This is a genomic window from Polaromonas sp. P1_F4, assembly GCF_056405675.1.
Map to the genome: position 1 here is coordinate 53,371 of NZ_JBFUBP010000009.1, position 53,747 is coordinate 107,117.

Here is a 53,747-nt window from a genome sequence, read left to right on the forward strand (position 1 = left end):
GAAACGCCCGTGCCGCTGCGGCGGCCGTAAAAGCGCACGTCCAGCGGCTTTTTCAGCGCCAGCTGGATCTGTTTTTCCACCCAGGGAGGGGTGTTTTTGTCGGCGCCTGCGGGGACGGGCTGTGGGCTGTTCATCTTGGCGAGCCGCACGCGGCTCCTCTTTGTTGCAATGCAGCAGAAGATACGCGCGGCAGGTCGCTTAATAAATAGCCGTTTTGTTTATACTTTATTTCACCAGTGCAACAATGAGGGGTGGCAAGCAGGCTTTTCCTCTGAAAATCACGGTCCCCCATGAAAGCTCCCATGAACATCCGAGCGCGGAGTTTCATCCTTCCCTGTGGGGCAAGGCCAATTGGGAGCGGGCAATCCCGGAAAGTTCTCAGGGCTATTTCGCGCCCCGCACCTGAACCGGCTGGGCTGGTCACAATCGCCCCTCGCCGTTTTGCCGATAAGGCCCTGTTGGCAAATGCCCTCTCCCGGGCAGCCATACTTTTATTACCGCCTCCGTATCCGCCCCCATATCCTCTTGCAGCGCCGGCCCGCCAGGCAAGGCACGCGCTGACGGCACTCACCAGAACAGGACTCTTTTATGGATAAATTTTCCGCAATGCAGGCCTTTGTACGGGTTGTGGAGGCCGGCACGTTTACCAAAGCGGCAGATTCCATGGGCATGCCCAAGCCCACGGTGACGCGCCTGATCCAGACACTGGAGCAGTCACTGGACACCAAGCTGCTCAACCGCACCACGCGCAAAGTCACGGTGACGGCCGACGGTGCGGCTTACTACGAGCGCGCGGGCCGCCTTCTGGGGGAAATGGAAGAGCTTGAGTCGAGCATGTCGCGCGCCAAGGCCAGCCCGCGTGGCCGGCTCAAGGTGGACATTCCCTCTTCATTGGGCCTTGCGGTGGTGATTCCGGCGCTACCCGACTTTTATGCGCGCTACCCCGACATCCAGCTGGAGCTTGGCGTAAGCGACCGGCCGATCGACATCCTTGCAGAAAATGTCGACTGCGTGATCCGCGGTGGGCAGATCACCGACCAGTCGCTGGTGGCGCGCCGCATCGGCGAGTTCTATTTGATGTCCTGCGCTTCGCCCGCCTACCTCAAGCGCCACGGTGTACCCCAACACCCGCGCGAGCTGCAGGCGCACAAGCTGATCCGCTATTTTTCGCCGCGCGACGGCAAGCTTTACACCGTCAACCTGCAAAAGGACGGAGAGGTGGTGGAGATCGGCGGGCACCACCAGCTCTCGGTGAATGACTCGAACGCGGGTGTGGCGGCGGCGCTGGCCGGCCTGGGCATCCTGCAGACGCTCACCTTTCTGGTTCAGCACCACATCAGCAGCGGTGCGCTGGAACCCCTGTTCAACGGCTGGTGCTCCGAGGCCAAACCCATCCATGTGGTGTACCCACCCAATCGCCACCTGAGCAACAAGGTGCGTGTGTTTGTCGACTGGATCGCTGACCTGTTCGCCAAACACGACCTGATACAGCGCAAGAGCAGCTTGCCGCAGTAAACGCGGCAGACGACGCGTCAGCCGCTACGCCGACGAATGCGTTGGCATTTCCCGGCGTCCCCAGCTTCCTACAACTGGCGTCATCCGCAGACTACACCGCAGGACACCCCAGGGGAGTAAGGTCAGTGGCTGTCCGGCGTTTTGCGCGCCAGCTTTCATACACTGCCTTTCTTCCCTGCGAAAGACCACCCATGCCAAGACCCAAAGTTGCCGCGCCCGATACCGAGAGCCGAAAGGCACTGGAGCAGCGCGCGCGGGAAGCAGCCATGCCCGCACCGCCCCGTGAAAAAGGCCGCTGGCCATTTCCGGTGCCGGACGACCAGCCCGCCGGCAAGACTGAAGGCCGCCACGAGGAACCGGAAAAGCCGGCCAAGCCAGGAAAGTCCGGCGACTGACTGCCGGATTCTCCATGCATTCTCTTCTGTGTCAGCGGCGCGCCAGGACGCGCTTGACCAGCATGGCAACGAACAGCACCAGCGCACCGGCGATCAAGCCTGTGAGTGCGTCCATCAACAGCGGCGTGAGCGCGGCCAGCAAGGCACCTGCTCCGCCAATGGCCGACGCTTTTTGTGCGAGCACTTCGATCGCGTGATGCAGCGGCGCAAAGCCGTGCGTCAGAATGCCGCCACCCACCAGGAACATCGCGATGGTGCCCGCCACAGAAAGGCCTTTCATGAGCCAGGGAGCGGTCAGCAGGATGGCGCGGCCTGCACCGCGCTGCAAGCGGCCCAGGGCGCCGCCGCCTTCACGCCGGCTGAGGTAAAGCCCGCCATCGTCCAGCTTCACGATGCCTGCCACCAGGCCATAAACCCCCACCGTCATCAGAAGGGCGATACCGCCCAGAACAGCCACCTGCGTCACGAAGGGACTGGCCTGCACGGTGCCCAGCGTGATCGCGATGATTTCAGCGGACAGGATGAAGTCGGTGCGGACCGCGCCCTTGATCTTGTCTTTTTCCAGTGCCAGCACGTCTACGTCGGGGTTGGTCAGTGCGGAGGTCAGTGCTTCATGCTCGGCCGCCTGTTCGTCTGCGCTGTGCATGAATTTATGCGCAAGTTTTTCAAACCCCTCGTAACAAAGAAATGCACCGCCTACCATCAGCAGCGGCGTGACGGCCCACGGTATGAACGCGCTGATGGCCAGCGCAGCCGGCACCAGGATGGCCTTGTTGACGAAGGAACCTTTGGCCACAGCCCAGACTACCGGCAACTCCCGGTCTGCCTTGACACCTGAGACCTGCTGGGCGTTGAGCGCCAGGTCATCACCCAGCACGCCGGCGGTTTTCTTGGCGGCCACCTTGGAAAGCAGCGCTACGTCATCAAGGATGGTGGCGATGTCGTCGATCAAGGCGAGAAGGCTGCTGGCCATATGTAGGTTCCGTGTGCCGGCGCAAGGCCGAAGGGGGTGAGCAAAGCTTGCAAAGCCCGGCCGTGATGAGGCCGGGCCGGCAGGAGTCCGATGCTGCCGTTATGCGTTGTGGTGGCACCGAAGGGGAAGGCTTACTGTACCCAAATCCAGCGCAACAAAAAGCCGCCTCACGGGCGGCTCTGGACGGGCATTTATGCGCCAGGCATTCAGCGTGCCGTGAGCCGTCCCAGGATAAAGCCCAGGGCCAGGGCGGCACCGACAGCCTCCAGGGGCCTTTCCTGGACCCACGACTTCGAGGCGTCGATGGCCCGGCCTGGCGCTTCAGTCACCCGGCGGGTCTGGTCGGCAAAGCGGTCAGCCACATTGCTGGCACCGCTGGCCAGCTTGTCGACGCCTTCGTGCGCGGCGGAAGACGCGCGGTCTACCGCACTGCGGGCCGGCTCAGCCACCTTGTCAATGCCGCTGTGGAGCGCTGCTCCGGCAGACTCGACGCCGCGCTGCAGGGGATTGTCAGTACCGGAAGCCGTACCGGTGGAGGCTGTGGTTTTGTCCATGATGCTTCTTTCAAAAAAATTCCGCAAAATACCTCTGCGATCCATCTGTGTCCCGGCGATGACGGGTATATGGTTGGTCATCCAGAGTGTCTGCCGACATTAAGCGGCGGCAGGCATGCTGACTGTGCGCAGCGGGATACGCTGCATGTAGGACAAGAGAGTGTTGTGCGTGCCGCGCGGTTGTCGGCCCACACTGACAGGAAAAAGGCCGCTTGGCTTGGCAGCCCCTGTCGCGGTTGCCCGCATCATCGTCCTGAACTCACAAGCCAAAGGCATCCAGGCCAGGCACCGTTGATAAACGCCCTTCCAACGTTTTTGAAACTCCAAGGAGAAGCACAATGCCCAGAATTGGACGACCCGCCCTCAGAACCGGCGCAACCGACAACGGCCAGCCGCGTAACGGCCCACCCGAGGAAGGTCTGGATGAAGACGACGCACTGGAGTTGCCGGTGGAGCCCGACGAAGGGATGCCGCTGATTCCTGATGACGATGAGCGGGTGGTGAATGTGCCGTCGTGAGATGGCGCTCTTAAGGCCTGGTTTGTTCTGTCGTTGCGCTTTTTGCTGAGGGTGGCTGGCCGGGGGTTGCCCGGCATGCAACTCACTTTCTTTTGCTTCGCCAAAAGAAAGTAAGCAAAGAAAAGGCGACCCTGCTGTCTGCGTCCCTCCGCTTCGCTACGGGCAACCTGCGGTGCTCGGTCCAGCCGGGGTCAAAAACAACTCGCTTCGCTCAAACAAGTTTTTGCCCTGATCCGCCTGGCCCTGCGCTCCTCGGCGCATCCACAAGGGGGTGAAGACAGGAATACCAAACAGCCAATAACCGAATACCAGAACTCGAACACCTGAAGAAACAAGGACACGCCATGGCGTGTCCTTGTCGGTATTGGAGTTGGTATTTGTCTTCGGTCCCCGCTCCCGTCAGCCCCTTCTGTCTGCGCCGAGGAGCGCAGGGCCAGGCGGATCAGGGATCGCGATTGTCTGAGCGAAGTGCAACGTAGCGAGTTCGAGCGAGACCCCGCCTGAACCGAGCACCGCAGGTTGCCCGTAGCGAAGCGGAGGGACGCAGACAGCAGGGTCGCCTTTTCTTTTGCTTACTTTTCTTTTGGCGAAGCAAAAGAAAAGTGAGTAGCTGCCGGGCTACCCCCGGCCAGCCACCCTCAGCGAAGAGCGCACCGCCGGAGCAAGAGCCGGCCTAGCTCAGACGAATGTCAGACGCTCAATCAACCACCCGCTTGAGCCGGATCTCTTCCAGCTTGGCACTGCCAAAAGCCACAGTCTTGAGCGATGGCATCTCGCGCTTGAACCCCGCAGCGTGTTCATAAAAGCGCAGCGCACGCTCATTGCGCAACAGCACCCACAATGTGACCTGCGTGCAACCCTCTTCTTTCAGGCCCTCGCGCGCACCGTCCCACAGGGCCAGGCCTGCGCCCTTGCCCCAATGTTCTGGCAGCACATACAGCGCCCAGATCTCACCCACTGTTGATTTGGTGCCGGCATCGCGGGAACGGTCAAAGCCGACGAAGCCCACGATCTCATCTCCGTCCGTGGCCACCAGCAGTTGCGGCTCGCTGAATTCGATGGCTTCGCGCCAGTAAGGCAGGCGTTTTTCTACCGTGATCTTGCCGAGGTAGTCCTCGGGCATGAGGTCTTTATAAGCGGCCTGCCAGGTGGCGACATGAATTTCGGCAATGGTTTTGGCATCGCGGGGCGTAGCGGGACGGACGGAATAGCTGGACATGAAAAAAATCGCTTGTGAATCGGTGCGGGAAATGATCGGGGGAGCAGAATTGTCGCCCAAATCGCCTCCCACCCGGCAATACATTCGCTTCACGGCGGTCCGGCGGCAGGATGAATGCCCGGCTAGTGACTTTGGCGTCGGGTACATTCGTCGCACCCTAACACTTACAAGCGCTTGCAAATCATGGCCCAAGGTATTCAGTTTCCCCTGCAAATGTCCTTCAAACTCATCGCCTTTGCGCCGCAGTTTCTGGTCAAGGACGCGCACAGCCAGCCGGTGGCGTATGTCAAACAAAAACTCTTCAAGCTCAAGGAAGCCATCACGGTTTTCACCGATGAAAAACAGGACCGGCAGCTCTACCAGATCAAGGCGGACCGGATTATCGATTTTTCGGCGCTGTACCACTTCACCGATACCCAGGGCGCGGCGCTGGGCGGCATCAAGCGTCGCGGCATGCGCTCCATGTGGAGAGCCGGTTTTGACGTGCAGGACAACGGTGTCACCCACTTCAGCATCAACGAGAAAAGCGTGATGACGCGTTTTCTTGACGGCCTCTTCAGCCAGATTCCGGTGATCGGCATGTTTTCGGGCTACCTGTTCCATCCCGCCTACCAGGTGACGAGACCCGACGGCACACTGGTGGCCGAGCTCACCAAGCAGCCCGCCCTGTTTGAGGGCCGGTTCACCGCCGAACGGATGGCCCCTCTCAATGAACGCGAAGAGCAGCAGTTGTTGCTGTCCCTGATGACCGTGCTGCTGCTGGAGCGCCTGCGCGGCTAGCGCTGGCAGCTTCCCGCAACCCGAGGCAGCGATGAACGACCCGGCCCACCCTGGCGATCCGGCGAATGCGGTTCTGTTCAGCGTCCAGCTGAACCCGGAAGGTGTGCATTTCAGCGCCTCGCCGTCCCTGCCGATCCTGCAATCGGCGCTCCAGGCCGGCGTGGCGATGGACAGTTCGTGCAGAAACGGCACCTGCCGCACCTGCATGCGCCGGCTGGCCAGCGGGCAGGTGGCCTACCGCATCGAATGGCCGGGCCTGAGCGCCGAGGAAAAGCAGACGGGCTACATCCTGCCCTGTGTCGCGTTCCCACTGTCGGATGTGGTGATCGGGCCAGGGGATTGAACTGGCGGGATCTGCCGTAGACCCACGGGCAACGCCCCGGGCGACGCGGCGCCGTCGCCGAGCGCGCGCTGCATCAGCACCGTGTCCACCCACTGGCCGAACTTGTAGCCGACACTGCCCAGCGTGCCGACACGGGCAAAGCCCAACGCCTCGTGCACCCTGAGCGAACCCGTGTTGGTGCTGTTGCCGACAACGCCCACCATTTGCCGGAAACCGCGCTGTTCACACTGGCGGATCAGCTCACGCAGCAAGGCGCTGCCAATGCCGGACTGGCGCATGCCGGGCGCGACGTAAATCGAGTCTTCCACCGTATGGCGATAGGCCGGCCGCGACCGGTAGGCACTGCCATAGGCGTACCCCACCACCTCTGCGTTGCGATGCGCCACCAGGTAGGGGTAGCCACCCTGCAGGATGTCGGCGCGGCGCGACAACATCTGCGCGACGCTGGGCGGCTCCAGCTCAAACGTCGCCAGGTTGGTGGCCACGTAGTGCGCGTAAATCGCCTGGATTGCCTCCATGTGGCTTTCGGCACACGGGCCAATCGTCAGGGAATGGGCCGACTCAAGGGCATGGACAGGCTGGACGGAATGGGAAGCGGGTGTGGAGTGCATGCCGCTATGGTTGCGCAATGGCATGCATAAGTAAATATGTCAAAACTTATCAGATTGATTAGAATTTCTTTGCATGCTCAACCTGGACCACCTGCGCACTTACGCCCTCATCGTTGAAACCGGGAGCTTTTCCGGTGCGGCCGAAAGGCTGGGCCTTTCGCAACCCGCCGTCAGCCTGCAGATCAGGCAGCTGGAGCAGAAGCTGGGTGTGCGTCTGATCGAACGCGTGGCGCGCCGCGCAACGCCTACGCCGGCCGGGTTTGACCTGATGGAGGAAATCCAGCATGTCAACACCGCCGTAGACGGCGTCATGGCCGCCATGGCTTCCCACTCCTCGAATGTGGCTGGCCGCATCACACTGGGCATTGGCGCCACAGCCTGCCTTTACTTCCTGCCGCAAATCCTGCGCTCATTGAGGCTGCGGTTTCCCAATCTGAGCGTGGTGGTCAGCACGGGCAACACGGCCGACTTCGTGAAGGCGGTGGAAGGCAACATGCTGGACCTGGCGCTGGTCACGCTGCCCGTCAAACGGCGCGCGCTGGCGGTGACACCGTTGTTCAACGACGAGTTTGTGGCCATCGCACCCAAGCGTGATGCCGCCATGCCCGCCAGGATCACCCCGGCCGTCCTGGCAAAGCGCGAGCTGGTGCTGTTCGAGCCGGCGGCCAATACCCGCGTGATCATCGACCAGTGGTTTCAGGATGCGGGCCACGCCCCCAAACCCATCATGGAACTGGGCAGCGTCGAAGCCATCAAGGAAATGGTGGCGGCGGGCCTGGGCTGCAGCATCCTGCCCGCAATGGCGGTCACCGGCCCAGGGCAGCATGCCGAACTCGTGGTCCACCCGTTGTACCCACGGCTGCAAAGGACGCTGGCCTTGATCATGCGCAACGACAAACCGGTGAACAAGGCCCTGCACCAGGTGATTGCCGCCATTTCACAGCGGGCGGGCGCCGAGCCGCGCCAGCCGGGCTCCCGGCCTTCCCCGCAAAACAACAAGCTGTAGCACGCCTGTCAAACAACTGTGCAAGGATGGGCGGATGCTCCCTCCGCCACTGCCTCCGCCACTGAATAGCGCAGCCGACAGCCCACGCAGCTTTCACAGCCCCTACAGCCTCACGCCGGCGCGGGATGCGGCGGCCAGCTTTTCGGAGATGGAAGAGCTCAAGACAATTTTGCTGGCAGGCAGCGCGCACTTTGACGTGGCCGTTGCGGCCGAAGCGCATACTGCCGGCCCGTCTTTTCCGCTGTATGTGGCGGGCATCGGCTCCCGCGACCCGGCGGCGCCCGCGGTCGGTTTCTTCGGCGGCATCCATGGGCTGGAACGCATCGGCACGCAGCTGGTTTTGCATTACATGCGGGCGTTGCTGTTTCGCCTGGAGTGGGACGAGTTGCTGCACCGGCAACTTGAAAAGATCCGGCTGGTGTTCATGCCCATCGTGAACCCCGGCGGCATGTGGGCACACAAGCGCGCCAACCCGCAGGGCGTGGACCTGATGCGCAACGCCCCCCACAAGGCGGACGCCCGTGTGCCTTTCCTGGCCGGCGGGCAAACCGTGAGCCCCCAGCTTCCCTGGTACTGCGGAAGGCCCGGCATGCCGATGGAAGTGGAAAGCGCGGCCGTACTGCAAGTGGTGCGGGAACAACTGGCCAGCCGGCCCTTCAGCCTGGCACTGGACTGCCATTCGGGCTACGGCTTTGAGGACAGCCTGTGGTTTCCGTACGCCAGGACGCGCCGGCTGATGCCGCACCTGCCGGAGATGTTTGCACTGCGGACCATGCTCGAGCAGTCGCACCCGCACCACGCCTACAGCTTCGAGCCGCAAAGCAACCAGTACCTGCTGCACGGCGACCTTTGGGACCACGCCTACGACCGCGCGCCGGCGGAGAACATCTTTTTGCCGATGACGCTGGAGCTGGGCTCGTGGTTATGGATACGCAAGAACCCGCGCCAGCTGTTTTCGCGCCACGGCATTTTCAACCCCATCAAGGCTCATCGCACGCGGCGCGTGCTGCGCCGCCACGCGGACCTGCTGGATTTCCTGACACGCGCCGCATTCTCCGCGCCGCGCTGGCTGCCTTCGGGCCAACAGCGCGTGCAACTCGCACGGCTTGCCGCGGCGCACTGGCGCCCGCGCAGGGTGTTGTGACATGACCTGGGTGTTGCTCAGGGGCCTGACCCGCGAAGCGCGGCACTGGGGAGATTTCCCGCTGCAGTTGCAGGAAGCCACAGGCCGCAGCCCCGGCCAGGTCATCACGCTGGATTTGCCCGGCAACGGTAAATGGTCCGGGCAGCGCTCCCCACTTTCTGTGGAGAAAATGGTCGAGGCGGTGCGCCGGCAACTGGCGGCGCAGGGCGTACGGCCGCCCTACGCAGTGCTGGCGATGTCCCTGGGCGGCATGGCGGCGGCCAGTTGGGCACAACGCTACCCGGACGAAATTTCGCGGCTGGTGCTTGTCAACACCAGCATGCGGCCCCACGCACATTTTGCGCAGCGCCTGCGGCCCCGCAGTTGGCTGACACTGCTGGCGATGGCTTCGCACTGGCGGAACATTGACGCCGTGGAACAAAAAGTCCATGAACTCACCTGCAAGCGCCAGGAGCAAAGGCAGCAGGATCTCACGCAGTGGCGCTTCATCCGCCAAAGCGCACCTGTGAGCGCAGCCAACGCAGCGCGGCAATTATGGGCAGCCACCCGGTTCACCTGCGCACCTTTTGCGCCGCGTTGCCCGGTGCTGGTCCTGTCTTCAGCCGGCGATGCCCTTGTCAGCCCGGCCTGTTCCGCGCAGCTTGCCCGTGCCTGGCAAACATCGCACCGGGAGCACCCCTGGGCAGGGCATGACCTGCCGCACGACGACCCGCGCTGGGTGTGCCAGCACGTGGCGCTATGGGACAACGCCTGCGCATGAATGGTTCCAGCCCTGCGGGCTGCGTGCCAGCGGGGCGGGACAAATAAGACCCGGCACGGGACAAAAACATCCCACCCCGTCAGGTAACGCAGCGACTGGGTTGGGGTGATATTCCTCTTCGAACGCAAGGGACAAATTGGTCCCGCAGCTCCTGTTTTCTGCGCCAAATACCTTTTGGATTCATGCACTTGCACGCGCTGCTCACCTGGCACAGGGTTTGCGAAGCTTTGCGGCAAAAGGAGCGCAGCCCACACCATGGCAGACCAAAGGATCAAACGGCACGTTTATCTTCCCGGCCTGGCGGCCTTCGACACCGGCCACCGCAAGGCAGCGGTGATGGAAATGGGACACACCGGTGCCAACAACGAGTTCAAACCAGGCACGGTTTTTGTCGACAACATCGAAGCCCAGCGCGCGGTGCGTGCGCACTACGAGGAACGCCATGCCAGCGTGATGGACAAGCTGCTCGCCGGCAACCTGACGATTCCGCAAAAGCAGCAACTGCAGCGCGAATACCGCGGTTTGAGCTCAGCGATCCGCAACGTCAGGGTCGTGCAGCCCGGCATGGCGCCGTACAACAACCGGGAAAACGGCCCCGCCGATGTTCTGTTCGTCAAGGGCCACGGCAGCCCGCGCAATCCCAACTCCATCACCACCGTGGCAACGCCCGTGGATGAAGACGAACACCACCCGCCGGGCCTGTTCGAGCAGGCAACAAAGGTCAACATCAAGCGCGGCTACAAGATGACGCACACGGCGCAGGACATTGGGACTGCGGTGCACAATATTGCCAATTCCGTGAACAGCCCGGGCCTGGACGTCCGGCTGACATCCTGTGGCAGCGCCGGTACGGTGTCGCGCGACCACGTGGCCATCGGCCCGCGCAATTTGGCCCAGACCTTTGCCGGGCAGGTTTCTGCCACGCTGGATGCCCAGCACGCCGATCCGCGTGTACGCGTCAGCGGGTTCCAGGGCGACAGCAATTCCACATTGCCCAGCCGGCAGGGCGCCGACGATGGTTTCGTCACGAAGATCAAGGAAAAACCCGAAAACCCCAACAACCTGCACCACTTTGTCGATGCCATGGAACGGCAGACAGCCAAGCTCGGGCCCTTGCATGAAGCACTTGAACCCATCAAGCAACCCCTGCGTGAAGTGGCGGTGGCGACCAGGCTGAAAGCAAACTTGCCGATGCCCCCGATAGCGTCCCTTGGTGTCGCACCTGCAATGCATGCAAATATGCGGCCTTTCACCAAAATTGTGACCACCGACAACGTCAATACCCAGCGCGTTGCGACCGGAACCCGGACGGCCGCGCTGACACCGATTGACAGGCACTAGGGCGGCACCACGTCCTCCGGGTCCTGTACTTCTTGTAGCGCCAACGTAACCAGCAACTGAGGTTTGACAAGACTGGGGCTTTTAGACGCCACCGGATGCCTTCGTGACGGCCCTGGTGCAAAATCGGCTGTCTCCCGCCGACACCATGAACAAGCCCAACCCACCTGCTGCCAGCACAGCGCTACACGACACTGCGGCGGCCGAGCCACTTGCAGGTGCCACCACCCGCCGCAACCGGCGCATCTGGGCATTGGCGCTGGGCACCACCGCCGCCATCTGGCAACTGGACCCCGCCCTGACTGAAATGGCGGAAATGATCGGCATGATTGCCTGTGCCGGTAACAAGACCCTGGCCCGGGACGCCATCATGCAGATGCGGGCGAAAGCCGACGCGCTGCGTGCACAGATTCCGCCCTTGCCGGGCAGCGCATTGACCAAGGTGGTCCGGCGCGCGGAAGCGGCCTGCGGTGCGGTGCTGGACAAAGGCGTGCGCGTGAAGGAAGTGCAGACCAGCTGGGACCATTTTCTGGCCTGCGTCCGCGCGTTGCAGGATCCTCGCAAGTAGAGGCGCAAACCCGGCTCCCGCCAGCCGTGCGATTCACGACTGGGACTCTACTGTGGGGCCAGCGCCCCGTCAATTTCACCCGTTTTTCATCCGATACGTTTTTCTGGAGGACACCTGATGCTGACACCGGCCGCCCATGTGCGGCATGATGGCCCCATGAACCCAAGATCTTTCCCACGCTTTTGCAAGCGTGTGCTGGCCGCGCGGCTGTTGTGGGCCGGCCTTGCATTTGCCATGGCGGGTGCCGCCCAGGCAGCCCCGCCGCCGTTTGAAGACACCATCGCGCAGCGCACCATGGCCTGCACGGCCTGCCACGGGCCCCAGGGCCGGGCAGCACCCGACGGCTATTACCCACGCCTGGCGGGAAAACCGGCGGGCTACCTGTACAACCAGCTGCTGAACTTTCGCGACGGGCGCCGCCACTACGGCCTCATGACGCAGCTGATCGAACCGCTCAGCGACACCTACCTGATGGAGATTGCGCAATACTTCTCCCAACTCGAAGTCCCCTATCCCGCACCCCTGCCCGCTGCCGCATCGCCCGAGGCCATGCGCCATGGACAGCAGCTGGTCATGCAGGGCGACGCCGCGCGCCAGCTGCCGGCCTGCGTGCAGTGCCACGGCCAGGCCATGACCGGCGTGGCGCCTGCCATTCCGGGCCTGCTGGGGCTGCCACGTGACTACCTCAATGCACAGCTGGGCGCCTGGAAGGCCGGGCAGCGCCGCGCGCATGCGCCGGACTGCATGAAAAATGTGGTGGAAAAACTCACCCCGGAAGACATCAATGCCGTCGCCAGCTGGGTGGCGGCGCAGCCCCTGCCGGCGAGCACCAAACCGGCCACCACGCTGCCAGCGCTCACACCCGGCGCTGTGGCCATCACCTGCGGCAGTGCGGCAGACATGCCCGCTGTGCCGGCTTTGTCCATCAGGAAAACGCAAAAATGAAGACCCTCCTCAAATGGGCGGTGGGCCTTTCCACCCTGGCAGCCGCCGCGGTTTTACTGGTATGGGCGCTGAATGTGCGCGACGAAGTCGACGTGAAGGCGCCTGTGGCTACCGCGGCCCCCAGCGACAGCCTGATTGCCCGGGGTGCCTACCTGGCGCGCGCTGGCAACTGCCAGACCTGCCACACCGTGCAAGGCGGCCAGGCCTATGCGGGCGGACGCGGCATCGCCACGCCGTTTGGCACAGTGTTCACCTCCAACCTCACGCCCGATGACAAAACCGGAATCGGCACCTGGTCATCCGCCCATTTCTGGCGCGCCATGCACAACGGCCGCTCCAAAAACGGCCGCCTGCTCTACCCGGCCTTCCCCTACACCAGCTACACGCAGGTCACGCGTGAAGACTCGGATGCGCTGTTTGCCTACTTGCGCAGCTTGCCCGCTGCGGTGCAGCCCAACCAGCCCCATGCGCTGCGCTTTCCCTACCAGTCGCAGGCCGCGCTTGCGGTGTGGCGCGCCCTTTACTTCAGCCCCGGCGTGTACCAACCGGACGCCGCACGCAGTGCCGACTGGAACCGCGGGGCCTACCTGGTCAAGGGCCTGGGGCACTGTGCGGCCTGCCACACCGCGCGCAATGCGCTGGGCGCCAGCGACACCGGGCTGGACCTGGCTGGCGGGCTGATCCCCATGCAGAACTGGTATGCACCCTCGCTGACCTCGCCGTATGAAGCGGGCGTGGGCGACTGGGACAGGCAGCACATCGTGAGCCTTCTGAAGAACGGCGTCTCACCACGCGCCTCGGTCACCGGCCCCATGGCTGAAGTCGTCCAGCGCAGCACGCAATATTTGAGCGACGCCGACCTCGGCGCGATGGCGCAGTTCCTCAAAGAGCTGCCGCCCTCACACACCACGCACCCGGAGCCGGCCACCATCAAAACGCAGGGCGAGTCGGTGGAACGCGCCGCCAAACTCTATGAACAGCACTGCGCCCAGTGCCACGGCACCAAGGGCGAAGGCATTGCCAATGCCTACCCGGCGCTGGCAGGCAACCGCGCCGTCACCATGAGCCAGGCCGTGAACCTGGTGCAGATCGTGCTGAATGGCGGCTACGCCCCGGCCACCGCCGGCAACCCGCGCCCCTTTGGCATGCCGCCCTTCGTGCTGGTGCTGAACGACGCCGACATGGCGCTGGTGCTGACGCATGTCCGCCAGTCATGGGGCAACCGGGCAAGTGAAATCACGCCGGTGGAGGTGAATCGGATACGGGCGAATTCGGGGCGGTAGACGGATCAGTGCGTTTCGTCTGCGAGGCGGGGCGCAATGGTCGTAATCTGAATACAACAGAGATTAAGTCGCCAGCGCCTTCCATCTTGAGAGCGGCGACCCGCCAGCTGCGCACCTAAAATCACCTGCAGTGTGCAGCCCCGCTTCTGTTGATCTGGTTCATGGCGGAACTGCACCGCAACCGAAAGAGCACATGTCGGCAGTCGTTGAAACCTGGTTTGGTGAGGCCTTCGCACAACTGCACCCGTTGCTCCAGGAACTCCATCGGTCTGGAGGCACACTCGCCGGCACAGTCGACGTTCGGCTGGGTACTGGCCTGGCAGGTTGGGTGGGTCGTCGGCTTGCAAGAAAGCTTGGCGTTCCGCCTTGCGACGGGACTGCATCGATGAGTGTTGCCATCTTCAGCACTGACACCGAGCTTCATTGGAACCGTACCTTCAATGAAGCCTCCACGTTTGCCTCAACCTTCACGCCGACAGGTCGTTATCCATCGGGTTACTGGGTCGAGTCATCGGGCCTGCTTCGCCTCAACCTGGGTGTTTCCATTGTCAATGGCGGCTGGGTCTGGCGGCCCATCGGAGGCCGGCTAGCGGGCGTTCCCTTCCCCCTTTGGCTCCTGCCTCGCACGGCCGCATCGAAGCGCATCGACAACGGTCAGTATCAGTTCAACGTGGAAGTCGGCCTCCCATTGCTCGGTACAGTGCTCTCCTATAGCGGGAACCTGTCGTCTGAGCCTCTCATGTGAAAGCGTAGGTGGCTAGATGCATCCAGCCGGATCGAAAGTCGTACTCATATCCTTCAACGGTGCCCGGTGCGCGCCTGAAGATTGTCACCCTGCCGAGAACTATTGGCTCCTGATAGGGACCCGGGGAACCATCGCAGGTCCGGTAAACGGAAACGGCCGCGTGCTGGTCACATTCGATATCCCGGTGAGTGAAGTGGGCCTGACATGCCACAACCCCACACCCAACAGCCTCTACATTCTGGAAACCGACCTTGCGCATTCCCAATAAATTGTTCATGCGTCACAACAACAGCAGGCATCGTGCAGCATCACAGCCAATGCGTCCGTTCATTTTTAAATCAGGCCTTGATCATGCATTCACTACCACTTGCCAATGCCGTCCCTGAGAACGAAGACAAGGAGAAAATTGCGCAGCAGGCGCGCCAGAAGTTCTCAGGCTCGCTGGCGAACGACACTCAATGGAACGAGCTGATCACATACGTGCGCGGCCTTGAATGGAGACCTTCGTATCGCTCGAAGTGGGTCAACGGCCACATTTCGGGCTGGGATGTCGAATGGTTTTATCACCTGCCCTACCCGTTTGTGGGCGTGGAGTGGTTTGACATCGGCTTGCATGGCGAACTCCGCACGGGCCGCCTTCTTGCGCCAAAGATCATTGACTATTCGCCTGTGTTTCTCGGAAGGTTGAAAGAGATCGGCTTCGACTTTGAATACAGAGACGGTGTGGCCAGAATCTGGGGCTATTACCCAAAATCATATGAAAATTTTCCGCTTGGCACATCTGCTTAGTTCTTACGCCATGGATCCACACCACACCCGCATTACGTTGGCCTCAATATGACTCCTCAACAGAAAAAACGTCTCAGCTACCTGAAAGACCGTCGAAATACCTACGGCGAAAATAGCAAGGCTTCGCGCAAAGGAATACCGCTTTCCAAGGCGAGAGGCATCCGGTCTGAGCGACACGCGCAAGACCACAAACTGGCGCAAGTAGTGCGGACTGTTGACCCAGAACAACTCGACGCGCTTGAGAACCAGGTGCGCTCTACCAAGCCACGCCACTGGCGCAAATCTGCGGACGACCCATTGGGTGAAGTGCTGGCCAGTCGAAAGAGCGGGCGGGCGGTTCGAGCCAGCGTGAAAGCTAGTGATTGACCATCTTGTCCCGCCGAGACAGCGACGGAAACAGCCTGAACCACGCCGCAGCCACCAGCAGCGTACCCACCCCACCCGCCACCACCGAGCCCACCGGCCCCAGCAGCGCAGCAGTGGCGCCTGATTCAAACTCACCAAGCTGGTTGGACGCACCGATGAATACCGAGTTGACAGCGCTGACGCGGCCGCGCATCTCGTTGGGTGTTTCGATCTGCACCAGCGTCTGGCGCACCACCACGCTGACCATGTCGGCGCCGCCCGAGACGGCCAGCACCAGCAGCGACAGCACAAAACTGGTCGACAGGCCAAACACCACCATGCACACGCCATAAAGGGCGACTGCCGACAGCATGGTCGGCCCGACGCGTCGCTCCAGCGGCCAGCGGGTCAGCACCGCGGACGTCAGCAAAGCGCCGACCGCAGGGGCGCCGCGCAGCAGGCCCAGGCCCCAGGGCCCGACGTGCAGGATGTCTTTGGCGAACATGGGCAGCAAGGCCGTGGCGCCGCCCAGCAGCACGGCAAAAAGATCCAGCGACGCAGCGCCCAGCAGGGCCTTGCGCTGCCATACAAACTCCACACCGGCCAGCAATGTACGCAGCGTCACCGGCTCACGTGGCGGCGGCGCGTGGTCATAGCGCAGCACCGCGATCAGCACGCAGCCGGTGGCAAAGAGGCAAGCGCAGGTGGCATACACCGCCGTGGCGCCGGCCACAAAAATCACGCCACCCAGCGCCGGCCCGCCGATGACCGCCGCCTGCATGCCGGCCGAGCTGAAGGCCATGGCGCGCGGCAGCATGGCGGGCGGCACCAGCACCGGGGTGAGCGATTGCTGCGCAGGCATCTGGAAGGCGCGGGCCACGCCCAGCATGACCGACACCGCCAGCAACAGCTCGCGCGAAACCCAGCTGTGGTGTATTCCCCCAACTTGCCAGCCCTGTGTGGCCGCCATCAGGATCACCGCCACCGTGGCCTGCGTCACCAGGCAGGCCGCGATGATGCGCCCGCGGTGAGTCCGGTCGGCGACGTGCCCGGCCACCAGCGTCAGCAACAAGGCCGGCACAAACTGGTACAGACCCACCAGGCCAAGGTCCCATGCGCTGCCGGTCAGTTCGTACATCTGCCAGCCCACGGCGACCATCAGCATCTGGTTGCCTGTGGTGGCAAAAATCCGGGCGAACCACATGCGCATGTAGGCGCGCTGGCGGGTGAGTTCCTTGAATGAGTGTGTCGGCATGCGGCCCGAAGCTTAACAGCGCAGTGCCCGCAAAGTACGGCAAGGGGCTACTCTTGAGGGCACGCTTCGTGCGGTTGCAATGCTATTGATTTAATAGCTGCTTGCGCACGTCCTGTATAGCAAAACCCAGAATTAGTGCATTGACTCATCCACAGGCATGAGGGCTCTCCCCGGAGCGGGATCATTTTTGCCCGAACCGGGAGACAAACCCGATAAGCCCGCCTGCTGGCCTGAAAATTAGGCCATTGGCTTTAAGTGGGGGGTCGTTTTAGGCGAAACAGGCAGTTAACATGGCGACATAACAGGGCCACCCTGGCACCAGGAGGAAGAAGTTATGCACCGCATCGTCATAGTGGGCGGAGGCGCCGGAGGGCTGGCGCTGGCCACGCAACTGGGCAAACGCCTGGGCAAAAAGGGCCTGGCCGAGGTCACCCTGGTCGATGCCGCCCGCACCCACGTCTGGAAACCGCTGCTGCACCAGCTGGCCGCCGGCAGCTTTGACACCCACGCCGAGGAAATTGAATACCTCGCGCAGGCCCGCTGGAACCACTTCAAGTTCCGCCTGGGCAGCCTGACCGGCGTGGACCGCCAGAACAAAACCCTGCAGCTGGCCGCCAGCCATGACGAAGCCGGCCGCGAGATCACGCCGGCCCAGCAACTGGCTTACGACACGCTGGTGATTGCCGTGGGCAGCCAGACCAACGACTTCGGCACACCCGGCGCGGCCGAACACACCATCAAGCTGGACAGCCCGCAAGCTGCCAAGCGCTTTAACGACCGCCTGATCAACGCCTGCATTCGCGCACAGACCGTACCGCGCATGGCCGGCAGCGGGCGCCTCACAGTCGCAATCGTGGGCGGCGGCGCCACCGGCGTGGAACTGGCTGCCGAGCTCCATGCCGCAGCGCGGGTGCTGGCCAACTATGGCTTTGACCACATCCACCCCGAAAAAGACCTGCAGATCGTGCTCGTCGAAGCCGCACCGCGCCTGCTGGCCCAGTTGCCCGAGCGCCTGAGCGAATCGGCCATGCGCGAACTGCGCAAGCTGGCCATCGAAGTACACACCAATGAAAAAGTGGTGGAAGTCACCGCCGACAGCCTGAAGATGGCCAGCGGCAAGGTCATCTCGTCCAGCATCACGGTGTGGGCCGCCGGCGTGAAGGCCTCCGACTTCCTGCGGACCCTGGGCGATGGCAACCCGCTGGAAACCAACAGGCTCAACCAGCTGGTGGTGAACGGAAACCTGCAAAGCACGGGCGACACAAACATCTATGCCTTTGGCGACTGCGCGGCATGCCAGCAACCCGACGGCACCTGGGTGCCGCCGCGAGCCCAGGCCGCCTACCAGCAGGCCATGTACCTGACGCGCTCGCTCTCCGACCTGATCGCCGGCAAGCCGGTGGCGCCCTTCGTCTTCAAGGACCAGGGTTCGCTGGTGTCGCTGTCGGAATACTCTTCCGTCGGCAGCCTGATGGGCAGCCTCACCAAGGGCAGCTTCTTTATTGAAGGACAGCTGGCCAAGTTCATGTACTGGGGCCTGCACAAGCAGCACCAGCTGGCGCTGGGCGGCTTCAAGAAAACCGCACTGATCACGCTGTCGGAAATGCTGGACCGGACCTATCGCCCGCGCATCAAGTTGCACTGATAATCACGGCATCCCTCTCGCGATTCTTTTATCAACCTCACTCAACCCAACGGAGAAAACCATGGCAAAAGGACAGCAAAACAACAACAAGATGGTCAAGAAGCCGAAGAAAGACACCTCGCCACCCAAGACGGTGTCTCCCGACGCGGTGCGCCCGACCATCGTGACGCAGGTACCACTGCGCGGCAAGCTGAAGAACAAATAAAGCCTTGATGGCCGGCTCTGGCGATTCGCCTGAAAATTTGCGGGAAGAAGTCCCGGCTGCTGCTACCGCACAGCCGGGTAATCCGCTGCACGGCGTCAAGTTGGAGGCCATCGTGACGGCGCTCTCGGAACACTACGGCTGGGAAGAGCTGGGCCTGCGCATCAACATCCGCTGCTTCACCAGCGATCCCAGCGTGGCGTCCAGCCTGAAATTTTTGCGCAAGACGCCCTGGGCGCGCGAGAAGGTTGAAAGCCTTTACCTATTCATGCTGCGGGAAGTCAAGCGCAGCAGCCCGCCGGTTCACAACTTCCCGCCGCCTAAAGCCAAGCCCCAACCCTAGAGGGGATTGGCGAACAGGAGCATCATGGCGATGCCCACACCGATCAGGAAGTTGGCATCGATCAGGCCGGCCAGCAGAAACATCTTGACCTGCAGCGGCTCCATCATTTCGGGCTGGCGCACGGCACCTTCCAGAAATCGCCCGCCCATCGCCCCTATGCCCAGGCAGGCACCAATGGCGCCCAGGCCGATGATCAATCCACATGCAATGGCAATGGCACCTGCGTCAGTCATGATGTCTTCTCCTTGGTTAAAAACTTTTCGTTGACTGAATCATGAAGGCCGAGCCGCCGCAGAACAATTACCCCGCAGGTAATGTCATCGACATTCCCGGCGTGAGGCTGCTACACGCCGACGAATTCCTGCTGGTGCTGGACAAGCCTTCAGGACTGCTCTCAGTGCCGGGACGCGGCGAAGACAAGCAGGACTGCCTGAGCGCCCGCGTGCAGACCGCCTTTCCAGACGCCCTGATCGTGCACCGGCTGGACCAGGCCACCTCCGGCCTGATGCTGATGGCGCGCGGCGCGGCCATGCAGCGGGCGCTGAGCCGATCGTTTGAAACGCGTGAGGTTGGCAAGCGTTACGTGGCGGTGGTTAGCGGCCGCTTGCCCGCACCGAGTGAGCCGAATGCCCCAGACAGCTGGGGCCTGATCGACCTGCCCATCATCGTGGACTGGCCACGCCGGCCGCTGCGCATCATCGACGGTGAACGCGGCAAACCCAGCCAGACCCGCTGGCGCGTGCTGGCGCATGACACGGCGGCTAACACCACGCGCGTAGAACTCGAACCTGTCACCGGCCGGTCACATCAATTGCGCGTGCACCTGAAAGCGCTGGGTCATCCGATTTTGGGCGATGCGCTGTATGCACCCGAAGCCGTACAGGCGGCTGCGCCGCGCTTACTGCTGCATGCTGCAGCGCTGCAGCTCACGCATCCGGCCAGCGGGCAGGCGATGGCATTTGAAAGCAAGCCCGGCTTTTAGACCGCAAGCAGTTCCATGGCACCGGCGCTACCATGCAACCATGGCACAAAACAACCACCTCACCCTGATCACAGGCGCCTCGCGCGGCATGGGCTTTTCCATGGCACGCCAGCTGCTCACCGCCGGCCACACGGTGCTTGGCATTTCGCGCACTGCCGTGCCCGAGCTGGAAGAACATGCGCAGCATGTCGGCGCTACGGTGCTGCAATGGGCGCATGACCTGGCGGACAGCGGCTCACTGAATGAGAGGCTGGAAAGCTGGCTCAAGGATTCACATGCCAGGAAACCCTGGACCAGCGTCACGCTGATCAACAACGCGGGCGTGATCCCGCAGATCGGCTCGCTGGACCAGATTGGTGAAGCCGACCTTGCAAGGGCGCTGCGTGTGGGGCTGGAAGCGCCGATGCAAATCACCGCCGCTTTCCTGCGCGCTACCGGCAGCTGGCAGGCGCCGCGCAAGGTGCTCAATATTTCGTCAGGCCTGGGGCGCCGCGCCATGGCTTCGCAAGCGGCCTACTGCGCCGCCAAAGCCGGCATGGACCATTTCACCCGCTGCCTGGCACTGGAGGAAACCCTGAAGCCCCACGGCGCCAAAGTCTGCTCACTCGCGCCGGGCGTGATCGACACCGACATGCAGGAGCAGCTGCGCGCAGCCGACCCCAAAGCCTTTCCGGACCGTGAGTCGTTTGTGGGATTGAAAACAGGCGGCGTGTTGACATCACCCGAAGATGCGGCGGCGCGCATCCTGGCTTTCCTGGCACGGCCCGACTTCGGAACAAATCCCGTAGTCGACGTCAGAGACTGATTAACCAGCAGGTGCCGCGGAACCGGCTTTGCCGGGCCGCAGGCGCCGCCCCCTCGAGGGGGGAACAGGCTACACGCAGTGAGCCTGGACAGGGGTGGGTCAATTTCTGCAGTGAGTCTGGACGAGGGTGTTCAATATATTTCCGGTACGACGATGTTTTGTGGGACCGGAGTACGCACATAGTCCTCATGGCGCACCCGTTCGGGCAGCACGATGGGCGGGTGGGCGGTTTCCTGGTAGGGCATCTGCTGCAGCAGGTGGTGGATGCAGTTCAGGCGAGCTTTTTTCTTGTCGTCCGCCTGCACCACCCACCATGGTGCCTCGGGGATGTGGGTGCGGTCCAGCATGATCTCCTTGGCCTTGGTGTACTCCTCCCAGCGGCGGCGTGACTCCAGGTCCATGGGGCTGAGCTTCCACTGCTTGAGCGGGTCGTGGATGCGGCCGAGAAAGCGCAGGTGCTGTTCTTCATCGGAGATGGAGAACCAGTACTTGATGAGCTGTATGCCCGAACGCACCAGCATCTTTTCAAACTCCGGCACGGTGCGGAAAAATTCCTCGTACTGGTCGTCAGTGCAAAAGCCCATGACGCGTTCCACGCCGGCGCGGTTGTACCAGCTGCGGTCAAACAGCACGATTTCGCCAGCGGCGGGCAGGTGGGATACATAACGCTGGAAATACCACTGCGTGCGCTCGCGGTCGTTCGGGGCCGGCAATGCAGCCACACGGCAGACGCGCGGATTGAGCCGCTGGGTGATGCGTTTGATCACGCCTCCCTTGCCGGCGGCGTCGCGCCCTTCAAACAAAATCACCACCTTGTGGCCGGTGCTGACCACCCAGTCCTGCAGCTTCACGAGTTCGGCCTGCAGGCGGAACAGCTCACGGAAGTACTGGCGGCGGTCTTCTTTTTCCTGTGCCGCGTCCCTGGGGCTGCGGGCAGGTTGCTCTTCCCCGATAAGCTCGGCCACGGTGCGGTCTTCAATCTCCATCTCCAGCTCTTCATCGTAGCTGTCGATCAGGTCATTGCGGATCCGCCGCATCAATTCTTCGTCGCTTGAACTCAAGGCTCTCTCCTGCACAACCGGAAATCGGTCAACACCCCAGCGTACCCGCGGCACATGGCAGTTTGATGAAACAGCCTAAAACCGTTGGCCATATCACCGGATTTTCAAGCAGCCCTGCAAGGCAGGAACGATATCAACCCCGTTTTTCGCTTCCCTTTTGATAGCTGCTTGCGCACGTCCCTATTGGGTTTCAAGGCAGTTTTCCTTAAAAATCAGGAATTCCCATGACGTGATCAGCTTTTCTTGAGGATCTGGTAAATCTCGTCCTTGACCTTGAGCCGCCGCTTTTTCAGGTCTTCCAGCGCCTCGTCCGTGATGACACCCACGCCCTGCTCATACTTTGCAATCGCGTGGTTGTCCTCGTCGTAGCGCGCAAAGAGCTCGGCAAAATGTGGGTCAGACACCTTGAGGCTGCGCATCTTCTGCAGGTATTCCGGAAATTCATGTGCAATGTCGTGGTTCAGAAGGTCCATAAAAGCTCCTTTATCGGCGTCACGTCATCAGGAAACGGCGGCTCAGTCGCGCACCACCAGCACAGGCAGGTGTGCATGGGAAAGCACCTGGGCGGTGACGCTACCCAGTACCAGTTTTTCAAGCCCGCGGCGGCCATGCGAGCCCATCACGATCAGGTCGGCATTGATCGCCTCGGCGGTGTCGAGAATGCCGCGATAGATGGCATGGCCTTCCACCACCGATCCGGTGGCGGTGATACCCGCCTCCTTGAAAACATGCTTGGCTGCGGTGATGGCCTCATTGGCTTCGGCCGTGGCAGCGCTCAGGTATTCGGCCTGCCCATAGGCAAAGTCGGCGCCCACCCCGGTGAAAGCATAGGGGTCTATGACGTAGACGACGGTCACCTCGCTCTTGAATGCCTGGGCGACTGCCAATGCATTGCCGATCGCCTTGCGCGAGGTGGAAGAGCCGTCTACAGGAACCAGAATGTGCTTGTACATGATGGAATCTCCTTGAGCCAGGAATGGATTCTGCGGCCGGCGCCCTTCGCGGGTCAATGCCGGCCAGCGCAGGGCCGCTACGGGCCCGCCATGCATCAGTTATAGGGTATTGGGTGACAGGCCGCCGTCAGACAAGGCGCCGAAACCGCAGCGCCTGCGCTGCGCGGGCGTCACAGCCCCGCGGCACTCATTCAGGTTTGATATTGGCCGATTTGGCCAGTTGCGCATAACGCGCCAGGTCCACCTTGATCAGCCTGGCAAGCGCGGCGCCGTCGCCGCTCAGAGGCTCCACGCCTGCTCCTGAAAGGTTTTCCCTCACGGCGGCTTCAGCCAGCACCTTTTGAACGTCCGCGTAAATTTTGGCAACCACCTCGGGCGGTATTTTGGCCGGGCCCATCAGCGCATACCAGATGGAAAAGTCCAGCGGCTTCAGGCCCTGCTCTTCAAAGGTCGGCACCTGGGGCATCAGGTCATAGCGCGTAGCGGTCGACACGCCAATGCCGTTGAGCTTGCCGGTCTTGATGTGCGGCGCAGCAAGGTTGGCGCTGAGGATGGCCAGTTGCACCTGGCCGCCCACCACGTCGGTCAGCGCAGGGGCACAGCCCTTGTAGCCGACATTGGTAGCACTGACACCAGACTTTTGCTTGACCAGTTCCATCACGAAATGCTGCGGTGTGCCGACGCCACAGGAGCCGTAGCTCAACGCTGCCGGATTGGCTTTGGAATAGGTGACCAGTTCCTGAATCGTCTTGATGTTGGTGCTTTGATGAGACACCAGCGCGATCGGCGTGAGGCCCAGCAGCATGATGGGTGTCAGGTCTTTTTCGGGGTCGTAGTTGAGCTTGCCGTTCACGGCCGGGTTGACCACCATGGTGCTGTTTTGCAGCAGCAGCGTGTAGCCGTCTGCCGGCGCCTTAACCACGGCTTCCGTGCCGATATTGCCGGAAGCGCCCGCACGGTTGTCTACCGCAATGCCCTGCCCCCACAGGGTCTGCAGACGTGCGCCGATCTGGCGCGCCAGGATGTCGGAGCCGCCGCCGGTGCCATAAGGAACAATGATGCGCACAGGACGGGACGGGTAGGCTTGCGCCAGCGCCTGCGTTGCTGTCATGCATGTCAGTGACATCAAGGTGGCCAGGGCCAGGAGCTTGGGAAATTTCATGGTTCGCCTCTTTCGTTTGTCGGGTTGCCTATTCAACGGCGCCGATGCGGCGGCTCCACAGTTCCCATGGCCGCATGACCTGCCCCTCGTTGGTTGCCATGGCCAGGTCCGCTTCTTCGGGCGTCAGGAACTCGATGGGGCCCAAGGCAGATGCCGTGAGCTGCAGCTTGGCATTTTCTTCGGCATAGACCGCCCGGTAAACCGCGCGCTCCAGCGAAGGCGCCACCACGGTCGAGCCGTGGCCACGCATCAGCACGCAGGTGTGCTGGCCCAGCGCCCTGGCGAGGTCTTTGCCCAGCCCCATGTCGCGGATCAGCAGGTCAGTGTTTCCGTTGGACTCGCGGATTTCATACAGCGACGAACCGCTGCCCAAAAAACCGCTCATGTGGAAGATGGGGCGCAGACGCTGGCCGGTCACGCCGAAAGGAATCACACTGGGGGAATGGCTGTGCACCACCGCCATCACGTCAGGCCGCGCGCGATAGATTTCGCCGTGGATAAAGCGCTCCAGGTAAGAACGCAGCGTGGACTCACCCACCAGGTCCCCATTGAGGTCGTAGGTCAGGATGTCAGCTTTTTTGACCAGGCCGGGGGCGCGGTTGCAGGACAGCAGGAAATGTTCAGGTGACTTGTCGTGGCGCACGCTCACATGGCCGAAGCCGTCCACCACACCCTGGTCGTACAGGATGCGGTTGGCCATCACGAGTTTTTCGATCAGCGCTGGATCGGCCGCGGAAGGCGTCATGAAGTCTCCTTATTGGCAACGGCCCGGAAGGGTCATTTTTAATAAGCATGCATATTACATGGCAAATTTTCCAGGCAAACGCTGAAGATTCAGGGTAAACCCGCCCTCTTCAGGCGTTCATCGGGCCTCCCGGCAGCAGCAGCCTCAGGCTGGTGCGTCAGGGCTCGATCTTCACGCCCTTCCAGAAGGCAATATGGCCCTTGATGTTGTCGGCTTCGGGCTTGGGATTGGGGTAATACCAGGCGGCATCGGTGTTCATTTCACCGTTGACCAGCAACGAGTAGTAGCTGGCCTGGCCTTTCCAAGAACACATGGTGTGGTGGTTGCTGAAAGTGACGTAGTCGCGGTTGAGCGCGCTTTCAGGGAAATAGTGGTTGCCTTCCACCACCACGGTGTCGTCGCTTTGCGCAATCACTGCGCCGTTCCAGATGGCTTTCATGGGTCTTTCTTTCTGCTCAAGCTGATGTTGAGGCGGGATGTGGAAATCGATCGATTGATCGGGAATTCGGAAGATGCAGGGCTCCATGCTAACCCTCCGCACAGGTCTTGGCCGACCCAGGGATTTATGAAGCCGCCCGACAAGAATGACGGCCAAAAAAAAAGCGCCGGTGACAAACACCGGCGCTTTTTATTGAGGCCCCTTCTTAAGGCCAGCATGAGCCGCAGGGCCGGCTTTGCCGGACTGCCAGCGGGCGGCCCCCTCGGGGGGCAGCGCATTACACGAAGTGAAAAGCGTGGGGGCCCATCAAGCAAGACGGAGATTCTTGCCTTCAACAATCACCTTCGAACCCACTGCCACGGCGCTGGAAAGCTCCATGTTGCGCACGGTGCCATCGTCCATGCGAACGCGCACTTCGTACACGGTGACCTTCTTCATGTTTTTCTCGATCTGGTTGCCGGCAAATGCGCCGCCTGCAACACCCAGCACGGTCATGGCGGTTTTGCCATTGCCGCCGCCCATCTGGTTACCGACAAGGCCGCCGACAACGCCGCCAGCTACCGTGCCAAGTCCGATGGTGGTGTTGCCCACGTCCACGCCATTCACCTTGCCCTGGCGTTGGACAGGAGTCACAGCTTCGACGGTGCCGCAGGTTGCGCAGACATTGGCGCGCGGGGTGGCTTGCGCGACTACGACCGGATTGGTGTGCGGCTTGGTAGTTTGGGGGCGTTTGGATGTATCGGCCGCCAGCTTGGCGGTCTGCGCGGGTTCATTGACGGCAGCCGATCCACCCGGCTGCGCGTCGGACCGGTTGACGACCAGCGCGGCGGCCAGTGCCATGACGGTCACGCCGAGCACGGCGACGATGGCGACAAGCGCCTTGCTGTGCTGCAGGCGTTGCGAGAAGCCCGGCTGGTGGGCAGGCTGAGGTTGAACGGCGGGTTGATTAACTTGGTTGTTGGTGTCCATGATGGAACTCCTGTGTGTGAGCCCCGGTTGTAACAATACCCACGGATACATCCTGTAGGACGAAGTGACATTCGTAAGGAAAGCTTTCCGCGTTCACGTGAAAGTGTGCGCTTTTCCGCACTTCTGCATGTGTTCACACCGCCCTCATACAGCCTTCACCCAGGCTTTACACGTCTTTTTAGACGCCCCCTTGGGGATGGGTCGGGTCCACCCACAGCACCGTGTCCGGCTTTTCCACAGGATCAATATCGAGGTTGATAGCAACCGCTTCGCCGTCACTGCGGCACAGCACGCACTCCAGAACCTCGGTCGGGCTGGCGTTGATTTCCTGGTGCGGCACGTAAGGCGGCACATAGATGAAGTCGCCCGGACCGGCCTCAGCGGTGAACTCCAGGTGGTCACCCCAGCGCATGCGGGCTCTGCCCCGGATGACATAGATCACGCTCTCCAGGTGGCCGTGGTGATGCGCGCCGGTCTTGGCGTCAGCGTGGATGGTCACAGTGCCGGCCCACAGCTTTTGTGCGCCCACGCGGGCAAAGTTGATGGCGGCCCGCCTGTCCATGCCCGGTGTCTGCGCCGTGTTGCTGTCCAGCTGATTGCCGGCGATCACGCGCACGCCGTCGTGCTTCCACGGCGGGTCGGCTTCTCCGTGCGCATGGGGATGCTTGTGTCCGGGACCGTGGGAATGATCGTGGTCGTGAGGATGATGCGGAAGCGTGGGGTCATTGCTCATGCTGCCAGCGTACACCAGCGCCGTGCATTCAGTCCAGCACAACGGCCTCCCGCACTGCGCAGCGATGCCGCGCGCGCTGAGCGACCTTACTTGTAGCGTTCCCGCGCCAGCGCCGCACCGGCACCCAGCGCCTGCAACTTCTTCAGCGCAACTTCGCGGTCCATGGGCGCCAGGCCGCAGTTGGTGCAAGGAATCAATCGGTTCCTGGGCACATATTTGAGCGCCTTGCCGATGGTGTCGGCCACCTGCTCGGGCGTTTCAATCTCCTCGCTGGCCACATCGATCACGCCGACCATCACGTCCTTGCCCTCAAGCAGCGCCATCAGGTGCGGCGGCACGTGGGAGTGGTAGCACTCCAGGCTGACCTGGCGGATGGTGCTTTTGGCCAGCGCCGGAAACACGGTTTCGTACTGCCGCCATTCCTCACCCAGGGTTTCCTTCCAGTCGGTGTTGGCCTTGATGCCGTAGCCGTAACAAATGTGCACGGCGGTCGTGCAGGTCAGGTCCTGCGCCGCGCGCTCAAGCGCCCTCACGCCCCAGTCGGCGGCTTCCTTCATGTAGACATTGAAGGCGGGCTCGTCGAACTGGATGATGTCGACACCGTCGGCCTGCAGCGCCAGCGCTTCCTGGTTCAGCAGCTCGGCAAACGCCATCGCCATCCTGACCTTGTCGCCGTAGAACTGGTCGGCCACGGTGTCGACAATCGTCATCGGGCCAGGCAAGGTGAACTTGATCTTTTTGGTGGTGTGCGCGCGCAGCAGGCGGGCTTCAGCAGCATGCACCCGGCCCTTGAGCTTGAGCTGGGACACCACCTGCGGCACCATCGCGTCGTAGCGGTTGTCGCGTATGCCCATCTTGACCTTGTGCTCGAAGTCAATGCCTTCAACTTGTTCCAGAAAACCGTGCACAAAGTGCTGGCGCGATTGCTCGCCGTCACCAATCACGTCCAGGCCGGCGTCTTCCTGCGCCTTGATCCACAGCAGCGTGGCGTCGGCCTTGGCCTGCCTGAGTTCTTCGCCTTCACTTTTCCACTGAGGCCAGAGTTTTTGGGTTTCCGACAGCCAGCCAGGTTTGGGCAGGCTGCCGGCGATGGCGGCGCTAAAGAGCGGAGTGGCAGGAGGCGTTTGCATGGGTTGGTCCTTGTCTCGATATTTGTTCAGTGCTTTTTTGGGTAGCCGGTTTCATGTTCAGAAAAACTCCCGCGCCAGCAGTTCATAGGAGCGCCTGCGGGCGGCGGGGTCGTGTGTCCAGGTGATCACGGCCAGCTCGTCAACCCCCAGTGTATTAGCCAGCGCCCTTAATTTGGCGGCAACTTGCGGGCCGCTGCCTACCAACGCATTGGCCCTGAGCCTGTCTGCCTCCATCTGCTCGACCGGCGTATATGGCCGCTGCGCCACCTCTTCGGGCGAGGGCAGAGCCGCCAGTGCACCTCGGTTACGGTCTATCTTCCAGCGCTCGCGGCCTGAGAAGTGGTGCCACGCCTCGGTCTCGGTGTCAGCCGCCAGTGCCCACACGCAGAGCACCGCCTGCGGCGTGGGGTGGCGCGGGCTGGGCCGGTAGGTCGAGCGGTAAATCTCCAGCGCCTGCTCCGCGCCCTGCCCGTCGGTGATGAAGTAAGCAAACGCATACGGCAGCCCATAGTGTGCGGCCAGCTGCGCGCCGTAGTCGGAGCTGCCCAGCATCCACATCTCGGGCGTGGTCGGCCCCATGGGGTTGGCCGTCACGCCACGGCCTGGATGGCCTTCGGGCAGGTCAACGCCGGCAAGCCAGGCTTGCAGCTCGCGCACCTGGATGGGAAAGTTTTCAGCCGACTGGCGCGGGTCGCTGCTGAGCAAACGCGCGGTGCGCATGTCTGAGCCCGGTGCGCGGCCCACGCCCAGGTCGATGCGGCCCGGTGCGATGGCTTCCAGCACCCGAAACTGCTCGGCCACCTTGAGTGCCGCATAGTGCGGCAGCATGACACCGGCACTGCCCACACGGATGCGGCTGGTGGTGGCCGCGATGGCCGCCATCAGTACCTCGGGCGCAGAGCCGACGATGCTGGGGTGGCTGTGATGCTCGCTGACCCAAAAGCGCTTGTAGCCCAGCGCTTCGCAATGGCGGGCCAGTTGCAGGGTTTCACGGATGGAGGCGTCTTCGGTGCGGCCGGTGACGGCGACGGACTGGTCTAGGACGGAGAGGCTGGTGCGATGTTGCATGCTAGCTGGGACAAATAAAAACGATGGATTTTGGGTCAGGACAAGGCGCAAACCACAGCGATACGAAGGTATCGCGCGGATTTGCAACGCAGGCCTGGCGCAAAAGACGCGTTTTTATGTTCCAGATGGCATGCAACATCGCGCCCGGCGTCGGATGACTATAGCCAGACCCCTTAAATCCCGCTCGGGCGGGGTTACCCCGGGACGACTTTGTTCCCGCTCTGTTCCAATAGAGGGTTCGTTCCCGTCCAGACCCGAGATAAAGAAGTACACCTTATGGCACTGAAAGCCACCATTTACAAAGCCCAGTTAGCCCTGTCCGACATGGACCGCAGCATCTACGCCGACCACAGTGTGACCATTGCGCGCCATCCGTCGGAGGCCGACGAACGCATGATGATCCGCCTGCTGGCCTTCGCGCTGAACGTGCCGGCCGACGACAAAAAGGGCAACCTGGAATTTGCCAAGGACCTGTGGGACGTGGACGAGGCCGCGCTCTGGCACAAGGACTACACCGAGCAGATCCTGCACTGGATCGACGTCGGCCAGCCCGACGACAAGCGCCTGATGAAGGCCGCAGGCCGCGCCGAACGCGTGAGCGTCTACAGCTTTGCCAGCAGCACACCGGTCTGGTGGAAGAACATAGAAACCAAGCTCACCCGCGCCGCCAATCTGGTGGTCTGGCAGATCGACGCGGCAGAAAGCCAGGCCTTGGCCAAATTGGCCGAGCGCAGCATGCAGCTGCAGGTGACGGTGCAGGACGGCACCGTATGGATGAGCACGGCGCTCGGGTCGGTGGAAATCACGCCGCGCCGGTTGACGGCCGGCGAGTCTTAAACACCAGGACGCCGAGAGGACGCATCTTTCGCGTCCCTGGAATCCTTGTCCCGGTCTTGATGCTGATAAGCCGGCAGCTCTGCACCGCAATGAAAGCAAAAGTCTGCCTCGGGCAGGTGGCCTTCGGTCAGGCATTCATGGCAGGTGCGCGTGGTCGGCAAGGCCAGATGCTGCAGGCGCCGCTCCGCCGCCATTTCGGCTGTGACAATGCCGGTGGGCACAGCCAGAATGCCCCAGCCCAGCAACATCATGAAAGATGAGATTAGCCGGCCCAGGTCAGTCTTGGGCGTGATGTCGCCAAAGCCCACGGTGGTGACGGTGCTGATGGCCCAATACACAGAAGTCGGGATGCTGGTAAAGCCGTTGGACGGCCCTTCGACGACGTACATCACGGTGCCCATCACCAGCACCATCATCACCACGGCCGACAGGAACACCAGAATCTTGCGGCCGCTGGCAGCCAGCGCCCGGCCCAGCGACTGGTATTCGGCCACGTAGGCAGCCAGCTTGAAGATGCGGAACACACGCAGCAGCCGCAGCACGCGCACATCGATGAGCGCATGGAGTTCCGGAAAGAACAGCGCCAGGTAAGTCGGCAACACGGCGACCAGATCGATGATGCCGAAAAAGCTTGTCGCGTACTGCAGCGGCTTACGCACACACACCAGGCGCGCGATGTATTCAGCGGTGAAGAGCAGCGTGAAAATCCATTCGACCACCGCGAACGCCCGGCCGTGCGAAGCATGGATCGCCTGCACGCTGTCGGCCATCACCACAGCGATGCTGACCAGGATAAGGGCGATCAGGGTCTTGTCAAAAAGCCGCCCGGCACGGGTGTCGGCCTCAAAGATGATGGTGTACAGGCGCAGCCGCCAGCCATCGAGGGGCTTGTCATCCAGGTCGGAAGGAGGAAGAGGCGAAGCGGGTTTGGCCATGCAGGAAAGGCGCAGCAAGCGCCGCGTGTTCGTTGGTTTGACAGAGCAGCACGATACCTGACCGGAAAAGCCTTCACGGCCGCGCAGGAATTTGCTACTATTTTTATAGCTGCTTGCGCCCGCCCATTATGGCTTTCAGCCACTTTTTACTAAAAAATCCGGACAACATCAGGATGCCGGCTGGCGGTATCTGGCCCAGGCTGCTTCCGTGGGCGTGGTGCTGGCGCCCGGCTGCTGCGGCAGGCTGAAGTGGCCGTCCACCACCTGCGCGGGCTCCAGGAAGCAGTCCTTGATCCAGGGAATGTATTCAAGCACCGCGCACGCCGGGTGCGCGTGGTTCAGGTGCACGTGCACCTGGCTCATGTCACCCGCGTGCGGCGCCACCGGCAGGCGGAAGGAATGCGCCGTGTCGCACACGCGCAGCACTTCGGTGATGCCGCCCATGCGCGTCACATCGGGCTGCACCCAATGAATGGCTTCCTGGTGGAAGAATTCGGCAAACGCATCGTGCGTGTAGAGCTGTTCGCCAAGCGCCACGGGGATGCTGGTGCTGCGCGCCAGTTGCGCATGGCCTTTCACGTCGTCGTACCAAAGCGGCTCTTCAATCCAGTACAGATCAAACGCCTCGGCTGCGCGGCAAAAGCGCTGGCAGGTGGGCAAATCCCATTTGCCGTTGCCGTCGGTCGCCATGGTGATGGCGGGGCCGATGGCACGGCGTACCGCTTCCAGCCGTTTCAGGTCGCGGTCGACGCTGGAGCCAATCTTGACCTTGATACCGGTGAAGCCTTCGTCGACTGTGCGCTTCGCCCCTGCCACCAGTTGTTCGTCTGGGATGCTGAGCCAGCCAATGTCGGTGTTGTAGGCTCGCACCTTTTCGCGCACCTGACCGCCCAGCTGCTTCCATAGCGGCACACCGGCGGCCTTGGCCTTCAAGTCCCACAGCGCGATGTCGATGGCCGCCTGCGACAGCGTGGTGATGCCGGCGCGCCCCACCCATTGCAGCGCGGGGTTGCCCGCCAGCTTGAGCCATAAACGCCGGATGTCTGCCGCGTCTTCACCGATCAGAAGCGGCGCATGGCAGGTCTCGATGCAGCGCGTAATCAGCTGGTCGCTCGGCAAATGGGCATGGGTGCCGGTGAAGCCGTACCCGGTGAGCCCGTTGTCTGTGTCTATCTGCGCACCGACCACGCCCCAGTGCGAAATGGTGTGGGTGCTGTCGGCAATCTGCGAGCCCGTCACGGGCACATGCAGGATGAAAGGCTTGACCGATGTGATTTTCAATGTTGTCTCCGGGTGGCACTCAGAAGGCTCAGAACCCGCATCGTGCCAGGGTCAGTCACTTTGCGCCCTGCTCCGCTTCCTGCAAGGCTCGCCACATGACCTTGCCCGAGCCACTCTTGGGCAAGGCATCGACAAACTGCACAACCCGTGGATACTTGTACGCCGCCATGTTCTCCTTGCACCAGTTGATGATGTCGTCTTCCGTCGTCTGGCCCTTGGCCGCGGCGCGCAGCACCACCACCGCCTTGACGGTTTCGCCGCGGTAGGCGTCTTTGGTACTGATGATGCAGGCCTCCTGGATGGCCGGGTGCTTGAACATCAGCGCCTCCACTTCGGCCGGCCAGACCTTGAAACCCGAGGCATTGATCATGCGCTTGAGCCGGTCGGTGATAAAGAAATAGCCCTGTTCGTCCATGCGCCCCAGATCACCGGAGCGGAAGAAGCGCTTGCCGTCGAGTTCAATGAAGGCTTCGGCCGTCGCGTCCGGGCGCTTCCAGTAGCCCTGGAATATCTGCGGCCCGCTCATGATGATTTCGCCCTGCTCGCCCTGTGGCACTTCCTTGAGCGTGACCGGATCGATGATGCGCGAGTCGCAGCTCATGAAGGGAACACCCAGGCATTGCTGTTTGGTGGCGTCATAGGGGTTGCTGTGCGAGGGCGCCGCGGTTTCCGTCAGGCCGTAGCCTTCGGCAAAGCGCAGGCCGTATTGTTCCCACAGGCGCTGGGCCACCGCCTGCGGCATGGCCGCCCCGCCGCCGCCGATGTAGACCAGGCTGCGAAGGTCGAAGCTGGCGAAGTTGGGACTACCCAGCAGGTCGATCACCATCGTGGGGATATTCGTCCAGTGCGTCACCCCCCAACGCGAGATCAGGCGCCCGGCCAGCTCGCGGTCCCATCGCGGCATGATGACCAGCGTCGCACTGCCGTAAATGGAAGCGTGCATGACCGACACCATTCCTGTGATGTGAAACATCGGCACCACGGACAGCGTGACGTTTTCAAACGTGCTGCCGCCCCACAGGCAGCTGGCCACTGCGTTGTGCATGATGCTGGCATGCGTGTGCATGCAGCCCTTGGGCAGGCCGGTCGTGCCGCTGGTATAGGGCAGCACGGCCAGGTCTTGCGGCGTGACGGTGTGTGGGGGCAGCTCTGCGGTTTCTCCGGCGGTCATCGCATCAGTCCAGCTCATCACCGTGCCGCCGTCCAGTGCGGGCAGCGAGTGGCGCGTTCCCAGCCAGTCGCGCCAGGCGCCAGGCATCGCTGCATCGTCACCGCCGGATTGCTCCATGTCAAAAGCATCGCTGTAATGCGTGACCACCAGGTGCGTGAGCCGGTCGGTGGGTGCCAGCTGTGCATTGGCCCTGGCCAGCTCGGGCGCCAGGTCGGCCGTGGTGATGGCAACCCGGGCGTCGGGATCGGTGATGTAGTGCTTGAGTTCTTCGGCCCGGTTCATCGGGTTGACCGGCACCACCACGGCGTTGGCCCGCAGGATCGCAAAGTGCGCGATCACCCACTGCGGGCAGTTCTGCATGTTGAGCACCACGCGGTCGCCCTTGCGCACGCCCATGCGGTAAAGCGAGGCTGCCAGGCGCTCCGCCTGACGCATCACCTCGGCATAGCTGAGCACGCGGTTGAAGAAAACCAGCGCGGGCTTGTCCGGAAAGCGCAACGCGCTGACCGCCAGGTTGTGCCAGAGCGAAGTCGCCGGCGGCGTGATGCTGTGCGGCAGGCGCCTGGGCCAGACCTGGTGGTGCAGGTTGTGCGGAGTTGCTGCAGGGACGGCCTGGCCGGTGTTGGAATCAAGGGTCAAGAAAAAGGCTCCAGACAAGTACTGACTTGGGACCCAAGCCTACCCCGAGTCCACACTGCCCACATCCGGGAAGCTCCTGATAAAACACTGTCACTTGAGCGACCCGCGCTCACTATGATGGATTGCACCCGCACGGCAGCCGGTGCGAGAACACATGCATCCCCCCTTTCACGGCGGAAGTCCTTCCGGCCTCACCGTTTACACGCGGAAATAAAAGCAGAAACATCCAGGAGACACCATGACCCGATTTCTCGCCCTTCGACGCAAAACCCTGACGTCAGCTTGCGCGCTGGCCTTCACAGCGCTAGCCCCTGGCGCAGCGTTCGCGGCTTTTCCCGAAAAGCCCATCCGTGTGGTGATCGGCTTTCCGGCCGGCGGGCCATTGGACCAGCATGCACGCCTCTTGACCGAGCGCCTGCAGACCGTGCTGGGTCAGCCCATCGTGATCGACTACAAATCCGGCGCCGGCGGCACCGTGGGCGCACAAGACGTCATGAAGGCCGCGCCCGACGGCTACACGCTCATGCTGGCCAACACCGGCGTGATGGTGATCAACCCCGCACTCTACAGCAAGCTGCCCTACAACACGCTGAAAGACTTCACCCCGATTGCCCGCACCGCGATGCAACCGCTGGCGCTGCTGGTCAACCCCAAGCTGCCAGTCAACAACCTCAAGGAATTCATCGCCTACACCAAGGCCAGGCCCGGCCAGGTCAACTACGGATCGGCCGGCAACGGCGGCATCAGCCATCTGGTGCCCGAGATGTTCAAGAATGCCACCGGGCTCTTCATGGTGCACATCCCCTACCGCGGCAGCGCCCCCGCTTTTACCGACCTGATGGCAGGCCAGGTGCAGTTCATGGGCGAATCGATTCCGCAGGCCGCCAACTATCACAAGCAGGGCAAGGTCCGTGCGCTGGCCGTGACCAGCAAGGAGCGCAACCCCGCCCTGCCCGACATCCCGACGGTCATTGAATCGGGTATCAAGGGGTTTGAGGTGGTGGGCTTTTACGGCTTCCTCGCACCCGCCGGCCTGCCCAGGGACGTGACCGCCAAACTCAGCGATGCCTTCAGGCAAGTCATGGCCAGCCCGGACATCCGCAACCGCATGGTCACGCAAGGAGCCGACCCTGCCTTCATGGGCAGTGACGAGTTTGCCCAGTTCCTGGCCGCTGAAATGCCGCGCTGGGCCCAGGCGGTCAAGGCTTCGGGCGCCAGACTGGACTGACAGGATCCGGCGCGGTAGAGGCGCCGGCAGTCAGAACCAAGCGCCCACACCATTCCCCTTTCTGGTGCAGGCAGCCCCAAAACCTCGCAATTTTGGTCCGCAGGCACGCCAGTCAGGTGCACATAACTTGTATACCAGTTAATTGAACCAGTTTGGCGGCTGGCACGGGATATGCACTACAGGTGCATGGCCACAGCCTCCGACATCTCCAACCGCATCATTGAAGCCGTGATGGCGCAAAAGCTCGCGCCCGGCGCGCGCCTGGGCGAGCAACAACTGGCCATGTTGTTTGACTGCAGCCGCACCATCGTGCGCGAAGCCTTGACCCGGTTGGCGGTGCGCGGCATTGTCACTGTCAGCAGCCGGCGCGGCTGGTATGTCATCGAGCCTTCGCAGGAAGAGGCTCGCGAAGCCTTCGAGGCGCGCCGCGTGATCGAGATGGGCCTGATCCGCTGTACCGGTGACGTCAGCAAGGCCGCCATCAAGCAACTTAAAAGCCACCTCACCCGCGAGAAAGCCGCCGTCAAGGGCGACGACGTGGGCCTGCGTAGTTTTTTGCTGGGCGACTTTCATGTGTGCCTGGCCGAATGCCTGGGCAACAGCCTGTTGGCCGATACCCTGCGCGACTTCACCGCGCGCACCACACTCATTGCCATGCTCTACCAGTCGTCGCACGATGCGGCGCAATCCTGCGAAGAGCATGTGCAGATCGTGCAGGCCCTTGAAAAGGGCGACCTGGCCAAGGCTGAAAAGCTCATGCAGGCCCATATCGGCAGCGTGCAGGCCGCGCTCAAACTGCAAACCAGCGCCGGCGACCCGCTGTCGCATCTGCGCAGTGCATTAAGTCCGCTGGATGCGCAGAGCCCCAGCAACAAGGCGGCGTCCTCGCCGCCCTCCCGTGTTCGCAAGCCCGGCCGTGCTTCGGCCAAACCCACTGACGATTCCTCAACTTACCTTGGAGCCCTGCTATGAATTCCAGAAAACGCGTTTTTTCTCTTGCCCTTGCCGCAGCCGCCGTGCTGGGCGTCACCGGTGTCCATGCACAGACTGCGCTGGATGACATCATGAAGGCCAAGGAAATCAAGATCGCGATCCCAACCGACTTCCCTCCGTACGGCATGGTCGGCACTGACCTGAAACCCCAGGGCCTGGACGTGGAAATGGCCGGCTACATCGCGCAAAAAATGGGTGTGAAGGTTGAGTTGGTGCCCGTGACCAGCGCCAACCGCATCGCTTATCTACAAACCAAAAAGGCCGACCTGGTGATCTCCACGCTGGGCAAAAACCCCGACCGGGAAAAAGTCATCGATTTCACCGTCGCCTACTCGCCCTTCTTCCAGGCCGTGTTCGGTCCCAAGAGCGTCAGCGTCAAGTCGTTTGCCGATCTTTCCGGCAAGAGCATCAGTGTCACGCGCGCCGCGCTGGAAGACCAGGAGCTGACCAAAGTCGCGCCGGCCGGTGTCGACATCAAGCGCTTTGAAGACAACAACACCACCGTGTCGGCCTACACCGCAGGCCAGGTGCAGCTGATTGCCACCGGCGCCTCAGTCGCCGGCAACATGATGGCCAAAAACCCGCAACTGAACACCGAGTACAAACTGCTGCTCAGCGACAGCCCCAACTTCATCGGCGTGGCCAAGGGTGAGGACAAGCTGCGCCTGAAGGTCAATGAAGTGATTGCCGAAGCCAAGAAAAATGGCGACCTGGACAAGATCGCGATGAAGTGGCTGGGTCGCCCTGCCGGGACTTTACCCTGACCCCCGTTGAGGCTCACTTCGTGTAGCCTCCTCCCCCCTGCAGGGGGCGCCGCTTGCGGCCCGGCAAAGCCGGTTCCGCTGCGGCCGCTGGCCTGCAGGCAGCCCCTCTCAACAGGAAGTGAATCAGATGCGTGTCGAGCTTGATTTCATGGCAGTTCTGTCCCAATGGCCGCTGCTGGCCATTGGCGTTGCGTGGACGCTGGGCCTGACGGCGATCTCGTCGGTGCTCGGCATGTTCATGGGCATGGCGTTTGCCTGGGCGCGTGCCAGCGGGCCAACGTGGCTGCGCTGGGTAGTCGGCACGTATGTGGAATTGATCCGCAACACGCCCTTCATCGTGCAGCTGTTCTTCATCTTCTTCGGCCTGCCGGCCGCGGGCTTCAGGCTGTCGCCTGAGACGGCCTCGGTGCTGGCGATGGTGATCAACCTGTCTGCCTACGCCACCGAGATCATCCGCGCGGGCGTTGAAGCCACGCCACGCGGGCAGATTGAAGCGGCCGAAAGCCTGGCGCTCAACCGCGTGCAAATCTACACCCGTGTGGTGCTGCCGCCGGCGCTCAAAAAAGTCTGGCCCGCCATGGTGAGCCAGATCATCATCGTGATGCTGGGCTCCGCGGTGTGCGGGCAAATTTCGACGCAGGAGCTGTCTTACGCCGCCAACCTGATCCAGGGTCGCAACTTCCGGGCTTTTGAAGCTTTCATCATCGCCACGCTGATCTATTTGGTTCTGTCGGTGGCCGTGCGCAAGTTGCTCAACTGGGCCGGCCCGAAGTTCCTTTTTGGTCGCTAACTGGAAAGGCCGGGCAACACCATGATTGAATTTTCTGTCTGGGATATTTTCAGAAACCTGCTGCTGGCGGCGCGCTGGACCGTTGTGCTGTCGCTCGTCGCTTTCATAGGCGGCGGCATCGTCGGCATGCTGCTATTGGTGGGCCGGCTGTCAGCCACCCGCGCAGTGCCGGGCGCGCAGAAGGCGGCCCTCTTCACCCGCCGTGCGCTGGACGGCTACGTGCTGCTGTTCCAGGGCACGCCCTTGCTGATGCAACTCTTCCTCGCCTACTTCGGCCTAGCACTCTTTGGCATCAATGTGCCGGCCTGGGTGGCGGCTGCGGTAGCACTCACGCTCTACACCAGCGCCTACCTGGCCGAGATCTGGCGCGGCTGCGTCGACGCTATTCCCAAGGGCCAGTGGGAAGCCGCGCAAAGCCTGGCGCTCAACTTCGGCGAGCAACTCAAGTACGTCGTGCTGCCGCAAGCCGTGCGCATTGCCGTGCCGCCCACCGTGGGTTTCCTGGTGCAGGTCATCAAGGGCACGGCGCTCGCCTCGGTGATCGGGTTTATCGAACTGACCAAGGCCGGCACCATGATCACCAACGCCACCTTCAAACCCTTTGTGGTGTACAGCTGCGTCGCGCTGATGTACTTCGCGCTGTGTTTCCCCGTGTCCCTGTATGCCCGCAAGCTTGAGAGGAAAGCCCGAAATGGACGCTAACGTCGCATCACCCCCTGCAGCCGCAACAACTTCGTCCGACAGGACTCTTGTCGAGATCAATCAACTTCGCAAAAGCTTCGGCGCCAACGAGGTTTTGAAAGGCATTGATCTGGAGGTCAAGGCCGGCGAGGTGATTGCCATCATCGGCAAAAGCGGCTCGGGAAAAAGCACGCTGCTGCGCTGCATCAACGGGCTTGAAGTCTTTCAGAGCGGTACGCTGCGCGTGGACGGCAAGCACCTGTTGCACGACAGCCCGCAGGTCATGCGCGAGCTGCGCCAGCATGTCGGCATGATCTTTCAGAGCTTTAACCTCTTCCCGCACCTGACGGTCGGCAAAAACATCATGCTGGCGCCCACGCTGGTCAAGAAGACGGCCGGTGCCCCCGCAGAAGAACACGCCCGTGCGCTGCTGCAGCGCGTGGGCCTGGCCGAAAAATTCGAAGCCTGGCCCGACCAGCTTTCGGGCGGGCAGCAACAGCGCGTGGCGATCGCGCGCGCACTGGCCATGCAGCCTTCGGTGCTGCTGTGCGACGAGATCACCTCGGCGCTGGACCCTGAACTCGTCGGTGAAGTGCTGCAGGTCGTGGAAAGCCTCGCCGCCGAAGGCATGACGCTGCTGATGGTGACCCACGAAATGAACTTCGCGCGCAAGGTCTGCGACCGCGTGGTCTTCATGCACCAGGGCCGCGTGCATGAGATCGGGCCGCCCGACGAAGTGTTTTCGAATCCGCAAACCGCCGAGCTGAAGCAGTTCCTCGGGATGATCCAGTAATCCGGGAAATCCATGACGCCTTCCGCGACACCTGGCACGCTGCATATTCCCGCCGGCCACGGCAAGGCGCTGCGCCTGCAGGCCGGGCAAGCTGTGAAGGTCATCAACACTCACGGCACACAGGTGGTCGATTGCTGGGCCTTTAACGCCTACGACCTGAACGAATTCATGTGCATGGAAACCACCCGTGTGTGGAACCAGCACCTGAATCCTGTCGTCGGCGACTCTTTCGTCACGAACCAGCGCCACCCCATCCTCACCGTGGTGGAAGACAGCACGCCTGGCGTGCACGACACCTTCATGGCCGCCTGCGACCGCCGCCGTTATGAACTGCTGGGTGTCAAGGGCTACCACCGCAACTGCTGCGACAACATGTTTGAAGGCATGTTCGAGCTGGGCCTGACGCCGCCGCGCGCCATCCTCGCTTCGTTCAACATCTTCATGAACATCCGGGTGCAGCCCGACGGCATCACACTCAAAACTTTGCCCACCGTGACGAAAGCCGGCGACTCGATCACGCTGCGCGCCGAGATGGACTGTTTTGTCGCGTTTTCCGCCTGTCCGCAGGACATCGTGAAAATTCAGGGTGCGGGCGACAACACGCCGCAGCCGGTAGACCTTGAAGTGCTGCAAAGCACATCAACCCTGCCCGCCAGCGGGCCCTGGATCCCGCAAACCTGACGGGGCCGCGCCAGGCCGCCTTTCCCCCGCTCCTGCAGGGTTGGGTGAGTTCCCGCACAATAGCGGTGACGTCTTTTTGTTGCTCTCAATTTGATAGCTGCTTGCGCTCGTTCCTGTTGGGCTAAAGGCCGTTTTGTTGCCCAACCGTTCGTCTGCAACCATGCCTCCGCCCTGATCTGCCCACCGGACTCCTGCTGCCCATGACTGCCATGCCGCCCATTCTCTATTTCTTCGCCCTGTGCAACCTCGTGATCGGCAGCGGGGCTTTTGTGCTCGGCGGCATCCTGCAGCCCATGAGTGCCTCGCTGGGCATCAGCGTGGCGGCCGCCGGCCAGGCCATGACCGCATACGCCGTTGCCACCGCGGTGCTGGCGCCCCTGCTCATCATCCTCACCGCCAGGTGGCCACGCAAACGCGCCGTCCAGCTGGCACTCAGCCTGTTTACGGTGGGCTGCCTGGTTTGCGCCGTCGCGCCCAACTTTCCCCTGCTGCTGCTGGGCCGCGTGCTGATGGGAGCAGGTGCCATGTTCACCGCCGCGGCATCGGCGCTGGCCGTCAGCATGGTGGTGCCGGCCCTGCGCGGCCGGGCGCTGTCCATCACTTTCCTGGGTATGAGCATCAGCTACGCCGTCGGCCTGCCGGTCGGCGCCTGGCTGGGCTTTGAGTTTGGCTGGCGTGTGCCGGTCTGGCTGTCGGCCGGGGCCAGCCTGGCGGCGCTGACTGCGGCGAGCTGGCTGATCCCGGCCGACATGGCCAGCGCAGGCACCAGCTTTGCAGGTTTTCGCGCCGCGGCACGCCAGCCCGCCGTGCTGCGCGTATGGAGCCGAACGCTGCTGTATTTCATTGCCATCTTCAGTGTTTTCGCCTATGTCGGCCCGGTACTGCAGGCACTCAACCCCATGAGTTCAGCGCAGCTTTCCGCCACGCTGGCCGTCTTCGGCCTGGCGGGCGTGGCCGGCACGCTGATGGGCGGCTGGGCCACCGACCGCTTTGGGGCATTGCGCAGCATGCGCGTGCAACTGGCCGTGCTGGTGGCCATGATGTGCCTGCTACCGCTGACGCGCGGCCATGTGCCGGCCACCATGGCCGTGCTGGTTCTGTGGGGCATCGCAGGTTTCGGGCTGATGGCGCCGCAGCAAAGCCGGCTGGCCACCTTGTCGCCCGCGCAGGCACCGCTGCTGCTCAGCCTCAACGGCTCCATGCTGTATGTGGGCACGGCGCTGGGCGCTGTGGTCAGCGGTGCGGTGCTCGATCAGGTGGGTTTTGCGCAGCTGGGCTGGGTCGGCGTGCCTTTTGGTTTGCTGGCCATGCTGACGCTGGTGTTCGACCGCATGCCGGCCCGGGTGCAGGTGTCCGCCGCCGCCTGAACGTCCCTTCAAGCTCCACACCCAGACCATGACACCCGAACAGCAACTCGAAGCACTGCAAGCTGCGCTGCAGCAACTGCGCAGTGACGGCATTCGCGTGGGCGCCTTTGCACAACTGGCCGCGCAGCAGCAAAGCCTTGCAGCTGCCCTGCCGGCCCGCTTCAATGATGTGCTGTCGCAACTGCTCAACCGGCTGGAGTCCGCCGCACTCTTCACCGAAGAAAGCTGTTCATTCAGCCAGAAGGAATTGCTGGACAGTCTGCAGCTATGGATCGACAAGGCGCAGCTGCAACTTCAGAAAGCCTGAGACCTGTTTGCGGTCTAAACGAGGCCGTCTTCTTCAACCGCCGGAATGCCCATGGCGGTGATGGGCGTCAGGGTAGTGCGCATGGCTGTGGGCCAGGGGCTCATGGCGGTGGCGATGTGAATGCATCCCTGGAACCGCCTGTGCATGCTCATGCGGGTGATGCGCGTCATGCGCATGCAGGTGTTCATGTTCCAGCGCTTCGTGCCGATGCATGTGCGCATGATGCTCGGTCAGGTGCAGCCAGATGCCGATGGCCATCAGCAAGGCGGCGCCCACCAGTTGCCAGGTGACGGGCTCGGCAAGAAACACCACGGAAAACAAGGCCCCCACAAAAGGTGCCGTCGAAAAGTAGGCGCCGGCCCTTGATGCCCCCAGGTGCCGCAAGGCCACCACAAAAAGCGCCAGGCTCACGCCGTAGGCCAGCAGGCCGACCGCCATCGCGGCGGAGATTTGTGCCGCACCCGGCAACGCCGCGCCCGCCAGAAAAGCCAGCAGCAGATTGGTCACGCCGGCTGCCAGTCCTTTCACGCAGGCAATCCATGACGCATCCACCAACGCCACCTTGCGCGTGAAGTTGTTGTCCAGCGCCCAGAAAAAACATGCCAAAGTCACGGCGAGCGCGGGCCACAGCGCGCTGAATGTTGACCCTGCAGTGGCCGCTGCCTGCTGCGGCCAGCTCAACAGCACGGCACCCGCCACGATAGCGGCCATGCCCGCCGCAATACGGCGGTCAAAGTTTTCCCTGAACACCATCCACGCAAGCACGGCGGTCAATACCGCCTCGGCATTGAGCAGCAGGGCCGCATGGCTCGAAGGCATCGCCGACAAGCCGTACATCAGCAGTACCGGCGCCAGGCCGCCGCCGCACAGTATGGCCGCGGCCAGCCAGCGCCCCTCGCCGGGGTTCAGGCGTGGCCGGGCAGCACCGCGCAGCCGGCGATAAAGCGCCAGCCCCAGACCGGAGCCCAGGTACAAAAGCCCGGCGAGTATCCAGGGATTGACCTGGCCGAGCAATGACTTGGCCAGCGGCGTGCCCGCGCCGAACAGGAAAGCCGAGGCCAGGGCGGCCGCGACGCCAGGCTTCAAGAGCATGGAATGAAATTTCAAAGAACGAACCTGCCTGTCATGAGTGATCAGACAGTTTCCACTGCCCGCCTTGCGATGGCAAGCTTGATGACTTGCCGTGCGGGAACTTTTTAGAAGCATCGCCTATCATTCACCCATGCGCCACCTGCTCTTCGTCCTGATGATCGCCCTGCTGCCCTTGCGCGGCTGGGTAGGCGATGCAATGGCGACGCAGATGGCGGCTGCCCATGTGCAACACGGGCAGCTTGCTTCCGCAGAACAGTCCGCTACCAAAACGATAGCAGCTCCCGCTCACCACATGGGGGCTGAAGGCCATTCAGGCCACGAGGAGACGTCGCCCGAAGCCACCATGGCCATGCACGACTGTGCCGGGCACACCTCCGGGAACACCCCCCAGTCGAGTGATACCGGCTGTGAGTCCTGCGCGGCATGCCAGGCCTGCCATACGGTGGCGCTGTCGCTTGCTGCGCCGGACCACAGCCCCGTTTTCCAAGGGCGCAGCCTGCTGCGTCCAGCGTCAGACCAGTTCGCCAGCGCCGACGCCGCGCTGGGCCAAAAACCACCCATTTCCTGATCTCCAGGCCCGTACTGGGCCTGTACTTGCCGTCCGGCAGGGCCTTTCAGGCTCTTGACGCCGGATACCCGCGATTTTCCGCAAATCGCCCCGCTTGTATTCAGGAGATTCTTGTGACCATTCGTTTCATTTCCCGCCCGCGCACAGCGCTGGCCCTCGCGCTGTTTTTCATCGGTTCTGCCGGGGCCCATGCACAGGCAGATCCCTACCCCCGGGTGAACCCCCGACCCACCGAACAGGCTGCCAGCCCGGGCACGCCGGTGCCATCCACCGCGTACCAGTCGGTATTTGTGAACCGTCCGCAGGGCGTGGAGCCGGCCAGCGATGACTGGAAAAAATCCAACGCCACTGCGGGCCAGTTCAAAAAGGGGCATGCCGACCTGCTGAAATGGGAAGAGGCCCAGGCACCACGCACCGAACCTGCGGCGCCCGCCGCTTCGAAACCATGAGGCCCCGCATGACCTCCTCTGCCGGCCAACGCCACGTCGCTCCACGGCTGGGTTCGCTGGCGCTGCTCATGCTGGCCCTCGCGGGCTGCACAACGGCAGTGCCGGATGGCGGCGTGAGTGGCCTGCAGGCGCTGACCACCACGCAAACGGGCAGCTCCGGCACTGCGCCCCCCGTGCTCATCGCGCGGCCGGGCAAAGACACCAGCGCCGCCGTTGCCGATCTGCTGAAAGGCCCGCTCAGCCCAGAAAGCGCGGTGCGCATTGCGCTGCTCAACAACCCCGGCTTGCAGCTGTCCCTGGCCGGCGAAGGCGTCAACATCACGGATGCCGTGTCCGTCAGCCCGGCCAAACTCAAGGCCGCGCAGGATATCACCCTGCTGTCCAACGAAACCCGTAAAGCCTGGATCAACGCGGTGGCCGCCGCGCAGACAGCGCGCTTTATAGATGAAGCCAGGGAGAACGCGGAGACCGGCGGCGAGCTGGCGCGCCGCATGGCACGCGCGGGCAACTGGAGCAAGCTGCAGCAGGCCCGCGAACAACTGCTGCTGGCCGAGGCCACGGCGCAGTTGGCGCGCGCCCGGCAGGCCGCTTTCAGCGAGCGCGAAAAACTCGTGGTGGTGATGGGCCTGTGGGGCGCGCAAGCCGGCTTCACATTGCCCGAACGGCTGCCCGACCTGCCCCCGAAAGCGCAAGACATGCCGGATATCGAAAGCCGCGTGCTGCAGCAGCGGCTGGACCTGCGCCTGGCGACGGCGCAATGGGCAGGGCAACGCGCCATCCGGCCCCAACCCGGTGCCGACGGCCTGTGGGACACCATGGGTGATTCGGCCCGCGTGCGCGAACTGGCGGTCAGGGCGCGCAGCGAAGCACGCGAGGCTTACCACGGCTACCGCACGGCTTACGACCTGGCACGCCACTACCAGACGGAGGTGATGCCGCTTTACCGCTTCATCCAGGATGAAACGGTGCTGCGCTACAACGGCATGCTCACCAGCGTCTTTGACCTGCTGGCCGGCGCCCGCGCGCAGGCGCTGGCTGCTGCCGGCACCATCGAGGCGCAACGCGACTTCTGGCTTGCCGAAGCCGACCTTCAGACGGTGCTTGCCGGCGCATCGCCCGGCACGGCCTCGTCCAGGTCTTCCGGCAAAAACGGCGCCGCCACAGCCGCAGCGCACTGAGCGCCCCCCCAACACAAGGAATCCCATGAATCGACGAAATTTCTTTAACCGCACGGCGCTGACGGCGGTTGCCGCCGCGTCCATCAGCAAGGTAGCGATGGCCGCGCTGCCGGAACCCGTGACGATGAACAAGCCCGACACCGCGCCGCCGCTTGCGCCGCCGAACGGCCGGCCCTACAACCCGGTCGTCACCCTGAATGGATGGACCCTGCCCTGGCGCATGAACAACGGCGCGAAAGAATTCCACCTGGTGGCGGAGCCGGTGGTGCGCGAAATGGCCCCGGGCTTCAAGGCCCACATGTGGGGCTACAACGGCCAGAGCCCGGGCCCCACAATTGAGGTTGTCGAGGGCGACCGCGTTCGCATATTCGTCACCAACAAGCTGCCCGAGCACACCAGCATCCACTGGCATGGCCAGCGCCTGCCCAACGGCATGGACGGTGTGGCCGGGCTGAACCAGCCGGCGATTCCGGTGGGCAAGACGTTTGTGTATGAGTTCGCGGCGCGGCGCCCCGGCACATTTATGTATCACCCGCATGCCGACGAAATGACGCAGATGGCCATGGGCATGATGGGTTTCTGGGTCACACACCCCAGGGAAAAACATCCGCTCATCGACGTCGTCGACCGCGACTTCGTGTTCCTGCTCAACGCCTACGACATCGAACCCGGCAGCATGACGCCGAAGATCATGACCATGCTGGACTTCAACCTGTGGAGCTGGAACAGCCGCATCTTCCCCGGCATTGACCCGCTGGTGGTGCGCAGGAACGACAAGGTGCGCATACGCGTGGGCAACCTCACCATGACCAACCACCCGATGCACCTGCACGGGCACGAGTTCACGGTGACCGGCACCGACGGCGGCCCCACGCCGCGGCCGGCCCGCTGGCCGGAAGTGACGACGGATGTTGCCGTGGGCCAGATGCGCCAGTTTGAATTTCTGGCGGACGAGGAAGGTGACTGGGCTTTTCATTGCCACAAAAGCCACCACACCATGAACGCCATGGGTCACGACGTGCCCACCATGATTGGCGTGGACCACCGCGGCCTCGTCAGGAAAATCCAGAAGGCTGTGCCCGACTACATGGTGATGGGCGAACGCGGCATGGCCGATATGGGGGAGATGGAGATGCCGATCCCCGACAACACCGCGCCCATGATGACGGGCAAGGGCCCCTACGGCGGCGTGGAAATGGGCGGCATGTTCAGCGTGCTCAAGGTGCGCGGGGACCAGAAGCCCGGCGACTACAAGGACCCGGGCTGGTACCGGCAGCCGGCCGGCACGCAGGCTTATGAATGGAAGGGCGCCCTGCCCGACCCGGCCCGCCCCCTGGCTGGCAATCCGGCCGCACCTGCGGGCGGCACTGAAATCAATATCCGCAAACCCCAGGGCCATACCGGCCACTGACCCCGAACCTTGAGGAACATCATGAAAACCCAAAACGCTCTTAAATTGATAGCTGCTTGCGCTTTACTGTCGGGTGCTACAGCCCTGTTTGCCCAACATGGCCAGACGAGGGGTGAAAACCCCGCAGCAAGTCCTTACGCGGGCCAGCAGGCGCGCAGCATTAAAGCCCTGTCGGCGGCGCAAACCGCTGACCTTCTGGCCGGCAAAGGCATGGAACAAGCCAAGGCGGCCGAATTGAACGGTTACCCGGGGCCCATGCACGTGCTGGAACTGGCCGGCCCGCTGGCGCTGAGCACCGCGCAAAAGCAGGCCAGCGAAGCACTGATGAACCAGCACAAGGCCGAGGCCCGCGCGCTGGGCGCCAGGCTGGTAGAGGCCGAGCGTGACCTGGACAGCGCCTTTGCCGGCAGGCAGGTGAACGCGGCACAGGTTGATGCCCTGACCCGGCAGATTGGCCTGCTTCAAGCCCAGTTGCGTGCCTCGCACTTGCATACGCACTTGCAACAGGCAGGTTTATTGACACCGCAGCAGATAAACCTTTACGCGGATTTGCGCGGCTACAGCGATGCGCCGGCCACAGCGGCCGGGCATCCCGGCCACCAACATTGATTTGACTTTGAATTTTTAACTCTTTAACTTCATCCACAAAGGACCACACCATGAACCCACTTATCACCATTCTTGCCGCCGCCGTTTTTGCAGCCCCGGCCGCGCCAGCCTTCGCCCACGGCGATGCTGCCCATAGCCCCAGTGCGGCCCCGGCCCCGAAGGAGCAAAAGCCCTGGGGCATCGCGGGAGATGCCAGTGCAGCCACACGCACCGTCACGCTGTCCATGGACGACAACATGCGGTTCACACCAGACAAGCTCTCGTTCAAGCAAGGCGAAACCGTGCGTTTTGAAATCCGCAATCGCGGCAAACTTTTGCATGAACTGGTGATCGGGACCAAAAAGAATCTCGACGAACACGCGGCGATGATGGTGAAGTTTCCGGGCATGGAGCACGACGAGCCCTACATGGCGCACGTGCCGGCGGGCAAGTCGGGCGGGTTGGTCTGGACCTTCAATCGCGCCGGCGAATTCGACTTCGCCTGCCTGATCGCCGGCCACTACCAGGCAGGCATGGTGGGCAAGATCACTGTTGCGGCCCGCTGATCCGTTCACACAAGGAGTACACATGATGCAAAGACGACAGCTCATCCAGGTGACGGCCGCGCTTGCAAGCGCTTCAGCCCTCACCCCGGCACTGTGGGCCCAGACCCAAGTACCCGTCGAAGTCTGGAAAGACCCTGACTGCGGCTGCTGCAAGGACTGGGTGGCGCACCTGCAGGCCAACGGGTTCCAGGTTCACATTCACGACAGCGGCAACACGGCGGCGCGGACCCGGCTCGGCATCCCGGAAAAGCTCGGCTCCTGCCACACGGCGGAAGTCAGCCTGGCCGGCAAGCGCTACGCACTGGAAGGCCATGTGCCGGCCCGCGAGATCTATCGCCTGCTCAAAGAGAACCCGCAGGCCGTGGGCCTGGCCGTTCCCGGCATGCCGGTCGGCTCACCCGGCATGGACGCCCCGCTTTATGGCGGACGCAAGGACCCGTATGACGTGCTGCTGGTTCACCGCGATGGCAGCACCCGCATCTACCAAAGTTATCACCGCACCTGAAAGGATTTCCCGTGAAACGTTTTAACCGCATAGGGGCTGCCCTCATTGCCGCACTGGCCACGTCGCTTGCCCTGGCGCAGGCGGCCCTGCCGCCGACCGAAGGCGAAGTCCGCAAAGTCGACAAAGAGGCCGGCAAGATCACCCTCAAGCACGGTGAGATCAAGAACCTGGACATGCCCGGCATGACCATGGTGTTCCAGGTCAAGGACCCCGCGATGCTGGAAACCGTGAAAGCCGGGGACAAGGTCAGTTTCACCGTGGACAGGATCAACGGTACCTTCACGGTGCTGTCCATTGAACCCGGCAAGTAACCGGCTTGCCGGCGTGGCTGTCAATATGCTCCTGTTTTGATAGCTGTTTGCGCCCGTCCTGATTGGCCTGCAGGCCATTTTTACCAATAGACAAACTTTGCCTGCAGGCCGGCAGCGGCCCCATGCTATGGTTCGGCGCATGCCTAAAACCATTCGCTATACCCTGTTGTCCCTGCGCGATCTGTGGGTCTCCGCCGGCCCGTTCATCCTGCTGGCGGCTGCGCTGCTGGTATTGGCCTATTGGTGGCTGGACCCGAACCCGCCCAAGCGGGTGACCCTGGCGACCGGCCCGGCGCAAAGCGCCTATGAAGAATTCGGCAAGCGTTACGCCAAAGCGCTGGCGTCGGAGGGCATCCAGGTAGTCCTTGTGCCCTCGGAAGGCTCAGCCGCCAACCTGCAGCTGCTGCGGGAAGGCAAGGTGGATGTCGGGTTTGTCCAGGGCGGCACCAGCGACTACACCGCCCAGGATGAAGAAGACCTGTCGTCGCTGGGCAGCCTGTTTGTGGAGCCGCTCTGGCTGTTCTACCGGGAAGATGCGGCGCGCAAAGTAGCTGCCGCAGCACGGGCCGCGAAGGCGCCAGGCAGCCGACTCGCAGGGAAGGCAGACTCCGCGGACACGAGGGAAGACGCCAGCCTCACATCGCTCACGCAATTGCAGGGCCTGCGCGTCAACCTGGGCACGCCAGGCAGCGGGGTCCCCAGCCTGATGGCGAAACTGTTCGACAGCAATCGCATCGACCCCGCTACGATGAAAGTCTCGAGGCTGGAACAGACGCCCGCGACCGTGGCCTTTCTGGCGGGGGAACTGGACGCGATTGTGTTCGCGTCCGCCCCCGAGTCACTGATGGTGCAGATGCTGCTGCAAACCCCCGGCATCAAGCTCATGAATTTTGCCCAGAGCGAAGCCTATTCGCGGCGCTTTGCATTTTTGACGCCGACCCGCCTGCCACGCGGCGTGGTGGATCTGGCGGGCAATATTCCGCCCGATGACGTACGGCTGGTCGCGTCGACCACCTCACTGATCACGCGCTCCGGTATCCATCCCGCGCTGCAGCAGCTGCTGGCCCAGGCCGGCAACGACATCCATGGCGGGGCCGGCTGGTTCAAAAGCGCCCGCGAATACCCGAACCGCGACAACAGCGAATTGCCCATTGCCAAGGAAGCCGAGCGCGCCATCAAGAACGGCACCCCCGTACTGCAGCGCTACCTGCCCTTCTGGGTGGCCAACCTGGTCGAGCGGATGTGGCTGGCGATGGGCATCATCATCGCCATCATGCTGCCGCTGTCGCGCATCATCCCGCCGCTGTACGCTTTTCGTGTGCGTTCACGCATCTTCCGCTGGTACGGCCAACTGCGCGACATCGAAAACCGCGTGGAAATCTCTGGGGAAAACAGTGGCAACGCGGCCTTGCTGGAAGAACTCAACAACCTGGAAAGCCGCGCCGAGAAAATCACCGTTCCGCTGTCTTACACCGACGAGTTGTATGCGCTGCGCAGCAACATCCATCTGGTGCGCAAGAAACTGCAAAGGCTTTGAGGGCCAAAGGACGGGCGGCCTGAGCCTGTCGGGCACCCGCGACAACCGGGCCTGGCCAGTGCAAAGCCCACGGCACCGCACTGAAAGAAAGCCGTACGCAGCCCCCAAAAAAGACGCCGGAAGCGCCGATTTGGGGCGGGTTACGCGAGATTGCGGCAGATTGCAAATTTCTTTAACCCTAAAGTAAACCCCTGTGTCGGCACGACTGTTGCTCTGCTAGTATCGTCCGACACTTTTTCCTTTGGCCGATGCTTGCTTTTATTCTGCGCCGCCTGATTCAGGCCGTGATCGTGATGGTCGTGGTCGCCTTGATTGCCTTCATGCTCTTTCAGTATGTCGGTGACCCGGTGGTGTTCCTTCTGGGGCAGGACGCCACACCGGCGCAGATCCGGCAACTGCGTACCGACCTGGGCCTGGACCGGCCTTTTATCGTCCAGTTCTGGCATTTCCTGGTCAACGCCGCGCAGGGCGAATTCGGCCTGAGCCTGCGCCAGGGCGCCAAGGTGTCGCGCCTGATTTCCGAACGCTTCCCCGCCACGCTGGAGCTGGCGCTGGTGGCGGCCGTTTTGGCCTTGCTCATCGGTATCCCGATGGGCGTCTATTCGGCGCTGCGCCGCGGCTCGTTCCTGAGCCAGGTGTTCATGACGGTGTCCCTGCTGGGTGTTTCACTGCCCACTTTCCTGATCGGCATCCTGCTGATCCTGGTGTTCGCCGTGGGCCTGGGCTGGTTCCCGAGCTTTGGCCGTGGCGAGACGGTGCAGATCGGCTGGTGGAGCACGGGCCTCTTCAAGGCCGATGGCTGGCACCACATCGTCCTGCCGGCCATAACGCTGGCAGTCTTTCAGCTCACGTTGATCATGCGGCTGGTGCGCGCGGAAATGCTGGAGGTATTGCGCACCGACTACATCAAGTTCGCACGGGCCCGCGGCCTGCCCGACCGGGCCATCCATTTCGGCCATGCCTTGCGCAACACGCTGGTGCCGGTAATGACCATTACCGGTCTGCAACTGGGCGGGTTGATCGCCTTTGCCATCATCACCGAAACTGTGTTTCAGTGGCCGGGCATGGGCCTGCTGTTCATCCAGGCAGTGACCTTTGCCGATATCCCCGTCATGGCCGCTTACCTGTGCCTGATTGCGCTGATTTTTGTGGCCATCAACCTGGTCGTCGACCTGCTGTATTTCGCAGTGGACCCCCGGCTTCGCGTCGGCAATGCCGCAGGCCACTGATGGCGCAGGCCGCACCCCTTTCTTTCATTTTTTACACCCGCAAGTCCTCATCCCTTTCACAAGGAGTTCCTGATGAAATTCAAGTCCAATCTGCTTTCAGCCGCTGTGCTGTGCGGCCTCACGGCCACAAGTTTTATCGCTTCGGCGCAAACCCTGCGAGTCGCCAACCAGGGCGATTCATTGTCGATGGATCCGCACTCGCTGAACGAGTCACTGCAGCTGAGCGTGACGGGCAATGCGTATGAAGGCCTGGTCATCCGCAACAAGGACCTGAGCCTGGCGCCCGGCCTGGCGATCTCGTGGAAACAGACGTCACCTTCCGTATGGCGCTTCGAATTGCGCAAGGGCGTGCAGTTTCACGACGGCACGCCGTTCACCGCCGATGATGTGGTGTTCAGCTTTAACCGCACCCAGGCCGACGGCTCGGACATGAAGAGCTACACCAACGACTTCAAGGAAGTGCGCAAGATCAACGACCATGTGGTCGAGATCGAAACCAAAACACCCTTTCCCATCCTGCCCGACGTGATCACGCTGGTTTACATGATGAGCAAGAAATGGTGCGAAACCAACCAGGCGACCAAACCGGTGGATCGCCGCAAAGGCATTGAAAACGCTGCATCCTTCCGTGCCAACGGCACCGGCCCTTACCGGGTACGGGAGCGTCAACCCAATGTGCGCACCACCTTTGTCCGCAACGGCACCTACTGGGGCAAGATTGAAGGCAACGTTCAGGAGGTGGTCTTCACCCCCATCGGCAACGACGCCACGCGCGTGGCAGCCTTGCTGTCCGGTGAAGTCGACGTGATGGAGCCCGTGCCGGTGCAGGATATTGACCGTGTCAACAGCAACGCCGCGACCCGTGTTCTGGCCGGCCCAGAGCTGCGCACCATTTTCCTGGGCATGGACCAAAAGCGCGACGAACTCCTGTATTCCAGCGTGAAGGGCAAAAACCCGTTCAAGGACAAGCGCGTGCGCCAGGCCTTCTATCAGGCCATCGACATCGAAGGCATCAAGAAAACCGTGATGCGTGGCGGCTCCAACCCGACAGCGCTGCTGATCGGCCCCGGTATCAACGGCTTCCAGGCCGACCAGAACAAGCGCTTGCCCTACGACCCTGAAGCCGCCAAAAAACTGATGGCAGATGCCGGCTATGCGAGCGGCTTTGAAGTGTCCATGAACTGCCCGAATGACCGTTATGTGAACGACAGCCGGATTTGCCAGGCTGTGGCAGCCAATCTTTCACGCATCAACGTCAAGATCAACCTCCAGGCTGAAACCAAAGGCACCTATTTCCCCAAGATTTTGCGTCGCGACACCAGCTTTTACATGCTGGGCTGGACACCCGGCACTTATGACGCCCACAACGCCATGAATGCCCTGGTCGCCTGTGTCGACGACAAGGGCGCCGGCCAGTTCAATCTGGGCGCATATTGCAATCCGAAGTTTGACGAGCTGACCAGGAAAGTCCAATCCGAAACCGATAAGACCAAACGCAATGCCATGATCAAGGAAGCATTCGACATCCACGGGGCCGACATCGGCCACATACCGCTGCACCAGCAATCGCTCGCCTGGGGCATGAACAAGAAGGTCGAACTGGTCCAGATGGCCGACAACTTCATGTTCTTCAAGTGGATTACCGTGAAGAAATAAGACCCCCTGTCGCCTTTTCGCTTCGCGTAACGGCTTCTCCCCTATAGGGGACAACAGCAGCGGCCCGGCAAGGCCGGTTCCGCGCTGAAGGTAACCTCCCCCCTGTCGCCTTTTCGCGTCGCGTAACGGCCTCTCCCCTGCAGGGGACAACAGCTGCGGCCCGGCAAAGCCGGTTCCGTGCTGTTGCTGGCACAGGACTCGCTTTACTCGACCCTAGTTAATACGGACTACGCATTCTTTTGATGACAAAAACTCTTGCGCGCTGGTTTGACAGCGATGTGGGCCACAGCTTTCGCACCTCGCCGGTTGCGATGGTGGCGGCAGCCATTGCGCTGGTCTGCATTTTCTGTTCGGTGTTCGCCGGCTGGGTGGCGCCGCATGACCCGTTCAACCTCAGCACACTGGAGCTCAGCGATGCGCGCCTGCCGCCGGCCTGGAGCGCGCAGGGCAGTTCGAAATACCTACTGGGCACCGATGACCAGGGGCGCGACATTTTGTCGGCACTGATGTATGGCGCGCGCATTTCACTGGTCGTCGGCGTGGCCTCTGTCATCCTGTCCATGCTGGCAGGCGTGTCGCTGGGCTTGCTCGCGGGCTTTCGCGGCGGCTGGATCGACGCAGCCCTGATGCGCGTATGCGATGTGATGTCGTCTTTTCCGCCCATCCTGGTCGCGCTACTGATCGCCGGTGTGGGCCGCGCGGTGTTTCCTGACGCGAGTCAGCTGCTCGCCATGGGTGTGCTGATTCTGTCTATTTCGATGGGGCAGTCGGGCTGGGTGCAATACGCGCGTACCGTGCGTGGCTCCACCATGGTGGAACGCAGCAAGGAATATGTACAGGCTGCACGCGTCACCGGTGTCTCGCCCT

General features: G+C 62.4%; 63 protein-coding genes (2 of these 63 only partly in view). 42 read left to right on the forward strand and 21 right to left on the reverse strand.

Annotated features, from left to right (window positions below; translation table 11 throughout):
- Positions 1-134, reverse strand: the start of a protein-coding gene (locus AC1DYQ_RS17545) for an alpha/beta hydrolase (protein WP_477687849.1). The gene continues 727 nt to the left of window position 1, outside the view; only the first 134 of its 861 coding nucleotides appear in the window; it begins with the start codon at positions 132-134; the stop codon falls past the left edge of the window.
- A gap of 454 nt (positions 135-588) precedes the next feature.
- Between AC1DYQ_RS17545 and AC1DYQ_RS17550 the strand changes: the two genes are divergently transcribed.
- Both AC1DYQ_RS17550 and AC1DYQ_RS17555 read left to right on the forward strand, forming a co-directional pair.
- A complete protein-coding gene (locus AC1DYQ_RS17550; protein ID WP_457279192.1) occupies positions 589-1,515 on the forward strand; it encodes a LysR family transcriptional regulator in 927 nt (308 codons plus the stop codon).
- A gap of 191 nt (positions 1,516-1,706) precedes the next feature.
- On the forward strand, positions 1,707-1,910 hold the full coding sequence (locus AC1DYQ_RS17555; protein ID WP_477671484.1) for a hypothetical protein: 204 nt from the start codon (positions 1,707-1,709) through the stop codon (positions 1,908-1,910).
- Positions 1,911-1,941: 31 nt separating this feature from the next.
- Here the strand turns inward: AC1DYQ_RS17555 and AC1DYQ_RS17560 are convergent, their stop codons facing one another.
- Positions 1,942-2,883 (reverse strand): DUF808 domain-containing protein, encoded by a 942-nt coding sequence (locus AC1DYQ_RS17560; protein WP_477687850.1) that lies wholly within the window; start codon positions 2,881-2,883, stop codon positions 1,942-1,944.
- A 206-nt stretch (positions 2,884-3,089) separates the two neighbouring features.
- On the reverse strand, positions 3,090-3,437 hold the full coding sequence (locus AC1DYQ_RS17565) for an ElaB/YgaM/YqjD family protein (protein WP_477687851.1): 348 nt from the start codon (positions 3,435-3,437) through the stop codon (positions 3,090-3,092).
- A 338-nt stretch (positions 3,438-3,775) separates the two neighbouring features.
- Here AC1DYQ_RS17565 and AC1DYQ_RS17570 point away from each other — a divergent pair, with 338 nt between their 5' ends.
- Positions 3,776-3,955, forward strand: coding sequence for a hypothetical protein (locus AC1DYQ_RS17570; RefSeq protein WP_457279196.1), 180 nt, complete (start codon positions 3,776-3,778; stop codon positions 3,953-3,955).
- A 697-nt stretch (positions 3,956-4,652) separates the two neighbouring features.
- Here AC1DYQ_RS17570 and AC1DYQ_RS17575 read toward each other — a convergent pair.
- Positions 4,653-5,174 (reverse strand): N-acetyltransferase family protein, encoded by a 522-nt coding sequence (locus AC1DYQ_RS17575; RefSeq protein WP_477671480.1) that lies wholly within the window; start codon positions 5,172-5,174, stop codon positions 4,653-4,655.
- 183 nt (positions 5,175-5,357) lie between these two features.
- On the opposite strand from AC1DYQ_RS17575, the gene AC1DYQ_RS17580 reads away from it, so the two are divergent.
- Both AC1DYQ_RS17580 and AC1DYQ_RS17585 read left to right on the forward strand, forming a co-directional pair.
- Positions 5,358-5,954, forward strand: a complete 597-nt coding sequence (locus AC1DYQ_RS17580; protein ID WP_477687852.1) for an LURP-one-related family protein — start codon at positions 5,358-5,360, stop codon at positions 5,952-5,954.
- Between the two features lie 31 nt (positions 5,955-5,985).
- Positions 5,986-6,297, forward strand: coding sequence for a 2Fe-2S iron-sulfur cluster-binding protein (locus tag AC1DYQ_RS17585; protein WP_477687853.1), 312 nt, complete (start codon positions 5,986-5,988; stop codon positions 6,295-6,297).
- Here the strand turns inward: AC1DYQ_RS17585 and AC1DYQ_RS17590 are convergent.
- Positions 6,237-6,908 (reverse strand): N-acetyltransferase family protein, encoded by a 672-nt coding sequence (locus AC1DYQ_RS17590; RefSeq protein ID WP_477687854.1) that lies wholly within the window; start codon positions 6,906-6,908, stop codon positions 6,237-6,239. The two genes, AC1DYQ_RS17585 and AC1DYQ_RS17590, sit on opposite strands and share 61 nt — an antisense overlap.
- A 73-nt stretch (positions 6,909-6,981) precedes the next feature.
- Between AC1DYQ_RS17590 and AC1DYQ_RS17595 the strand changes: the two genes are divergently transcribed.
- The 10 genes from AC1DYQ_RS17595 (at position 6,982) to AC1DYQ_RS17640 (ending at position 15,852) form a co-directional block, all read left to right on the forward strand.
- The gene (locus AC1DYQ_RS17595; RefSeq protein WP_477687855.1) at positions 6,982-7,914 is read left to right on the forward strand and encodes a LysR family transcriptional regulator; all 933 of its coding nucleotides are present in this window, start codon (positions 6,982-6,984) and stop codon (positions 7,912-7,914) included.
- A 148-nt stretch (positions 7,915-8,062) separates the two neighbouring features.
- Positions 8,063-9,058, forward strand: coding sequence for a M14 family zinc carboxypeptidase (locus tag AC1DYQ_RS17600; protein ID WP_477687970.1), 996 nt, complete (start codon positions 8,063-8,065; stop codon positions 9,056-9,058).
- Position 9,059: 1 nt separating this feature from the next.
- Positions 9,060-9,818 (forward strand): alpha/beta fold hydrolase, encoded by a 759-nt coding sequence (locus tag AC1DYQ_RS17605; RefSeq protein ID WP_477687856.1) that lies wholly within the window; start codon positions 9,060-9,062, stop codon positions 9,816-9,818.
- Positions 9,819-10,073: 255 nt separating this feature from the next.
- Positions 10,074-11,159, forward strand: coding sequence for a hypothetical protein (locus AC1DYQ_RS17610; RefSeq protein WP_457279203.1), 1,086 nt, complete (start codon positions 10,074-10,076; stop codon positions 11,157-11,159).
- A gap of 145 nt (positions 11,160-11,304) precedes the next feature.
- On the forward strand, positions 11,305-11,724 hold the full coding sequence (locus AC1DYQ_RS17615) for a hypothetical protein (protein ID WP_457279204.1): 420 nt from the start codon (positions 11,305-11,307) through the stop codon (positions 11,722-11,724).
- Positions 11,725-11,841: 117 nt separating this feature from the next.
- The gene (locus tag AC1DYQ_RS17620) at positions 11,842-12,669 is read left to right on the forward strand and encodes a c-type cytochrome (RefSeq protein ID WP_477687857.1); all 828 of its coding nucleotides are present in this window, start codon (positions 11,842-11,844) and stop codon (positions 12,667-12,669) included.
- A complete protein-coding gene (locus AC1DYQ_RS17625) occupies positions 12,666-13,952 on the forward strand; it encodes a c-type cytochrome (protein WP_477687858.1) in 1,287 nt (428 codons plus the stop codon). The genes AC1DYQ_RS17620 and AC1DYQ_RS17625 overlap by 4 nt, the downstream gene beginning before the upstream one ends.
- 193 nt (positions 13,953-14,145) lie before the next feature.
- Positions 14,146-14,697, forward strand: coding sequence for a DUF4166 domain-containing protein (locus tag AC1DYQ_RS17630; protein WP_477687859.1), 552 nt, complete (start codon positions 14,146-14,148; stop codon positions 14,695-14,697).
- A gap of 351 nt (positions 14,698-15,048) precedes the next feature.
- Positions 15,049-15,486, forward strand: a complete 438-nt coding sequence (locus tag AC1DYQ_RS17635; RefSeq protein WP_477687860.1) for a DUF6678 family protein — start codon at positions 15,049-15,051, stop codon at positions 15,484-15,486.
- A gap of 48 nt (positions 15,487-15,534) precedes the next feature.
- Positions 15,535-15,852 (forward strand): hypothetical protein, encoded by a 318-nt coding sequence (locus AC1DYQ_RS17640; protein ID WP_477687861.1) that lies wholly within the window; start codon positions 15,535-15,537, stop codon positions 15,850-15,852.
- On the opposite strand, the gene AC1DYQ_RS17645 is transcribed toward AC1DYQ_RS17640, so the two are convergent.
- Positions 15,842-17,086 carry an MFS transporter gene (locus AC1DYQ_RS17645; RefSeq protein WP_477687862.1) on the reverse strand — a complete coding sequence of 415 codons (1,245 nt, stop codon included), beginning with the start codon at positions 17,084-17,086 and terminating at the stop codon, positions 15,842-15,844. The genes AC1DYQ_RS17640 and AC1DYQ_RS17645 overlap by 11 nt on opposite strands.
- 334 nt (positions 17,087-17,420) lie before the next feature.
- Between AC1DYQ_RS17645 and AC1DYQ_RS17650 the strand changes: the two genes are divergently transcribed.
- The 3 genes from AC1DYQ_RS17650 to AC1DYQ_RS17660 all read left to right on the forward strand — a co-directional run bounded on the left by AC1DYQ_RS17650 (position 17,421) and on the right by AC1DYQ_RS17660 (position 19,276).
- The gene (locus tag AC1DYQ_RS17650) at positions 17,421-18,731 is read left to right on the forward strand and encodes an NAD(P)/FAD-dependent oxidoreductase (protein ID WP_477687863.1); all 1,311 of its coding nucleotides are present in this window, start codon (positions 17,421-17,423) and stop codon (positions 18,729-18,731) included.
- A gap of 61 nt (positions 18,732-18,792) precedes the next feature.
- Positions 18,793-18,936 carry a hypothetical protein gene (locus AC1DYQ_RS17655; protein WP_164483755.1) on the forward strand — a complete coding sequence of 48 codons (144 nt, stop codon included), beginning with the start codon at positions 18,793-18,795 and terminating at the stop codon, positions 18,934-18,936.
- Between the two features lie 7 nt (positions 18,937-18,943).
- Complete coding sequence (locus tag AC1DYQ_RS17660) at positions 18,944-19,276, forward strand: VF530 family protein (protein ID WP_477687971.1); 333 nt, start codon at positions 18,944-18,946, stop codon at positions 19,274-19,276.
- Here the strand turns inward: AC1DYQ_RS17660 and atpE are convergent.
- The gene (atpE, locus tag AC1DYQ_RS17665) at positions 19,273-19,509 is read right to left on the reverse strand and encodes a F0F1 ATP synthase subunit C (RefSeq protein WP_007868318.1); all 237 of its coding nucleotides are present in this window, start codon (positions 19,507-19,509) and stop codon (positions 19,273-19,275) included. The two genes, AC1DYQ_RS17660 and atpE, sit on opposite strands and share 4 nt — an antisense overlap.
- Before the next feature lie 41 nt (positions 19,510-19,550).
- On the opposite strand from atpE, the gene AC1DYQ_RS17670 reads away from it, so the two are divergent.
- Both AC1DYQ_RS17670 and AC1DYQ_RS17675 read left to right on the forward strand, forming a co-directional pair.
- On the forward strand, positions 19,551-20,258 hold the full coding sequence (locus tag AC1DYQ_RS17670; RefSeq protein WP_477687864.1) for a pseudouridine synthase: 708 nt from the start codon (positions 19,551-19,553) through the stop codon (positions 20,256-20,258).
- Positions 20,259-20,298: 40 nt separating this feature from the next.
- Complete coding sequence (locus AC1DYQ_RS17675) at positions 20,299-21,063, forward strand: SDR family NAD(P)-dependent oxidoreductase (protein ID WP_477687865.1); 765 nt, start codon at positions 20,299-20,301, stop codon at positions 21,061-21,063.
- Between the two features lie 131 nt (positions 21,064-21,194).
- Here AC1DYQ_RS17675 and ppk2 read toward each other — a convergent pair whose 3' ends face one another.
- The 10 genes from ppk2 to AC1DYQ_RS17725 all read right to left on the reverse strand — a co-directional run bounded on the left by ppk2 (position 21,195) and on the right by AC1DYQ_RS17725 (position 29,323).
- A complete protein-coding gene (gene ppk2, locus AC1DYQ_RS17680; RefSeq protein WP_477687972.1) occupies positions 21,195-22,100 on the reverse strand; it encodes a polyphosphate kinase 2 in 906 nt (301 codons plus the stop codon).
- Positions 22,101-22,357: 257 nt separating this feature from the next.
- A complete protein-coding gene (locus AC1DYQ_RS17685; protein WP_457279214.1) occupies positions 22,358-22,597 on the reverse strand; it encodes an HP1242/YdcH family protein in 240 nt (79 codons plus the stop codon).
- Between the two features lie 42 nt (positions 22,598-22,639).
- The gene (locus AC1DYQ_RS17690; RefSeq protein WP_477687866.1) at positions 22,640-23,077 is read right to left on the reverse strand and encodes a universal stress protein; all 438 of its coding nucleotides are present in this window, start codon (positions 23,075-23,077) and stop codon (positions 22,640-22,642) included.
- Between the two features lie 187 nt (positions 23,078-23,264).
- The gene (locus AC1DYQ_RS17695) at positions 23,265-24,239 is read right to left on the reverse strand and encodes a Bug family tripartite tricarboxylate transporter substrate binding protein (RefSeq protein ID WP_477687867.1); all 975 of its coding nucleotides are present in this window, start codon (positions 24,237-24,239) and stop codon (positions 23,265-23,267) included.
- 28 nt (positions 24,240-24,267) lie between these two features.
- On the reverse strand, positions 24,268-24,984 hold the full coding sequence (locus tag AC1DYQ_RS17700; RefSeq protein ID WP_477687868.1) for a class II aldolase/adducin family protein: 717 nt from the start codon (positions 24,982-24,984) through the stop codon (positions 24,268-24,270).
- A gap of 157 nt (positions 24,985-25,141) precedes the next feature.
- Positions 25,142-25,423, reverse strand: a complete 282-nt coding sequence (locus AC1DYQ_RS17705; RefSeq protein ID WP_477674366.1) for a DUF427 domain-containing protein — start codon at positions 25,421-25,423, stop codon at positions 25,142-25,144.
- Positions 25,424-25,729: 306 nt separating this feature from the next.
- On the reverse strand, positions 25,730-26,392 hold the full coding sequence (locus tag AC1DYQ_RS17710) for a glycine zipper 2TM domain-containing protein (protein WP_477687869.1): 663 nt from the start codon (positions 26,390-26,392) through the stop codon (positions 25,730-25,732).
- 178 nt (positions 26,393-26,570) lie between these two features.
- Positions 26,571-27,125, reverse strand: coding sequence for a cupin domain-containing protein (locus AC1DYQ_RS17715; RefSeq protein WP_477687870.1), 555 nt, complete (start codon positions 27,123-27,125; stop codon positions 26,571-26,573).
- Positions 27,126-27,211: 86 nt separating this feature from the next.
- Positions 27,212-28,255, reverse strand: coding sequence for a methionine synthase (locus AC1DYQ_RS17720; protein ID WP_477687871.1), 1,044 nt, complete (start codon positions 28,253-28,255; stop codon positions 27,212-27,214).
- Between the two features lie 57 nt (positions 28,256-28,312).
- A complete protein-coding gene (locus AC1DYQ_RS17725) occupies positions 28,313-29,323 on the reverse strand; it encodes an LLM class flavin-dependent oxidoreductase (RefSeq protein WP_477687872.1) in 1,011 nt (336 codons plus the stop codon).
- Positions 29,324-29,599: 276 nt separating this feature from the next.
- On the opposite strand from AC1DYQ_RS17725, the gene AC1DYQ_RS17730 reads away from it, so the two are divergent.
- Positions 29,600-30,160, forward strand: coding sequence for a YaeQ family protein (locus tag AC1DYQ_RS17730; protein ID WP_457279222.1), 561 nt, complete (start codon positions 29,600-29,602; stop codon positions 30,158-30,160).
- Here AC1DYQ_RS17730 and AC1DYQ_RS17735 read toward each other — a convergent pair.
- From AC1DYQ_RS17735 to AC1DYQ_RS17745, 3 genes are all read right to left on the reverse strand, one after another.
- Positions 30,157-31,095 carry an ion transporter gene (locus AC1DYQ_RS17735; protein ID WP_477687873.1) on the reverse strand — a complete coding sequence of 313 codons (939 nt, stop codon included), beginning with the start codon at positions 31,093-31,095 and terminating at the stop codon, positions 30,157-30,159. The two genes, AC1DYQ_RS17730 and AC1DYQ_RS17735, sit on opposite strands and share 4 nt — an antisense overlap.
- Before the next feature lie 168 nt (positions 31,096-31,263).
- A complete protein-coding gene (locus AC1DYQ_RS17740; RefSeq protein WP_477687874.1) occupies positions 31,264-32,376 on the reverse strand; it encodes a mandelate racemase/muconate lactonizing enzyme family protein in 1,113 nt (370 codons plus the stop codon).
- A gap of 55 nt (positions 32,377-32,431) precedes the next feature.
- On the reverse strand, positions 32,432-34,186 hold the full coding sequence (locus tag AC1DYQ_RS17745) for a long-chain fatty acid--CoA ligase (protein ID WP_477687875.1): 1,755 nt from the start codon (positions 34,184-34,186) through the stop codon (positions 32,432-32,434).
- 238 nt (positions 34,187-34,424) lie between these two features.
- Here AC1DYQ_RS17745 and AC1DYQ_RS17750 point away from each other — a divergent pair, with 238 nt between their 5' ends.
- The 9 genes from AC1DYQ_RS17750 (at position 34,425) to AC1DYQ_RS17790 (ending at position 41,790) form a co-directional block, all read left to right on the forward strand.
- Positions 34,425-35,414 (forward strand): Bug family tripartite tricarboxylate transporter substrate binding protein, encoded by a 990-nt coding sequence (locus AC1DYQ_RS17750; RefSeq protein ID WP_477687876.1) that lies wholly within the window; start codon positions 34,425-34,427, stop codon positions 35,412-35,414.
- Between the two features lie 186 nt (positions 35,415-35,600).
- Positions 35,601-36,386 (forward strand): GntR family transcriptional regulator, encoded by a 786-nt coding sequence (locus AC1DYQ_RS17755; RefSeq protein ID WP_477687877.1) that lies wholly within the window; start codon positions 35,601-35,603, stop codon positions 36,384-36,386.
- On the forward strand, positions 36,383-37,171 hold the full coding sequence (locus tag AC1DYQ_RS17760) for a transporter substrate-binding domain-containing protein (RefSeq protein WP_477687878.1): 789 nt from the start codon (positions 36,383-36,385) through the stop codon (positions 37,169-37,171). The genes AC1DYQ_RS17755 and AC1DYQ_RS17760 overlap by 4 nt, the downstream gene beginning before the upstream one ends.
- Positions 37,172-37,298: 127 nt before the next feature.
- Complete coding sequence (locus tag AC1DYQ_RS17765) at positions 37,299-37,961, forward strand: amino acid ABC transporter permease (protein WP_477687879.1); 663 nt, start codon at positions 37,299-37,301, stop codon at positions 37,959-37,961.
- A 21-nt stretch (positions 37,962-37,982) separates the two neighbouring features.
- Positions 37,983-38,663 (forward strand): amino acid ABC transporter permease, encoded by a 681-nt coding sequence (locus AC1DYQ_RS17770; protein WP_477687880.1) that lies wholly within the window; start codon positions 37,983-37,985, stop codon positions 38,661-38,663.
- A complete protein-coding gene (locus AC1DYQ_RS17775; RefSeq protein WP_477687881.1) occupies positions 38,653-39,435 on the forward strand; it encodes an amino acid ABC transporter ATP-binding protein in 783 nt (260 codons plus the stop codon). Before AC1DYQ_RS17770 ends, AC1DYQ_RS17775 begins: the two co-directional genes overlap by 11 nt.
- Positions 39,436-39,447: 12 nt before the next feature.
- Positions 39,448-40,116, forward strand: a complete 669-nt coding sequence (locus tag AC1DYQ_RS17780; protein WP_477687882.1) for a DUF1989 domain-containing protein — start codon at positions 39,448-39,450, stop codon at positions 40,114-40,116.
- Positions 40,117-40,316: 200 nt separating this feature from the next.
- Positions 40,317-41,483: an MFS transporter gene (locus AC1DYQ_RS17785; protein ID WP_477687883.1), complete on the forward strand. Its 1,167-nt coding sequence runs from the start codon at positions 40,317-40,319 to the stop codon at positions 41,481-41,483.
- A gap of 28 nt (positions 41,484-41,511) precedes the next feature.
- Entirely contained in the window at positions 41,512-41,790 is a 279-nt protein-coding gene (locus AC1DYQ_RS17790; protein WP_477687884.1) for a hypothetical protein, read from the forward strand.
- Positions 41,791-41,823: 33 nt separating this feature from the next.
- Here AC1DYQ_RS17790 and AC1DYQ_RS17795 read toward each other — a convergent pair whose 3' ends face one another.
- Positions 41,824-42,882, reverse strand: coding sequence for a DMT family transporter (locus AC1DYQ_RS17795; RefSeq protein ID WP_477687885.1), 1,059 nt, complete (start codon positions 42,880-42,882; stop codon positions 41,824-41,826).
- A gap of 130 nt (positions 42,883-43,012) precedes the next feature.
- Between AC1DYQ_RS17795 and AC1DYQ_RS17800 the strand changes: the two genes are divergently transcribed.
- The 12 genes from AC1DYQ_RS17800 to AC1DYQ_RS17855 form a co-directional block, all read left to right on the forward strand.
- Positions 43,013-43,450 carry a hypothetical protein gene (locus tag AC1DYQ_RS17800; RefSeq protein WP_477687886.1) on the forward strand — a complete coding sequence of 146 codons (438 nt, stop codon included), beginning with the start codon at positions 43,013-43,015 and terminating at the stop codon, positions 43,448-43,450.
- A 113-nt stretch (positions 43,451-43,563) separates the two neighbouring features.
- A complete protein-coding gene (locus AC1DYQ_RS17805; protein ID WP_477687887.1) occupies positions 43,564-43,899 on the forward strand; it encodes a hypothetical protein in 336 nt (111 codons plus the stop codon).
- An 8-nt stretch (positions 43,900-43,907) separates the two neighbouring features.
- Complete coding sequence (locus AC1DYQ_RS17810) at positions 43,908-45,077, forward strand: TolC family protein (RefSeq protein ID WP_477687888.1); 1,170 nt, start codon at positions 43,908-43,910, stop codon at positions 45,075-45,077.
- Positions 45,078-45,102: 25 nt separating this feature from the next.
- On the forward strand, positions 45,103-46,488 hold the full coding sequence (locus AC1DYQ_RS17815) for a multicopper oxidase family protein (protein ID WP_477687889.1): 1,386 nt from the start codon (positions 45,103-45,105) through the stop codon (positions 46,486-46,488).
- 21 nt (positions 46,489-46,509) lie between these two features.
- Positions 46,510-47,097 (forward strand): Spy/CpxP family protein refolding chaperone, encoded by a 588-nt coding sequence (locus tag AC1DYQ_RS17820; protein WP_477687890.1) that lies wholly within the window; start codon positions 46,510-46,512, stop codon positions 47,095-47,097.
- 50 nt (positions 47,098-47,147) lie between these two features.
- Positions 47,148-47,642 carry a cupredoxin domain-containing protein gene (locus AC1DYQ_RS17825; RefSeq protein WP_477687891.1) on the forward strand — a complete coding sequence of 165 codons (495 nt, stop codon included), beginning with the start codon at positions 47,148-47,150 and terminating at the stop codon, positions 47,640-47,642.
- Between the two features lie 22 nt (positions 47,643-47,664).
- A complete protein-coding gene (locus AC1DYQ_RS17830; RefSeq protein ID WP_477687892.1) occupies positions 47,665-48,147 on the forward strand; it encodes a DUF411 domain-containing protein in 483 nt (160 codons plus the stop codon).
- 11 nt (positions 48,148-48,158) lie between these two features.
- Positions 48,159-48,458 (forward strand): copper-binding protein, encoded by a 300-nt coding sequence (locus AC1DYQ_RS17835; protein WP_477687893.1) that lies wholly within the window; start codon positions 48,159-48,161, stop codon positions 48,456-48,458.
- A gap of 139 nt (positions 48,459-48,597) precedes the next feature.
- Positions 48,598-49,995, forward strand: a complete 1,398-nt coding sequence (locus AC1DYQ_RS17840; RefSeq protein ID WP_477687894.1) for a TAXI family TRAP transporter solute-binding subunit — start codon at positions 48,598-48,600, stop codon at positions 49,993-49,995.
- A 248-nt stretch (positions 49,996-50,243) separates the two neighbouring features.
- On the forward strand, positions 50,244-51,224 hold the full coding sequence (locus AC1DYQ_RS17845; RefSeq protein WP_477687895.1) for an ABC transporter permease: 981 nt from the start codon (positions 50,244-50,246) through the stop codon (positions 51,222-51,224).
- A 72-nt stretch (positions 51,225-51,296) separates the two neighbouring features.
- The gene (locus tag AC1DYQ_RS17850; protein ID WP_477687896.1) at positions 51,297-52,880 is read left to right on the forward strand and encodes an ABC transporter substrate-binding protein; all 1,584 of its coding nucleotides are present in this window, start codon (positions 51,297-51,299) and stop codon (positions 52,878-52,880) included.
- A 242-nt stretch (positions 52,881-53,122) separates the two neighbouring features.
- Positions 53,123-53,747 carry the 5' portion of an ABC transporter permease gene (locus AC1DYQ_RS17855; protein WP_477687897.1) on the forward strand. It continues 293 nt past the right edge of the window, so 625 of the gene's 918 nt are visible here — the first part of the coding sequence; the start codon lies at positions 53,123-53,125; its stop codon lies off the right edge, out of view.

Bases quoted from the DNA above. Each gene is read 5' to 3' on its own strand.
- AC1DYQ_RS17550 (WP_457279192.1), top strand. From the start codon at position 589: ATGGATAAATTTTCCGCAATGCAGGCCTTTGTACGGGTTGTGGAGGCC.
- AC1DYQ_RS17555 (WP_477671484.1), top strand. From the start codon at position 1,707: ATGCCAAGACCCAAAGTTGCCGCGCCCGATACCGAGAGCCGAAAGGCA.
- AC1DYQ_RS17560 (WP_477687850.1), bottom strand. From the start codon at position 2,883: ATGGCCAGCAGCCTTCTCGCCTTGATCGACGACATCGCCACCATCCTT.
- AC1DYQ_RS17565 (WP_477687851.1), bottom strand. From the start codon at position 3,437: ATGGACAAAACCACAGCCTCCACCGGTACGGCTTCCGGTACTGACAAT.
- AC1DYQ_RS17570 (WP_457279196.1), top strand. From the start codon at position 3,776: ATGCCCAGAATTGGACGACCCGCCCTCAGAACCGGCGCAACCGACAAC.
- AC1DYQ_RS17575 (WP_477671480.1), bottom strand. From the start codon at position 5,174: ATGTCCAGCTATTCCGTCCGTCCCGCTACGCCCCGCGATGCCAAAACC.
- AC1DYQ_RS17580 (WP_477687852.1), top strand. From the start codon at position 5,358: ATGGCCCAAGGTATTCAGTTTCCCCTGCAAATGTCCTTCAAACTCATC.
- AC1DYQ_RS17585 (WP_477687853.1), top strand. From the start codon at position 5,986: ATGAACGACCCGGCCCACCCTGGCGATCCGGCGAATGCGGTTCTGTTC.
- AC1DYQ_RS17590 (WP_477687854.1), bottom strand. From the start codon at position 6,908: ATGCACTCCACACCCGCTTCCCATTCCGTCCAGCCTGTCCATGCCCTT.
- AC1DYQ_RS17595 (WP_477687855.1), top strand. From the start codon at position 6,982: ATGCTCAACCTGGACCACCTGCGCACTTACGCCCTCATCGTTGAAACC.
- AC1DYQ_RS17600 (WP_477687970.1), top strand. From the start codon at position 8,063: ATGGAAGAGCTCAAGACAATTTTGCTGGCAGGCAGCGCGCACTTTGAC.
- AC1DYQ_RS17605 (WP_477687856.1), top strand. From the start codon at position 9,060: ATGACCTGGGTGTTGCTCAGGGGCCTGACCCGCGAAGCGCGGCACTGG.
- AC1DYQ_RS17610 (WP_457279203.1), top strand. From the start codon at position 10,074: ATGGCAGACCAAAGGATCAAACGGCACGTTTATCTTCCCGGCCTGGCG.
- AC1DYQ_RS17615 (WP_457279204.1), top strand. From the start codon at position 11,305: ATGAACAAGCCCAACCCACCTGCTGCCAGCACAGCGCTACACGACACT.
- AC1DYQ_RS17620 (WP_477687857.1), top strand. From the start codon at position 11,842: ATGCTGACACCGGCCGCCCATGTGCGGCATGATGGCCCCATGAACCCA.
- AC1DYQ_RS17625 (WP_477687858.1), top strand. From the start codon at position 12,666: ATGAAGACCCTCCTCAAATGGGCGGTGGGCCTTTCCACCCTGGCAGCC.
- AC1DYQ_RS17630 (WP_477687859.1), top strand. From the start codon at position 14,146: ATGTCGGCAGTCGTTGAAACCTGGTTTGGTGAGGCCTTCGCACAACTG.
- AC1DYQ_RS17635 (WP_477687860.1), top strand. From the start codon at position 15,049: ATGCATTCACTACCACTTGCCAATGCCGTCCCTGAGAACGAAGACAAG.
- AC1DYQ_RS17640 (WP_477687861.1), top strand. From the start codon at position 15,535: ATGACTCCTCAACAGAAAAAACGTCTCAGCTACCTGAAAGACCGTCGA.
- AC1DYQ_RS17645 (WP_477687862.1), bottom strand. From the start codon at position 17,086: ATGCCGACACACTCATTCAAGGAACTCACCCGCCAGCGCGCCTACATG.
- AC1DYQ_RS17650 (WP_477687863.1), top strand. From the start codon at position 17,421: ATGCACCGCATCGTCATAGTGGGCGGAGGCGCCGGAGGGCTGGCGCTG.
- AC1DYQ_RS17655 (WP_164483755.1), top strand. From the start codon at position 18,793: ATGGCAAAAGGACAGCAAAACAACAACAAGATGGTCAAGAAGCCGAAG.
- AC1DYQ_RS17660 (WP_477687971.1), top strand. From the start codon at position 18,944: ATGGCCGGCTCTGGCGATTCGCCTGAAAATTTGCGGGAAGAAGTCCCG.
- atpE (WP_007868318.1), bottom strand. From the start codon at position 19,509: ATGACTGACGCAGGTGCCATTGCCATTGCATGTGGATTGATCATCGGC.
- AC1DYQ_RS17670 (WP_477687864.1), top strand. From the start codon at position 19,551: ATGAAGGCCGAGCCGCCGCAGAACAATTACCCCGCAGGTAATGTCATC.
- AC1DYQ_RS17675 (WP_477687865.1), top strand. From the start codon at position 20,299: ATGGCACAAAACAACCACCTCACCCTGATCACAGGCGCCTCGCGCGGC.
- ppk2 (WP_477687972.1), bottom strand. From the start codon at position 22,100: ATGCGGCGGATCCGCAATGACCTGATCGACAGCTACGATGAAGAGCTG.
- AC1DYQ_RS17685 (WP_457279214.1), bottom strand. From the start codon at position 22,597: ATGGACCTTCTGAACCACGACATTGCACATGAATTTCCGGAATACCTG.
- AC1DYQ_RS17690 (WP_477687866.1), bottom strand. From the start codon at position 23,077: ATGTACAAGCACATTCTGGTTCCTGTAGACGGCTCTTCCACCTCGCGC.
- AC1DYQ_RS17695 (WP_477687867.1), bottom strand. From the start codon at position 24,239: ATGAAATTTCCCAAGCTCCTGGCCCTGGCCACCTTGATGTCACTGACA.
- AC1DYQ_RS17700 (WP_477687868.1), bottom strand. From the start codon at position 24,984: ATGACGCCTTCCGCGGCCGATCCAGCGCTGATCGAAAAACTCGTGATG.
- AC1DYQ_RS17705 (WP_477674366.1), bottom strand. From the start codon at position 25,423: ATGAAAGCCATCTGGAACGGCGCAGTGATTGCGCAAAGCGACGACACC.
- AC1DYQ_RS17710 (WP_477687869.1), bottom strand. From the start codon at position 26,392: ATGGACACCAACAACCAAGTTAATCAACCCGCCGTTCAACCTCAGCCT.
- AC1DYQ_RS17715 (WP_477687870.1), bottom strand. From the start codon at position 27,125: ATGAGCAATGACCCCACGCTTCCGCATCATCCTCACGACCACGATCAT.
- AC1DYQ_RS17720 (WP_477687871.1), bottom strand. From the start codon at position 28,255: ATGCAAACGCCTCCTGCCACTCCGCTCTTTAGCGCCGCCATCGCCGGC.
- AC1DYQ_RS17725 (WP_477687872.1), bottom strand. From the start codon at position 29,323: ATGCAACATCGCACCAGCCTCTCCGTCCTAGACCAGTCCGTCGCCGTC.
- AC1DYQ_RS17730 (WP_457279222.1), top strand. From the start codon at position 29,600: ATGGCACTGAAAGCCACCATTTACAAAGCCCAGTTAGCCCTGTCCGAC.
- AC1DYQ_RS17735 (WP_477687873.1), bottom strand. From the start codon at position 31,095: ATGGCCAAACCCGCTTCGCCTCTTCCTCCTTCCGACCTGGATGACAAG.
- AC1DYQ_RS17750 (WP_477687876.1), top strand. From the start codon at position 34,425: ATGACCCGATTTCTCGCCCTTCGACGCAAAACCCTGACGTCAGCTTGC.
- AC1DYQ_RS17755 (WP_477687877.1), top strand. From the start codon at position 35,601: ATGGCCACAGCCTCCGACATCTCCAACCGCATCATTGAAGCCGTGATG.
- AC1DYQ_RS17760 (WP_477687878.1), top strand. From the start codon at position 36,383: ATGAATTCCAGAAAACGCGTTTTTTCTCTTGCCCTTGCCGCAGCCGCC.
- AC1DYQ_RS17765 (WP_477687879.1), top strand. From the start codon at position 37,299: ATGCGTGTCGAGCTTGATTTCATGGCAGTTCTGTCCCAATGGCCGCTG.
- AC1DYQ_RS17770 (WP_477687880.1), top strand. From the start codon at position 37,983: ATGATTGAATTTTCTGTCTGGGATATTTTCAGAAACCTGCTGCTGGCG.
- AC1DYQ_RS17775 (WP_477687881.1), top strand. From the start codon at position 38,653: ATGGACGCTAACGTCGCATCACCCCCTGCAGCCGCAACAACTTCGTCC.
- AC1DYQ_RS17780 (WP_477687882.1), top strand. From the start codon at position 39,448: ATGACGCCTTCCGCGACACCTGGCACGCTGCATATTCCCGCCGGCCAC.
- AC1DYQ_RS17785 (WP_477687883.1), top strand. From the start codon at position 40,317: ATGACTGCCATGCCGCCCATTCTCTATTTCTTCGCCCTGTGCAACCTC.
- AC1DYQ_RS17790 (WP_477687884.1), top strand. From the start codon at position 41,512: ATGACACCCGAACAGCAACTCGAAGCACTGCAAGCTGCGCTGCAGCAA.
- AC1DYQ_RS17795 (WP_477687885.1), bottom strand. From the start codon at position 42,882: ATGCTCTTGAAGCCTGGCGTCGCGGCCGCCCTGGCCTCGGCTTTCCTG.
- AC1DYQ_RS17800 (WP_477687886.1), top strand. From the start codon at position 43,013: ATGCGCCACCTGCTCTTCGTCCTGATGATCGCCCTGCTGCCCTTGCGC.
- AC1DYQ_RS17810 (WP_477687888.1), top strand. From the start codon at position 43,908: ATGACCTCCTCTGCCGGCCAACGCCACGTCGCTCCACGGCTGGGTTCG.
- AC1DYQ_RS17815 (WP_477687889.1), top strand. From the start codon at position 45,103: ATGAATCGACGAAATTTCTTTAACCGCACGGCGCTGACGGCGGTTGCC.
- AC1DYQ_RS17820 (WP_477687890.1), top strand. From the start codon at position 46,510: ATGAAAACCCAAAACGCTCTTAAATTGATAGCTGCTTGCGCTTTACTG.
- AC1DYQ_RS17825 (WP_477687891.1), top strand. From the start codon at position 47,148: ATGAACCCACTTATCACCATTCTTGCCGCCGCCGTTTTTGCAGCCCCG.
- AC1DYQ_RS17830 (WP_477687892.1), top strand. From the start codon at position 47,665: ATGATGCAAAGACGACAGCTCATCCAGGTGACGGCCGCGCTTGCAAGC.
- AC1DYQ_RS17840 (WP_477687894.1), top strand. From the start codon at position 48,598: ATGCCTAAAACCATTCGCTATACCCTGTTGTCCCTGCGCGATCTGTGG.
- AC1DYQ_RS17845 (WP_477687895.1), top strand. From the start codon at position 50,244: ATGCTTGCTTTTATTCTGCGCCGCCTGATTCAGGCCGTGATCGTGATG.
- AC1DYQ_RS17850 (WP_477687896.1), top strand. From the start codon at position 51,297: ATGAAATTCAAGTCCAATCTGCTTTCAGCCGCTGTGCTGTGCGGCCTC.